Raw genomic sequence first — 54,229 nt, forward strand, 5'->3', positions numbered from 1 at the left:
CCAACGTCGGGTTTTACGCGATCGACGCAGACGCCCCGTTCTTCAGCCCGACCGGCTTTCGGTCCGACTTCTTCGGGCACGGGCTTCAAGAGTTGAAGACGTCGGATGGTGCGTCGGTGCTGGTGGCTACCGCCAGGATGATGCGGGCGAACATCGCTGAGTACCTGCGCCCCAAAAAGCCGGCAGCCATCGACCGCGAGAGCATTGCCCGCCACCTCGGATATTACCCTTGGATGGCCGAACTCGCCGGCCTCGCGCCGCACGATGGCGCCGCCGCCATCGAGGAGCACGAGGCCGCTGTCCAGGCCCGACAGGACGCCTCCGAGACGAACCCGGTTCGCGCTGAGCAGAGCCCCGTGTCCACGTTCAACGAGGAACAGGCCGAGGACATCATGTCCCAGGTCAACAAGGTCCTCGCGGATATCTGGGGAGAGATTGAGAACCGCCCGACCTACGTCCCGTCGCAAACGCACTTGTTCATCCTCGCCGACAAGGCGGTGCGCGCCGTTTTCAAAGGGGACATCCCAGCCTTCATCGCCCTTTACGGCCGGATGCTGACGGCCGCCCAGCCCGGCCAGGTGAAGGACGAGATCCAGAAGACGTTCAAGCGTCTCGGCGTCGACTGGCGGTCGATCGAGCGCGCCCTAGCCGGGGACAGCCCCGACTACGTCGAAACGCACCGCGACTGTCACGGCATGGTCAGCGCCGATGAGCACGGCCTGCCGATGATCGCCGACGACCCACGCGCGCCGGTCGATGAGGAGGACGAGTTTTGATCGCCCCCATCCCGACCGCCCGCGAAATCCTTTCCCGCCCTTGGAGCCTGCCTATGCCCCTGACCGCCAAGTTCGCCCTGATCCAGCGCCCGGCCTCCATCAATCCGCAGACCATGCGCTTTGCCTCGCTCGTCGGAATGGCGGGCTTCATCCACGCGCGCCGAGGCAAGCGCTCGCTCACGCTGCTGAACGCGGCCCTGCCGATCGCGGGCGAGGAAACTGCCCGCCAGGGCGTTGCCGTCTGGGCGGTCGACCAGTTCGGCGACAGCACCGAATACCTCGGCTGGGCATGGCTGGACGGCGGCCAACGCCGGCAACTCGCCGACGCCCTGGAGGCGCTCCAGCCGCAGGAAGCCCGCCACCGCGAGGCCGCCTGATCATGCCGGCACTCGACCGCACCCCGTGCGATCTGATGGCCCTCCCAGCGGCCCAGGCCCTGGAGGTCGTGGCCGTCTGGCTGGACGACTGCGACACGCACCTAGCCACCCGGACGCCGGGCGGCCTGCCGTGTCCGCCGTTCAACCTGTTCGCCGCGTCGGTCGTGGTGCTGAGCGCCAAGCTGACCCAGGAGGCCGTGGAGGAGCTGCTCACCGCAAGGCGAGCGCTCCGCCGCAAGCCTGCGTCGCCGCAGTCCATGGCCGTCCTGGCCGGCCAGGAATGGTTTGAGCGCCCCTGATGACCGCTGAGCTGCTCTCGTTCACAGCCCTGTCGCCCCTCTCGGGGCGTCGCGCGGCGATCGTCGCCAAGGTGCTCACGCGGGTCGAGATCTCGGCTGAGATCCCGAAGGGCCTGACCACGCCGTGCCTGCTCTGGACCGGCCCGGACAGCGGCTCGGGACGTGGCGGCGGCTATCCTCGGATGAAGCTCGATGGCGCAACGGTCGCCGTCCACATCGTCATGTGGGTCATCGAGCACGGCCCCGTCCCGCCGCGAAAGCAGATCGATCACCGATGCTCCGTTCGCCGCTGCGTCAATCCCGATCACCTCCAGATGGTCACCCACAAGAAGAACCAGAAGCTTCGCGACGAAAGGCGAGCAGCATGACCGAAGATATCAGAACCAGCCTGCTCCGCGACGCTGAGCGTGTGCTGAACCGCCTCCTGGCCCACCACGTGCCGCGCACAGAAGCCGACTGGGACAAGGGCGATCGACTGGTCGATCAGATTTCGGCGTTGCTCGCTGATGTCCCCGCACAGGCGATGCCGTTTCAGCAGTGCGTCACGCCGTGGATGCTGGAGTGCTTCGGGGCCGAGATCTCGGCCGACAAGCTGGAGCGGGCCGACCGCTTGGTCGAAGAACTCTATGAAGCGCTCCAGTGGGCCGGATACCCGCGCGAACGCCTATCGGAGCTGGAAAAGTATGTTTGGGGCCGCCCGGTCGGCGAGGGCTTCCAAGAGGCCGGCGGCGTCATGGTCACGTTCGCGGCCTGGTGCTCTGCGCACGGCATCGACATGCATGAGGCCGCGCGCGTCGAGCTGGCCCGCGTATGGACCAAGGTGGACCAGATCCGCGCAAAGCAGGCCGGCAAACCCAAGGGCTCGCCGCTGCCGCAGCACGTCGCGATCGACGCTCAGTCGCACCGCTTCACCCTCGCCGACGCGGAAAAGGATCGCGTTCTCGCCGAGGAGGAGGCGGCCGGCGTTCGTACCCTTCCGCTCCGCGCCCGCGAGTACGTAGCCGACGCCCTGGAGGCGCACGAGCACAGTGACGGTCGCGAGTTGCCCTCGCAGATCGATGCAGTCATCAGCAACGAGGCCGCCCGATGAGACACGCCGCGCTCATGAAGGCCGCCAAGCCCGGCAGCACGCCCGAGGAAGTCATCCTGATCATCCCGATCAAAGACGCTCAGATCCTCGTGGATATGGCCGAGGCCGCCTGCAAGTCGAACCCTCGCATGGGCACATGGAAGCGCATGCACAAGGAGCTGGAGCAAGTCGAATGCTGGTGAGGCATCCACTCGCAGCCCACGTTCCGATGCCGGTCGATGCCGCAGGGCAAGGCCCGGTTCGCGTCGTGGAGGCCGCCAAGATCCTGCATCAGGTCTGGGATCTTGCCGACAACTCCACGCTCTGCACGGCTAAGGACCGGGCAACAGCGGAAGCCATCGCTTGCGCACTTCGGGGCGAGCTGGTGGCCGAGCCCGTCGCTACAGCCTATTACGACGGCTTCTGCGACGGCATCATGCGCCGCCCGTGGGAGGCTGCTGCTGACTATGCCGCCGTCATGGGCCAGGCGTACGCCAAGACCGGCGAGCGGCCACAACCGTTCATACCAGTGACAGGCCCCGGTCCCGACCAGTGGCATGAGCTGCGCCGCCTAGTTCTAGTCGCCCGCCGTCTGATGAGGATCGAATGGCGCACGGCGCTGCTGTCACTGGCCGTGTGGATGGACTGGTTGCCGCCGCTCCAGTGGTTCGGCCGCCGCGCCGCCCTCAAGCGCCGCTCTGACGCCCTGATCAACGCGGAGCTGGCGCTCAACGAGGCCTTGTCGATCGCCAATGACATCGATCGGGCTACGCGCGGCGTGATCACCGCGCCCGCGACCGGCCAGGAGCCGCGCTGATGGTCAGCGCCCTGGAGGATGCATGGCTAGAAGCGGCCTACGCCGACGACGACTGCGGCTGCCCCGTCGAGGAGTGGGTTTGTTGTGGGGTTAATCTCACCCTGCACTACGAGGCCAACGGCGCCATGGAGGTCTTCGCGACTACGGGGGACTGGGAGCACGAGTTCGCCCTCGCCGCGACGACGATGGAAGGTGCTCGGGCCGAAGCCTTCGGGTGGGCACGAAGCCTGCCGTGCTCGGACTGACGACCATGGGAGCTATGCGCGCATTTCGCCAGGAGGACCTTACCCGCGCCATCAAGGGCGCGAAGGCCGCCGGCATGCGCCCGCACGTCATCATCCAGCGCGACGGCACGATCCATATCGTGGAGGCCGGCGAGGAGCCGGTCTTGACGCCGACGCCGGTTGAGGAGTCTGCTGACGCCTCGGCCGAGAAGGCCTGCGACGAAGCGTTCTGATGACCAAGATCGAGCTGAAGTACGTCCAGCGGTTTGAGGACCGCCACGGCAAGGTGCGGTTCTACTTCCGCCGGCCGGGCTTCAAGCGCGTCCCGCTGCCGGGTCTCCCTGGCTCTTCCGAGTTCATGGACGCCTACACCGCCGCGCTCGGCTCAGAGCCGGCAGCTATCGGCCTGGACAAGACCCTGCCCGGCTCGATCCGCGCCCTGATCGTGGCGTACTACCAGTCGGCCAACTGGAAGGCCCTCGGCGCGGCCACCCACAAGAACTACCGCAGCGTCCTAGATCCGTTCTGCGAGCGGATCGGCGCGAGCGGGACGAAGTACGGCGACCTGCCGGCGCGCGGAGTCCAGATCCGGCACGTCTACAAGATCATGGATCTGATGGGCGATACGCCGGGCGCGGCCCGCAACACGATCAAGCGCTTGCGCATGGTGTGGGCCTTCGGACTTGAGCGCAGCTTGGTCGCCGCAAATCCGTTCAAGGAGGTGAAGCTCCCCAAGGAGGGCGCCGGCTTCCGCGCCTGGACGGAGGCGGACATCGCCCAATACGAGGCCTTCTGGCCTGAAGGCTCTCGCGAGCGCCTGGCGCTTTACCTGATGCTCTACACCCTGGTTCGCCGTAGCGATGTCGTCGCCCTCGGCCGCCAGCACCGCCGCACCATGACGCTGAAGAACAGCGAGACGGGCGAGGTGCGCCAGGTCGACGCCCTGTACTTCACGCAGACCAAGGGAAGCCTCAGGCGGGGTGCTGAGCCGACCGAACTGGTCATTCCCCTGCACCCCCAGCTCAGGGCGGTCCTAGACGCGCTGCCGGCGACGAACCTGACCTACCTCATGACCGAGTTCGGCAAGCCTTTCGTGGAGACCGGTTTCGGCAACTACTTCAGTGACAGCGCTAAGAAAGCGGGCCTGCCGCCGCGCTCCTCGGCGCACGGGCTGCGCAAGGCCGGGGCGAGGCGCCTGGCCGAGGCCGGCTGCACCGCCTTGGAACTACAGTCCGTGGGCGGCTGGAAGTCGCTGAAGGACGTGGAGCACTACACTCGGTCGGCCAACCGGGCGAAAATGGCCGGGTCCGCAATCGACAAGTTGAACGCGTCGTGAACAGCGAGTGTCAAACCTCGCTGTCAAACCTACCTCAGACGCGTGTATTACTTGGCGTTTTTCGAGGTGGTGGTAGGCCGGGTGGGGTTCGAACCCACGACCATTCGATTAAAAGTCGAATGCTCTACCACTGAGCTACCGGCCCGCTAACGTCCGGCGGGCGCCGGTTGGAAGCGGCGCGGACCATAGGCGGGGGTCTTCCGCGCCGCAAGCATGGTTTCGCCGTTTTTCCGATGGATGACGGTAAAGCTGTGGGCGGGTTAGGGTGAGTCATGCGTGGAACCTTGCTTTTGGCGGTCTTTTGCGGCGCCAGCCTGGCCGGAACGGCCTTCGCCCGGCAGCAGCAGCCCCCGCCCCTGCTGGGCGCGCCGCCTCCTCAGCATGAGGATTCGCCCGTCCAACCGACCGATGACGGACGAATCAGATCGACCTCCGAGGCCAACCGCGATGGCATCACCGGCGCCATGCAGGCGCCGCTGCGCGACGTGAACCTGGTCCGCACCAAGATCCCGCGCGTGCTGCTCGAAGCGATGGACGATCCCTACCAGCGACCCGCCAGCGGCGACTGCAAGACCCTAATCAGCCTGGTCCAGCCTCTGGACGTCGCCCTGGGCGAGGACATCGACCGCGTACCGCCGGCCGAGAACGAGGACCTGATGGACCGCGGCCGCCGGGCCGCCGGCGGCGCGGCCCTGGGGGCTGTGGCCAGCGCGGCGCAGGACATGATCCCGATGCGCGGCTGGGTGCGGAAACTGACGGGGGCCGAGCGCCACGACCGCCTGGTGCAGAGCGCCGTCGCCTCGGGCGCGGTGCGGCGGGCCTATCTGAAGGGCCTGGGCGAGGCGCGCGGCTGCAATCCGCCGGCTACGCCGCAGCACAAGCCGCCGACCGAAGCGCCAGTCGTCGAACCCGGCATGCCGCCGCCGCGTGATCCCTACGGTCCGCGCAAGCCCCGCTTCCCGATCAACAAGGAAGAGGTCGCGCCGGTGCCCCAAGGCCCCCGGTACTAAGCGGCCGCGGTACTAGCCCTCGTTCAGGTGCCGCGCTCGGAAGTCGCGGCGGAACTGCTCGAAGCGACCTTCCTCGATCGCCGCGCGCATGGCCGCCGTCAGGGCCTGGAAGAAGGCGATGTTGTGCCAGGACAGCAGCACCTGGCCCAGGATCTCCTCGGCCTTGAACAGGTGGCGCAGATAGGCCTTGGAATAGTCGCGACTGGCCGGGCAGTCGCTGTCCGGATCCAGCGGGCTCTCATCCTCGGCGTACTTGGCGTTCTTGATGTTGATCGCCCCGTCCCAGGTCCAGGCCTGACCGTGGCGGCCCGAGCGCGTGGGAAGCACGCAGTCGAACATGTCGACGCCGCGCGCCACGGCTTCCACAAGATCGATCGGCTTGCCGACGCCCATCAGGTAGCACGGGCGGTCCTCGGGCAGCATGCCGGGGGCGTAGTCCAGCACCTCGCACATGGCCTCGTGCCCCTCGCCCACCGCCAGGCCGCCAATGGCGTAGCCGTCGAAGCCGATCTCGCGCAGGCGGTCGGAGGACTCGCGGCGCAGGTTCTCGAAGGTCGAGCCCTGCTGGATGCCGAACAACACCTGGCTGTCGCGCGTCCCGAAGGCGTCCTTCGAGCGCTGGGCCCAGCGGGCGGACAGCTCCATGCCCTTGCGCGCCCTCGCCTCTTCGGCCGGCCAGGCGACGCACTCGTCCAGCTGCATGACGATGTCGCTGCCCAGCAGGTCGGCCTGGATCTCGATGGAGCGCTCAGGCGTCAACACGTGCTTGGAGCCGTCGACGTGGCTGGAGAAGGTCACCGCCTCCTCGGTCAGCTTGCTGATCCCCGACAGGCTCATGACCTGGAAGCCGCCGCTGTCCGTCAGGATCGGCTTGTCCCAGCGCATGAACTTGTGCAGCCCGCCCAGACGCGCCACCCGCTCGGCCGAGGGGCGCAGCATCAGGTGGTAGGTGTTGCCCAGGATGATGTCGGCGCCGGTGTCCTTGACCTGGTCGACGGTCATGGCCTTGACCGTCGCGGCCGTGCCGACCGGCATGAAGGCCGGCGTGCGGATGTCGCCGCGCGGGGTCTTCAGCACGCCGGTGCGGGCCTTGCCTTCGGTGGCTTTGATCTCGAAGGGGAACGCCATCAGCGGGCCTCATCTTTGAACAGCAGGCTGCCGTCGCCGTAGGAATAGAAGCGATAGCCCGTCGCGATCGCGTGTTCATAGGCCGCGCGCATGGTCGCCTGGCCGGCGAAGGCGCTGACCAGCATGAACAGGGTCGACTTGGGCAGGTGGAAGTTGGTCATCAAGACGTCGACGGCGCGGAAGCGATAGCCGGGGGTGATGAAGATGGCCGTCTCGTCGGCGAACGGGCGGACGATCCCGTCCTCGCCCGTGGCGCTCTCCAGCAGGCGCAGGGACGTGGTGCCGACGCAGACGATGCAGCCGCCGGCGGCGTGGACCGCGTTCAGGGCGTCGGCGACGTCGGCCGTCACCTCGCCAAACTCGGCGTGCATCTTGTGGTCGGAAACGTCGTCGGTCTTGACCGGCAGGAACGTCCCTGCCCCCACGTGCAGGGTCACGAAGTGCAGCGAGACGCCCTTTGCCTTCAGGCGCTCCAGCAGATCGGGCGTGAAGTGCAGGCCGGCGGTCGGGGCGGCCACTGAGCCGTCCTCGCGGGCGTAGACGGTCTGGTAGTCGGCGCGGTCGCGCTCGTCCTCGCCCCGCTTGGCGGCGATATAGGGCGGCAGCGGCATGTCGCCGTGCCTGGCGATGCCGATGTCCAGGTCAGGACCCGAGACGTCGAAGGCCAGCAGAACTTCACCGCCCTCGTGCTTCTCGACGATGGTGGCGTCCAAGCGGTCGGCGTCACAGGCGCGGTCTTCGCTGGCGCCGAACGCGACACGGTCGCCGACCTTCAGGCGTTTGCCCGGACGCATGAAGGCGCTCCAGCGGCTGGGCGAGACACGGCGGTGCAGGGTCGCCTCGACGGCCACCGGCGTGCCATCGGACCCGCCGGTCGTGCGGCCTTCGCGAAGGCCCGACAGGCGGGCCGGGATCACGCGGGTGTCGTTGAACACCAGGGCGTCGCCGGGACGCAGGAAGTCGGGTAGCTCGCGGACCACATGATCGGCGAGCGGCTGGCCGGGTCGGACCACCAGGAAGCGCGCGGCGTCGCGCGGCTCGGCCGGACGCAGGGCGATGCGGTCCTCGGGCAGGTCGAAATCGAAGTCGGAAAGGCGCATGGGCGGGCTTCAAGCGCACGATGGACCGAAGACGTCAAGACATACGCCCTCACGCGAGCGCGATGGACAACCCTGGCGATACACGGGCATGGTTTCGGATAACGATACTCTTCGGGGGAAGAACGCCATGAAACGCCTGCTGATCCCAGCGCTCGCGCCGCTGCTGCTGCTTGCCGCCTGCGAACAGAAGACCGCCGCGCCGCCTGCGCCCGCCCCGGCCGAAGAGCGCACCGTCGCCACACCGGCCAACTCGACCGCGACCGAGACGGCCTTCAAGCATGACCCCGCCGTCGAGCTGACCGGCTTCTATTTCACAGAGACGCCTGTCCAGGCCGGGAACTGGAAACTGACCTCGCTGGACATCGGCCAGCCGTCCGATTTCGCCGACTGGGAAGCGGGCAAGCGCACCGAAACCTACGCCCCGATCTTCCTGGCCTTCGACGACGTCACCAGCCCGACCGCCGAGAACGAACTGGGCCAGACCTATCACAAGGTCAGCCTGCGCCTGCTGCCCGACGGCTACAGCGTCGACGGCAAGACGGTGCGCTACCACGCCAACGACAAGCGCCTGGGCGAGGTGGTGCTGGAGCTCTACCCCGACCTGGCCGCCTACAAGAAAGCCCGCTCCAGCGGCCCGAACGACGGCGTGCAGAAGCCCGTCTTCACCGGCTCCTTGCAGATCGGCGCCGAGCGGATCCGCAATCTCAGCTTCTCGTACCACCCCGGAGAGTAAGCGACTCTTCCTTCATGGAAGGCGTGCTATGGGCGGATCATGCGCCTGATCGTCCAGCTCTTGAGTCTTCTCGTCCGTGGCACGGCCCTGATGCTGGGCCTGGTCGGGGTCGGCATGGCCATCGCCTGCCTCGGCGGGGCCTGGAGCGACCGGCTGGACGCCTTTACCCACGCCGCCCCGCTGTGGCTGATGATGGGTGTCGGCGCGGTCGTGCTGGGCGGGATCTTCGCCCGCGGCGGCGAGCGCTGGGTGATGGTGGGCTTAGGGACGGCGACGCTGCTGGCCTGCTCGGTGCTGATGCTGCCCGAGCTGTGGGCGTCATGGCGCTTCAAGCCCGCGACGCCGGCCGCCAGCGACCTCAAGATCGTCCAGTTCAACGTCTGGCACGACAACCAGACGCCCGAGAAAAGCTTGGCCTGGATCCTGGACCAGGACGCCGACGTCGTGATCATCGAGGAAGGCGCAGGAGAGTCCTGGCCGACCATCCAGGCGCTGAGAAAAGCCTATCCGTTCGCCTCGTGCGACAAGGTCAGCCGCTGCGAGACCTGGATCTTCTCGCGCAAGAAGATGCTGGCCCGCGGCGGCATGCCGGCCGACCGGCCCTATCTGTCCGGCGCCTGGGCGACCCTGGCCGACGCCAAGGGGCCGTTCACGGTCACCGGCGTCCACTACACCTGGCCCGTGCCGCCCGGCCTGCAGCAGGCGCAGAGCCGTAAGCTGGTGAAGCTCGTCTCGGGCTTCGACCGCAAGAGCGCGATCGTCACCGGTGATTTCAACTCGACCCCGTGGTCGTTCACGCTGAAGCGTCAGGACAAGGCGCTGGGCCTGCGCCGCTGGACCCGCGCCATCCCCTCGTGGCCTGCCAGCAAGTTCTCGCGCGTCATGGTCGCCCCGGCCCCGTTCCTGCCGATCGACCACGTCTATGCAGGCAGCGAATGGCACGCGGTGAATGTCGAGCGCGGCCCCGCCCTGGGCTCGGATCACCGCCCGATCGTGGTCACCCTGCGCCGCAAATAGAAACGGCCCCGGACGAGGTCCGAGGCCGTTCCAAAGCGATGTCGCTGGACGCTTAGGCGTCGGCGGCGATCTTGGCGCTGACGATCTTGCCCGGCGCGCGCGGCGGCTCGCCCTTGGGCAGCGCGTCGACGTGGTCCATGCCTTCGGTCACCTGGCCCCAGACGGTGTATTGCTTGTCCAGGAAGGTGGCGTCGTCGAACACGATGAAGAACTGGCTGTTGGCCGAGTCCGGGTTCGGGGTGCGGGCCATCGAGACCACGCCGCGCACGTGCGGCTCGTCGTTGAACTCGGCCTTCAGGTCCGGCTTGTCCGAACCGCCGCGGCCGGTGCCCGACGGGTCGCCGCCCTGGGCCATGAAGCCCGGGATCACGCGGTGGAAGACGACGCCGTCATAGAAGCCCTCGCGCACCAGTTCCTTGATGCGGGCGACGTGGCCCGGGGCCAGGTCGGGACGCAGCTTGATGGTGACCGGGCCGGTCTCGAGCGTCAGGATCAGGGTGTTTTCGAGGTCGGCCGACATGGTCTTCCCTTGGATGGAAAATGTGTGATCGCGCTTCTAGCGCGGTTCACGCCCATCTGTGAACCAAGTTTGGCCCGGAAAACGGTAGTCGCTAACGAACCTGCGCCGGCGGATCGATGTCGCAGACCGAGAAATCCGCGCCCTTCAGGGCCCGCAGGCGCTGGGTCTCGGCGGCGAACCACGGCCCCTTGGGGTCGATCACCCGGATCTTGGGGCGTTCGTTCTCGGGGATGTCGCTCAGCAGGCGGACCTTCTGCATCAGGTCCTGCGGCGCGGGCACGGGCTCGCCGGTCTTGATGGCGCGCACCGCCTCCAGGCCGCTGATCACCCGACCGAAGGCCGTGTAGCGCTTGTCCAGCGACGGATAGGGTTGGCGCATCAGGAAGAACTGGCTGTTGGCCGAGTTGTTGTCCTCGTCGCGGGCCATGCCCAGCACGCCGGGGCAATAGGTCCCCCAGGCCGAGACCTTCTTGTCGCTGGTCGCCTCGGCCCAGCTCCAGGCCTGGCTGACGACCGGCAGCGACTTGATGAAGCCGACTTCCAGCCCGGCCGGCGCGGCCATGGCCACGAACGGCGTCGCGGCGGTGCGACGGAAGGTGAACTCGGCCTTGAGGTTCGGGCGGTCCGTGCCGCCCTCCCCCGTATTGGTCGGATCGCCCGTCTGGGCCATGAAGCGATCGATGACCCGGAAGAAGGTCCGGCCGTCATAGATGCCCGCCCGGGTCAGGTCCTGCAGCCGCGCCACGTGGTTGGGCGCGACCTCGGGGACCAGCTCGACCAGCACGCGGCCCTTGTTGGTGTCGATCACCATCACCGTCTCAGGCGCCGGCGTGCGCCAGTCAGCCTCGGTGGGCTTGGCCGGCGCGGCGGTCGCCAAACCGGCGGCCATGAGGGCGATCGCGAGGCTCATGGTCACTTCACCTGCACGGGAACGTCGACGTCGCAGTTGGTGAAGCTGCCGCCCATCTCGGCGCGGCGCTTGTCGACCAGGGCCTTGAAGGCGGCCGAGCCGGTGTTCATCACCTGGATCGACGGACGCTTGTCGGCCGGCAGGTCGGCCAGCAGCTTGACGCTGATCATCTTGTCCTGCGGATCGGGCACCGGCTCGCCGGTCTTGATGGCGCGGACGGCCTCAAGACCTTGAAGGACACGGCCAAAGGCCGTGTAGGTCTTGTCCAGCGAGTCGTTGGCCTGGCGCATGAAGAAGAACTGGCTGTTGGCGCTGTCGGGGTCGCCGGCGCGGGCCGCGCCCAGGACGCCCGGACAGAAGTTGCCCCAGGTCGCCACCTTGCGGTCGGCGGTCATCACGGCCAGGGCCGAGTTCTGGCTGGTCACCGGCATCACGCCGACCCAGCCGGCCTCGTTGGTCCCGACCTTGTAGCCCTGGGCCAGCGGTGTGTCGGCGCCGCGACGGAAGGTGAACTCGGCTGTCAGGTTGGGCTGGTCCGAGCCGCCGATGCCGGTGTTCTGCGGATCGCCCGTTTGGGCCATGAAGTCGTTGATCACGCGGAAGAAGGTCAGGCCGTCATAGAAGCCGCTCTTCACCAGGCTCCGCATGCGCTCGACATGGTTCGGCGCGGCCTGCGGATAGAGCTCGGCGATGATCCGGCCCTTGTTGGTCTCGACGACGATGACGTTATTGGGATCCGGCACGCGCCAGTCCGCGCCAGCTGGAGCGGTCTGGGCCGAAGCCGCCCCAAAGGACGTCGCGGTGGCGGTAAGCGCCAGCACGGCGGCGGTCATGGCGAGCTTCATCGAATTCCCCGAACTGGATAGGCCGGGTGGGCGTAGAACGACACGGCCTCCCCGACAAGTGCGACAGCCCTTGAACCGCACGATTCCGGCCGCTTCGGGGCGAGGTCGGACGATCACCGCCGATCGCGAGGATCGGCCTCCCCTCGCCGCGATCATGAACAAAAAGAAACTGGACCTTACGCCTAGGCGCGTGCCACCTGCGCCAACCTCAAGGTGAGACGAGTAGAGTCTCGCCACTAATATTGGGTGCGTATATGCGAATTCTCGTCGGGACTCCGACGTATAACGGACAGCTCACTACTCCGTATACGTCATCATTGCTGGGACTCTCCAAACTCCTTGGCAACAAGATGGAGTGGGCCACGACGAATGGCACCTTGATCGCTTTCGCACGCAACGCCCTGGCCAGCCGTGTGCTTGAGGAAGACTTCAGCCACCTGCTATTTATTGACTCTGATGTCAGTTTTCAGCCCGAAATCGTTCAACGTCTGATCGAGTTCGACCAGCAGATCGTCGGCGCGGTCTATCCGCAGCGGACGATCGACCAGCAGCGCTTCTTCCACCAGGCCCGAAACCGTGCGGACGCCAACTCTGCCTGGGCCACGGCGCTCAGCTTTCCGATGACCCTGGAGACGCCACACGTCTCGCGCGGCGACTTCTATCGCGCCGAGACCATCCCGGCGGGCCTGATGCTGATCAAGCGCGAGGCGCTGGAGAAGATCCGCCAGGACTATCCCGACCTCTACCGGTCGGCGGCCGACAGCTACTACCAGTCACAGGGCCTGAAGAACGTCCTGCAATGCTTCGACCCGGTCTATGAGCCGAACGGCGTCGCCATCGGCGAAGACCTGTCGTTCTGCCGTCGCTGGCGGGACAAGGGCGGTGAACTGTGGACGATCTTCGACGACACGGTCGGCCACTTCGGCCCGTTCCTGTTCCGCGCCCGCCTGTAACCCTTAGTCCTTGAGCTTGATCTTCTTTTCGATCACCGCGCTGGCCTTCTCGGCCTTCTTGCGGCGCTCGAAGACCTGACGCATGTGGCGCACGTCGCTGGCGCTGAGGTGCTCCTGGGCGGCGACGAACTGCTCCTGCTCTTCCTCGCGGATGTGATGGAGGTACTCCTCCTTCAGTCCCGCGAACCGCCGCAGCCAGCCCGGCGAGCCCATGTCGCGGGCCGCCAGGTCGGCCAGCATGTCGTCGATTTCCTTGTGTTCGGAAATGGCGTGGCGGGCGAAGTCGGTCGTGGCCGGATCGCGCAGCACCGACGACCACAGCGCCTGTTCCTCGGCCGCAGCGTGGGCTTTCAGCTCACGCGTCAGCTCTTCGAACAGAGTCCGGCGGTCGTCGGAGTCGCCGTGGGTTTCCTCGATCATGGCCAGCAACGCGCGGTGGCGGTCATGATCCTCGACCAGGCGGCCGAAGACGTCGGGATCGCCCCGGAACGTCGTCTTCGGCGTGCTGCCGATGCGCGCGGCGATGTTCGGCGCGATCGCCTTGGCCTTGGCGATAGCCTCGGCCTTGGCGTCGTGTTCGCGGCGAGCGGTGGTGATTTCCTGCGTGTGGCCCGGCATGGCTTGGCTCCCTCTGGGACGAGCCGCAGGTCACGGCCCGTCGTTCAGGACGCCTACGCGGGGGTCCGCCAAAAGGTTCCGCTTTAGCCCTTGCCGACCTTGGCCAGCAGTTGCTCGGCCACGCCGGCCGGCACGAACTTGCCGATGTCGCCGCCCAGGGTCGCGATCTCTTTCACCAGCCGCGAAGCGATGGCCTGGTGGCGCGGGTCGGCCATCAGGAAGACGGTCTCGATCTCGCGGTCCAGCTGCTGGTTCATCGCCGTCATCTGGAATTCGTATTCGAAGTCGGCCACGGCCCGCAGGCCGCGCACGATCATCTGGGCGTTCACCTCGCGGGCGAAGTGCATCAGCAGGCTCTCGAACGGCCGGACCTCGATCTGGGCGATCTTGGTCAGGTGCGCCGTCTCGCGCTCCAGGATGGCGACCCGCTCGTCCAGCGTGAACAACGGACCCTTGCCGCTGTTCACCGCCACGCCGATCACCAGCTTGTCCACCAGCTTGACGGCCCGCCCGATGATGTCGAGGTGACCGTTGGTGACCGGATCGAAGGTCCCCGGATAAAGCCCAACCCGCATGCAGCCCCCTTCCTCTAAGGGTCCGAGGGTTTACGGGGTCTCGTCCGCCCCGCTGTCCTCGCCCTGGTTGTCGTCACCGCCGGAATCGGCGAGGCGCTCGACGCTGACGACGTGCTCGTCTTGCGCGGTGCGGAAGATGGTTACGCCTTGAGTATTCCGCGCTGCAACACGAATTTGCGAGACCGGCACCCGAATAAGTTGACCTTGATCAGTTACCAGCAGGATCTGGTCGCTTTCGTCGATCGGGAACGAGCCCACCAGACGGCCGCCACGCTTTGAAAGGTCTTGCGCGGCAAGGCCTTGGCCGCCACGGCCGGTGCGGCGGAAGTCGTAGGCGCTGGTGCGCTTGCCGAAGCCTTCCGACGACACGGTCAGCAGGATTTCCTCGGCCGCGCCCAACTCGGCGATGCGTTCCGGCGTCAGTGAAGCCTCACCGACCTCCTCGTCGCCTTCATCCGCGGACGTCGAGACATCCTCGCCCTCTTCGCCATCGGCGGCGCGCAGCATGGCGCGCTGGTGCTTCAGGTAGGCGGCGCGTTCGGCCGGGGTGGCGTCGACACTGCGCAGCACGGCCATCGAGATGACGGTGTCCTCGCCCGCCAGCTTCACGCCGCGCACGCCCGTGGAGTCACGGCTGGCGAACACACGCACCTCGTCGACCGAGAAGCGGATGCAGCGGCCGGCCGCCGTGGTCAGCAGCACGTCCTGGTCGGCGTTGCAGACCGAGACGCCGACGATGCCGTCGCCTTCATCCAGCTTCATGGCGATCTTGCCGTTGCGGCGGACGTCCACGAAGTCCGACAGCTTGTTGCGACGCACGCTGCCCGAGCGGGTGGCGAACATCACGTCCAGGCCGCCCCAGGTCGCTTCGTCCTCCGGCAGGGCCAGGATCGAGGTGATGGTCTCGCCCGGCTCGATCGGCAGCAGGTTGACGAACGCCTTGCCGCGCGAATTGGCGACGCCCTGCGGCAGGCGCCAGACCTTCAGCTTGTAGACCTTGCCGCCCGAGGTGAAGAACAGCAGCGGCGCGTGGGTCGAGGCCGAGAACACGCGGGTGACGGCGTCCTCGGTCTTGGTCGCCATGCCCGACTTGCCTTTGCCGCCCCTGTGCTGGGTGCGGTAGTTGGCCAGCGGCGTGCGCTTGACGTAGCCGCTCATGGTGACGGTGATGACCATGTCCTCGCGGACGATCAGGTCTTCGTCTTCCATGTCGGCGTCGCCGTCGACGATCTGGCAGCGGCGCGGGATGGCGAACTTCTCGCGCACCTCGACCAGCTCCTCGCGGACCACGGCCATGATGTTGGCGCGGTCCGACAGCAGTTCCAGATAGCCGCGGATGGCGTCGGCCAGGGCCGTCGCCTCATTGCCGATCTCGTCACGGCCCAGGCCGGTCAGACGCGACAGGGTCAGGGCCAGGATGGCGCGAGCCTGTTCGTCGGTCAGGCGGATCAGGCCGCCGCCTTCCTGGATCGTGCGCGGGTCGGCGATCAGTTCGACCAGCGGCAGCATGTCGCCGGCCGGCCAGGACTTGGCCACCAGGCGCTCGCGGGCCTCGGTCGGGTCCTTGGACGAGCGGATGATGTGGATGAACTCGTCGATATTGGCGACGGCGATGGTCAGGCCGACCAGCACGTGGCCGCGGTCGCGAGCCTTGCCCAGTTCGAACTTGGTCCGGCGGACGACGACTTCCTCGCGGAACTCGACGAACAGCTGCAGCAGCTTGTGCAGGCCCATCTGCTCGGGACGGCCGCGGTTCAGGGCCAGCATGTTGACGCCGAACGAGCTTTGCAGCGCCGTGAAGCGGAACAGCTGGTTCAGGATCACCTCGCCCGAGGCGTCGCGCTTCAGCTCGACCACGATGCGCATGCCGTCGCGGTTGGACTCGTCGCGGATGTCGGCGATGCCTTCGAGTTTCTTGTCGCGGACCAGCTCGGCGATGTGCTCGACCAGGTTGGCCTTGTTCACCTGATACGGGATCTCAGTGATGATGATGGCTTCGCGGCCGGCGCGGATCTCATCGACGGTGGCGACGCCACGCATGATGACCGAGCCACGGCCGGTCAGCAGCGCCTGGCGCGGGCCCGCGCGGCCGATGATCTCGCCACCGGTCGGGAAGTCGGGACCAGGCACCAGGTCCAGCAGCTGGTCGGTCGTCACGTCCGGCTGGTCGATCAGCAGCAGACAGGCGTCGATGATCTCTCCCAGGTTATGGGGCGGAATGTTGGTGGCCATGCCGACGGCGATGCCGCCCGCGCCGTTGACCAGCAGGTTGGGGATCCGCGACGGCAGGACGGTCGGTTCCTGCTCCTTGCCGTCATAGTTGTCGGCGAAGTCGACCGTGTCCTTGTCCAGGTCGGCCAGCAGCGACATGGCCGGCGGGGCCATGCGGCATTCCGTGTAACGCATGGCGGCCGGCATATCGCCGTCGACCGAACCGAAGTTCCCTTGGCCGTCGATCAGCACCAGACCCATCGAGAACGACTGGGTCATGCGGACCAGGGTGAAGTAGATCGAGGCGTCGCCGTGCGGGTGATACTTACCCATGACGTCACCGACCACGCGGGCCGACTTGACGTACGGACGCTCGGGCGTCTGCCCTTGCTCGTGCATCGAGAACAGCACCCGGCGGTGCACGGGTTTGAGACCGTCGCGCGCGTCCGGCAGGGCGCGGCTGACGATGACGCTCATCGCATAGTCGAGGTACGAACGACGCAGTTCGTCTTCGATATTAATCGGGGCGACATCCCCGCGAGAACCGTCAGCGGGGATAGTGTTTTGATCGTCGCTCAAGGGGATTTTTCGCCGTCAGAATCGGACACGGAACCGTCGAAAAGGGTTAGCATTTCAAGGACGGCGGCGCCACCTTCACCGGCGCAGGAACCCCAGCCTCCGGTTGATTCAGAAGGAATAACGCATGCGTAGCCTCCCCATCGCGACTGCCCTGAGCCTTGCCGCCTTGATCGCCGCCTCTCCTGCCCTGGCCCAGACCACCGCGACCGCCGTGGTCAAGACCGGTGACGGCAAGGACGCCGGCGTGGTGACCGCTACCGAAGCGCCGCACGGCGTGCTGCTGAAGCTGGAGCTGAAAAGCCTGACGCCGGGCTGGCACGCCATCCACTTCCACGAGAAGGGCGACTGCGGCGCGCCGGACTTCAAGTCGGCCGGCGCCCACGTCCACACCGCCGCCACGACCGTGCACGGCCTGCTGAACACGGACTCCAATGACAGCGGCGACCTGCCCAACGTCTTCGCCGGCGCCGACGGCGCGGCCACGGCCGAGGTCTATTCGACCCTGGTGTCGCTGAAGGGCGCCGGCGGCCGCCCCGCCCTGCTGGACGCCGACGGCAGCGCCATCGTCGTTCACGCCAGCCCCGACGACCACAAGACCCAGCCGATCGGCGGCGCCGGCGCCCGCGCCGCCTGCGGGGTGATCAAGTAGTCATGCGCACCTGGCGGCTGTCGCTTCTCGCTGTTCTGCTGGCCGCGACGGCCGCCTGTCATGACTCCAAGGGGACCAAGGAGGCCAAGCCGCCTCCGAAGCCTCCAGCTCCGCCGTCGACGGAGCTCGTTTCGCTGGCCTGGAAGCCGGCGGACGCCAACCAGAACCTCCAGTCCTTCGAGCTGACACTGACCGGGGCCGAGATCGTCTCGGTCTGCAAGAAGCCGCCCGGCTGGATCATCGACGCCTCGGGCGCCGCGATCAAAGGCTATGCGACCGTCGGCGCGGGGTTTGTCGGCGTCGAACATCTGGACGACCTCGAAGGGCTCTTCCTGATCCGCACCCACGGCCAGCCGCCGGGCCTCAGCGGCAAGTTGCTGACGGGCGTCTATGCCGACGACGGCGAACAGAGCGAAGTCGCGGCGACACCGAACCTGCTGAGCCGTGAGCCGGCGGCGCAGTGCCCGCCGACTAAGGGTTAGCCGTCTCCACCACCGCCTCGGCCGCCTTGGCCCGCTTCTCGGTCAGGGCCACCAGCGCCACGCCGACCATGGTCGCGCCGCCGCCGATCAGCAGCTGGGCGGTCAGCTTGTCGCCCAGGAACAGGATGCCGATCGTGCACGACACCAGCGGCGTCAGCAGGAAGTAAGGCGTCACCCGCCCGGGCTCGCGATTCTGGACCAGCCAGAACAGCAAGGCGCTGGCGCCGATGGTCGAGACCACGCCGGCGAACAGCACGCACAGCCAGGCGATCGGCGGCGCGGCCTGCATCTTGGCGGCCTGGTCGTGCTCGAACAGGAACGACATCGCCAGCAGGGTCGGCGCGGCGACCAGGGCGGTCATGCCCTGCATCTTCAGCGGCTTGATGCCCGGCGTCTTGCGCACCAGCACCGTGGCCACGGCCCAGCAGGCGCCGGCGAAGACGATCAGCAGGATGGCCGGCAGGTCGCCGGCCGCATGCGGGTCCAGGCTCATCCAGGCCACGCCCAGGAAGGCGATCCCCAGGCCGACCACCGCCGGCAAGCGCATGGTCTCGCCCAGCATCCGCCAGGCGAAGATGGCCGTGAACGGGATCCACAGCTGGCTGGCCACGACCAGCGGGCTCAGGGCGTCGGCCATGCTGAAGGCGACATAGATCACGCCGAAATGGATCGGCCCGGTCAGCAGCACGATGGTCAGCAGCTTCTTGGGCTCGGGGAACGGCGGCCGCACGAACGGGAACAGGAAGGCCAGGGCCGAGGCGAACCGCAGGCCGCCCATCAGCATCGGCGGCAGATAGGCCGTCGCCACCTTGGCGGCGGCGTTGTTGATCCCCCAGGTCAGGATGATCGCCAGGATGGCGAGATATTCCACGACCGTAAGCGGAGACGACTTGGAGGACATGGCCGTGCTTGGACCACCCCTCGCCTGGAAAATCAATTCACGCCGACGACCTTGCGGACGGCGGAGGTCAACAGATCGAGATCCGCATCCGGCGTCGTGAAAGCCGGGGTCAGATAGACCACCTTGCCCATCGGCCGGATCCAGGCGCCTAGCTCGGCGAAGCGGGCGCAGAGATCGCCCACGGCCACGGGCGCTTCGAACTCGACGACGCCGATCGCGCCCAGGGTCCGGACATCGACCACGCCCTGCCCCGCCCGGCACGGCTCCAGCCCCTGCGCCAACGCCGCCGACACCCGCGCCACGTCCTTGGCCCAGCCCCCACCCTCGAACAGGTCCAGCGAGGCGTTGGCCGCCGCGCAGGCCAGCGGATTGGCCATGTAGGTAGGGCCGTGCATCAGGGCCGCGCCCGCATCGTCGGACCAGAAGGCCTCGAACACCTCGCGCGAGGCCACCGCCGCCGACAGTGGCAGGGTCCCGCCGGTCAGGGCCTTGGACAGGGTGACGATGTCGGGCTCGATCCCCGCCGCCTGCATGGCGAACAGGGTCCCAGTGCGGCCAAAGCCGGTGAAGATCTCGTCGAACACCAGCAGCACGCCGTGCTTGTCGGCCAGGCGGCGCAGGGTGCGCAGCACCTCCGGCGGATGCAGCAGCATGCCGCCCGCGCCCTGGACCAGCGGCTCGACCAGGATCGCCGCGATCTCGTGACCGCGCTCGCCCAGCAGCTTGTCGAGCGCCGCCTCGCTGTCGGCGTCACGCGGCAGGTCGGCGATCACCTGGTCGGGCATGACGCCGGCGAACAGGCTGTGCATGCCCTCCTCCGGGTCGCAGATCGTCATCGTCGCCAGGGTGTCGCCGTGATAGCCGCCCCGGAAGGCCAGGAACTTGGTCCGTCCCTTGATCCCTCGATTGATCTGGAACTGCAGCGCCATCTTCATGGCGATCTCGACCGAGACCGAACCGCTCTCGGCGAAGAACACGTGATCCAGCTCGCCCGGCAGCAGCCCCGCCAGCCGCGCCGCCAACCGATAGGCCGGCTCGTGCGCCAGGCCGCCGAACATCACGTGCGGCATGGTCTCGATCTGCGCCCGCAGCGCCTCGGCGATGTGCGGGTGATTGTAGCCGTGGCAGGCCGTCCACCACGAGGCCAGGCCGTCGACCAGCTCGCGCCCGTCGGCCAGCACCAGCCGCGAGCCCTTGGTCGCCACCACCGGCAGCGGCGGCCGCGCGGTCTTCATCTGGCAGTACGGACGCCAGACATGCGGCGCGCCAGCGGTGAGCCAGTCGGGTTGGGTCATGACGCTTTCCGTTTGCGGACTCGGGGCGCCTTGCCTATTCCCGCCCACCAGCCACGGCAAAGGGAAACGACATGCAGAGCCTCGACGCCTTCGCTGGCGAGAAGCTGGCCGCCCTGGACGCCAAGAGCCTGCGCCGGCGCCTCAAACCCACCCGCCGTCACGACGGCGCCGTGGTCGAGCGCGACGGCAAGCGGCTGATCTCGTTCTCGTGCAACGACTATCTGGGCCTGTCGCAGCATCACCTGGTCCGCGCGGCGGCGGCGGAAGCGGCGTTGAACTACGGCGCGGGCGCGGCGGCCTCACGCCTGGTCACCGGCGACCACCCGCTGCTCAGCGACCTGGAAAAGCGCTTGGCGCGCCTGAAAGGAACCGAGGCCGCCTGCGTGTTCGGCTCGGGCTATCTGGCCAATACCGGTGTCATCCCCACCTTGGTCGGGCCCGGCGACGCGGTCTTCGTGGACGCCCTGGCCCACGCCTGCATCTGGGCCGGCGCGCAGCTGTCGGGCGCCAAGATCATCCGCTTCGCCCACAACGACGTCGCCGATCTGGAGCGCCTGCTGAAGGCGGAGCGTCCCCAGGCCCGCCGCGCCCTGGTCGCCACCGATGGCGTGTTCTCGATGGACGGCGATATCGCTCCGCTGGACCGGCTGTCGGCGCTCTGCGAGGCGCACGACGCCTGGCTGCTCAGCGACGACGCCCACGGGGTCGGGGTTTTGGCAGAGGGCCGAGGCTCGGCCGCCCTGTTCCCGGACGCCAGGATCCCGCTGCAGATGGGCACCCTGTCCAAGGCGCTGGGCTCGTACGGCGGCTATCTGTGCGGCTCGCAGGCGGTGATCGACCTCTTGAAGACCCGCGCCCGCACCCTGGTCTACGCTACCGGCCTGCCGCCCGCCTCGGCCGCCGCCGCCCTGGCGTCGCTGGACCTGATCGAGGCTGATCCGGCCTTTACCGAGCAGCCGCTGGCCAAGGCCCGCCTGTTCACCCATCGCCTAGGCCTGCCGGATGCGCAGAGCCCGATCGTGCCGGTGATCATGGGCGACGCCGACACCGCGCTGGCCGCCTCGGCCGCGCTGGAGGCGCAGGGCTTCCTGGTCGTCGCCATCCGCCCGCCGACCGTGCCCGAAGGCACCGCCCGCCTGCGTGTGGCCTTCAGCGCCGAGCACGCCGACGCCGACGTGATCTGCCTGGCCGACGCCGTGGCGGCGCTGCGATGAAAAGCCTCTTTGTCGCCGGGACCGGCACCGACCTGGGCAAGACCCACATCGCCTGCGCCCTGCTCCGCGCCGCGCGGGCCAAGGGCCTGACCGTCGACGCCTTCAAGCCCGTGGTCAGCGGCTTCGATCCCGCCGAACCGGAAACCAGCGACCCCGCCCGCCTCGCCTCCGCCATGGGTCGTCCCGACGCTTGGCCCGAAATCTCCCCCCGCCGCTACCGCGCGCCGTTGGCCCCGAACCTCGCTGCTCGGCTGGAGGGCGAGACCCTGGCCATGGCCGACCTTGTCGCCGACTGCCGCACCTGGCTGGAAAGCCGCGACGTCGACCTCGCCCTGGTCGAAGGCGCTGGCGGGGTGATGTCGCCGATGACCGACGACGCGACGAACCTGGACCTGATGGTCGCCCTCAGCCTCCCCGTCCTGCTGGTCGCCGGCAGCTATCTGGGCACCGCCAGTCACCTGCTGACCGCGCTGGAAGTCGTCCGCGCGCGCGGCCTCACCGTCGCGGCGATCGTCGTCAGCGAGAGCCTCGACGCGCCAGACCTAGCTCAGACCGTGGACATGCTGTGCGTCTTCGAACGCCAGACGCCGATCGTCGTCGCGCCTAGAGACGCGGACTGGGACGCAGCGGAACTCGCAGCCCTACTTCTCTAGCCGCGCCACCAGGCTGGACGTGTCCCAACGGTTGCCGCCCATCGCCTGGACCTCGGCATAAAACTGGTCGATCAGCGCCGTGCTCTCGAGATTGGCGCCATTGCGGCCCGCCTCCTCCAGCGCGATGCCCAGGTCCTTGCGCATCCAGTCGACCGCGAAGCCGAAGTCGAACTTGCCCTGGGCCATGGTCGGCCAGCGGTTTTCCATCTGCCACGACTGGGCCGCGCCTTTGGAGATGGCGGCCAGGACGTCGTCGGTCGGCAGGCCGGCGCGCTTGGCGAAGTGCAGCGCCTCGGCCACGCCCTGGACGACGCCGGCGATGGCGATCTGGTTGCACATCTTGGTCAGCTGGCCCGCGCCGACCTCGCCCATGCGGCGCACGGCCTTGGCGTAGACGTCGATGACCGGCAGCACGCGGTCGTAAGAAGCCTGCTCGGCCCCGACCATGATGGTCAGCTGGCCGTTCTCGGCGCCTGCCTGGCCGCCCGAGACCGGGGCGTCGACGAAGGCGTGCCCCTTCTCGCCCAGCAGCGCGGCCATGTCCCGCGCCACGGTGGCCGAGGTGGTGGTGTGGTCGACGACGGTCGCGCCCTCCGCCAGCGCCGGAAGCGCCTGCGCCACGACGTCGCGGACGTCGGCGTCGTTGCCGACGCACAACAGCACGACTTCCGCGCCCGCCACGGCCTGCGCAATCGTCTCGAAAGCCTGCCCACCGTGCTTTTCGGCCCATTTCCGGGCCTTTTCGGCAGTGCGGTTGTAGACGGCGACCTCGTGGCCGGCGGCCTTCAGGTGGCCCGCCATCGGAAAGCCCATCACGCCCAGGCCGATAAACGCCGTCTTCATGCCACTGCTCCCTCTTGGAAAGCCCGGATTACGCGCCCGGCGACGGCTTCGGCAACCCCATCTTAACGACCTTCGGGCAGGTTCCGACCCTATGGTTAAGCGGGCTTAAGCACGATGGCGGTCAACAGCGAACAGCCGATCATCATCAAGAAGGTGAAGAAAGGCGGCGGACACGGTCACCACGGTGGCGCGTGGAAGGTCGCCTATGCCGACTTCGTGACGGCCATGATGGCCTTCTTCCTGCTGATGTGGCTGCTGAACACGACCAGCCCGGAACAAAAGCAAGGCATCGCCGACTACTTCGCGCCCGCCTCGATCTCGTCGACCACCAGCGGCTCGGGCGGCATCCTGGGCGGCACTTCGCTGGGCGACGACGGCGCCAAGGCCGACGGCAAGATGTCGGTCATCCAGCAGATGGCCCCGGAAGCGCCCGACAACGTCAATAAGGACGGCCAGAGCACCACCACCGCCAACCTGGACTCCGCCAGCGAGCAGGCCCTGCGCGACGCCCTGGCCAAGAAGGAACAGGACGCCTTCGCCTCGGCCGCCCAGTCGCTGCGCCAATCGCTGCAGGACATGCCCGAACTGGCCGAACTGTCGAAGCAGATCATGATCGACCAGACTCCGGAAGGCCTGCGCATCCAGCTGGTCGACCAGGAAGGCCGCTCGATGTTCAAGGAAAACTCCAAGGAACCGAACGACCGCGCCAAGATCCTGCTGCGCGCCGTGGCCAAGGTGATCAACCAGCTGCCCAACCGCGTGACCATCTCGGGCCACACCAGCGCCAACGCCTATGGCAAGAAGCAGGACGGCGACTGGGCCCTGTCGGCCCAGCGCGCCGACGCCTCGCGCATCGTGCTGCGCAGCGCCGGGGTCGACGACGACCGCATCTATCAGGTGTCGGGCAAGGCCAATTCCGAGCCGCTGTATGCCGACGATCCGACCCTGGCTGGCAACCGCCGGATCTCGATCGTCCTGTTGCGCGAAAAGCCCGTTCTGCCGGATAATCTCTAGTAGAGCCGTCAACCTGTGACCGTTCGCCGCGTGCGTGCGCAGCGAAGCTTGCGCAACTGAACGCAATGCCCCCTAATCTCGTTCAGGGCTGAGCATCAGTTGAAGGGGACAGGGCGACAGTGACGCAGCATTTTCCGACGCGGCAGCTTCGGTTCTTTCTGACGGCGCCCACGCCTTGCCCGTACCTCCCTGGTCGCGAGGAACGCAAGGTGTTCGCCCACCTGCCGCTGTCCGATGGCCCGACCGTCAATGACAGCCTGACCCAGGTCGGCTTCCGTCGCTCCCAGAACATCGCCTACCGCCCCGCCTGCGAGACCTGCCGCGCCTGCCAGTCAGCCCGCGCGCCGGCCGCCGAGTACGTGCTGTCGCGCTCGGAGCGCAAGGTCCTGAACCGCAACGACGACCTGGAACGCCACCTGGTCGAGGCCGAGGCCACGCTGGAGCAGTTCGAGCTGCTGCGCCGCTACCTGCTGGCCCGCCACGCCGACGGCGGCATGGCCGAGATGACCTGGCCCGACTACGTGGCCATGGTCGAGGACACCGCGGTCCGCACCCACCTTTTGGAATACCGCAAGAAGTCGCTGGACGGCGGCCCGGGCGACCTGATCGCCTGCGTGCTGGTCGACGTGCTCGCCGACGGCCTGTCGCTGGTCTACAGCTTCTACAATCCCGACCTGCCGCGCCGCAGCCTGGGCTCGTTCATCATCCTGGACCACATCGTCCAGGCCCAGCAGGGCGCCCTGCCCTACGTCTATCTGGGCTATTGGGTCCCGGGCAGCGAGAAGATGGCCTACAAGGCACGCTTCTCGCCGCTGGAGATCCTCAAGCCCGGCGGCTGGTCGCTGATGTCCGCCCGCGAACGGGGGGCGAGGCCTCCCAGCAGCATGCGCGGCGGCGCCAAGGATCCGTGTGATCTGCCGCTGAGCGATGCGGAGCCGGCGGATATCGAGGATCTGGGGTAGAGGGCTATTCCCTATAGCTTCATCGAAGCGGCCTGATAGTCCCTCAAGACACTTTCTAGAGGGCTTGGCACTCGTTCCGTTCCGAAATGGCGTTGCACAAAGCCGCCCTGCGAGTAGTCACGAGCCAGAACAAACCGTCTCGCTCGTTTGACAGTCATCTCGTTGGCAATTTTCACGGCGCGATTGGCAGAGATTTTCAGAAAGTTGTCGAGAGAAGCTCCTGGCCAAGACGCGAGGAAAATCTTGGATGGAGAAATTGGGATGGCGTAATTTCCCTCAGGGGGAGCCAGCCCATTGCTTCTCAATACCGGCACATCAGATGTTAGAAGCGTCCTGCTCGCCCCTTTTACATCCATGACGATCCAGATCATGTTGATCAAGACCTCCCCCAGCCGTGGACTATCAATCCGCTGAGGAAGGTTCTTCAAGAGCATTTGCTCTTGTTCATTTTCAGCCCAAGACAAATGATCGAATTCGTTCTCAGCGAGAATTCGAAAAGACTCCTTATAGGCAAAGAGATCCTCTGGAGCCCGGTACCAGAAGGACATCAAAAATCTCGCCCATGCACTACGTCGCCGGGTATCTGCTGGTATTTGCCCAGACAGCAACGTCGCCATCACTTCGGCTGCGGAATTATCGACCCCAGATAGGCATCTACTCTCAATATCCTGGGCGACCTCATAAGGCACCCCAGGGATACGGTACAGGTCGCGCTCGAAACCAATAGCGCCAGGCGTTACCCTTCGGGCTTCAAAACGGTCAGCATAGACCTTCGAATAGCGCACCATCTCGCCAGAGCCATCTGTCCACTGGCGAGTGTAAAACTCTGGGAGATAGTGGTGTTTGCTCGGCGGGTTAGCTTTGCCCATGCCGCCGGTATATCTCTTCCTGCCTACCGCGCGAAGCTCACCCCGCCGTCGACCGTCACCGCGCCGCCCATCACGTAGTCCCCTGCCCGCGAGGCCAGGTAGATGGCCGCGCCGGCCATGTCCTCTTCCGAGCCGATGCGGCCGGCCGGGATGGCCTTGGACACCGCGTCGGCGTGGTCGCGGGCGACCTTGTTCATGTCCGAGGCGAAGGCGCCGGGGGCGATGCAGCTGACGGCGATGTTGTCGGGGGCCAGGCGCAGGGCCATGCGCTTGGTCATGTGCAGCAGGCCGGCCTTGGACGCGCCGTAGGGATAGGTCTCTTCCCGCGCCACCGACTGGCCGTCGATCGAGGCGATGTTGATGACCTTGGCCACCCGATCCTGGCCGGCCGCGCGCAGCTGACCGATCAGGGCCTGGGTGAGGAAGAACGGCGTCTTCATGTTGAGGTCGACGGTCTTGTCCCAGCCGCTTTCGGGGAACTCGTCGAAGGCCGCACCCCAGGCGGCGCCGGCGTTGTTCACGAGGATGTCGAGCTTGTCCTCGCGTTCGGCGATCCGCTTGGCCAGGCCCTCGATGCCTTCCATGGTCGAGATGTCGCCCGGCAGCGAGACGCACTCGCCGTATTGGCTGAGTTCCTCGGCGGCGGCGTCGCAGGCGGCGGCCTTGCGGGCGGTGATGTAGACGCGCTTGGCGCCGTAGACGAGGAAGCCCTTGGTGATCATCGCGCCAATGCCGCGCGAGCCGCCGGTGACCAGGGCCACGCGGCCTTCGAGGGAAAACAGGTCTTGCATGGTGGGAACTCCTAGAAGCCGCGCGTGGCGGCCAGGGCGCCGAGGCGTCCGGTGATGGCGTGGAACTGGGCGACGGTCTCGTCGATGATCTGCTGGGCGGTCTTGACCTCGTCGATCAGGCCAACGGTCTGGCCGGCCAGCGCGGGCGCGGCCTCCATGTCGCCGCCGAAATAGACGTCGAGAATGTTCTTCAGCACGTCGGGCGGCATGACGCCGGCGTCGTGGATGTCCTTGGTCAGTTCGGACTTGATGGCCCGGATGCAGGGGCTGGCCTTCTTGTTCAGCACCCAGGTGCCGGTCTCTTTCGCGCCCGTGATCGCGGCCTTGTAGTTGGCGTGCACCGGGCTCTCGGCCGAGCTGACGAAGCGGGTGCCCATCTGGATCGCTTCCGCGCCCAGGGCGAAGGCCGCCGCCATGCCGCGTCCGTCGCAGATGCCGCCGGCGGCGACGATCGGCACGTCGACCTTGGCCCGGATCGCCTGCAGCAGGACGAGGGTCGAGACCTCCTCGGGGTTCTTGAAGCCGCCGCCTTCGGCGCCCTCGACCACCAGGCCATCGACGCCGGCGTCGACACATTTGACCGCCGCATCGACGGTGGGCACCGCGTGGTAGACGACGATGCCGGCCTCCTTCAGCGGACCGACGAACTTGGCGGGGCTGCCGGCCGAGGTGGTCACGAACTTGACCCCGCTCTCGCAGACGAAGCGCAGCATGGCGTCGTCGCGCAGGAACAGGATCGGCAGGTTCACCCCGAACGGCAGGCCGCTGGCCGCCATCTTGGTGATCTCGGCCTTGCAGTTTTCGGTCTCGCCGGACGAGGTCTCGATGATGCCGAGGCCGCCGGCGCGCGACACCGCCGAGGCCAGCGGATAACGGGCGATCCAGCCCATGGGCGCCTGGATGATCGGGTACTTGGCGCCGGTGTGCGCTAGGACGCGGTTGCTCATGGGATCAGCAGCACCCGGCCCACGGCCTGGCGGCTCTCGATATAGGCGTGGGCGCCCGCCGCGTCGGACAGCGGGAAGGTCTTGTCGATCACCACTTCCAGCTCGCCCTTGGCGGCGCGGTCGATCATCTCCTGGATCATGTCGTGCACGCGGTCGGTCATGATCTCGGCGCCCAAGAAGACCCCGGTCAGCGAGCGGTTGCCGCCCATCAGCGACGAGACGTCGACCTTCATCGGCTCGCGCCCGGCATTGCCGACCAGCGAGATACGGCCGCGATAGCCCAGGGCGCCGAGGCTGCCCTGCAGGGTCGCGCCGCCGACCGGATCGACCACCAGGTCGACGCCCTTGCCGCCGGTCAGCTTCATGACCTGCTCGACCAGATCGTCGCGGCCGTAGTTGATCCCGTGATCCATGCCGAACGCCTTCAGACGCTCCAGCCGCTCGTCGCTGGAGGCCGAGGCGATCACCGTCGCGCCGGCCTGCTTGGCCAGCTGGATGGCGGCCAGGCCCACGGCCCCTGCCCCGGCCTGGACCAGCACGGTTTCGCCAGCCTTCAGGCGGCCCGCGCCGAACAGGCACTCGTGCGCCGTGCCGAACGGCACCGGGATGGCCGAGGCCTTGTGGATGTCGAAGCCGTCCGGAATCGGCCAGGCGTTGCGGGCCGGCACCGCGCGCAGTTCGGCGTGCGAGCCGAAGGCGTTCACGGTGACGACCTTCTGCCCAACCTTGAGGTGGGAGACCTCGGCTCCGACCTCGACGATCTCGCCGGCGGCCTGGTAGCCGACGATGTGCGGGCTGCCCGCCATCTGGCCGCCACCGCGATTGAGGGTGTCGCCGCCCTCGATGCTGACCGCCTCGACGCGGATGATCACGCCCTGTGGATGGAGGACGGGATCGGCGACGTCCTCGTAACGAAAGACGTCCGGCGCCCCGGTCTCGTAATAGACGGCGGCCTTCATGGCGTTCCTCCCAGACTTGTTCTTGTTATTTCGAAGGGTCGATCAGCGCGTCGTAGACCAGCTTGGCGCTGTCATCGTCGATGTCCTTGATCGCCGGGTCGCCCTGCTTGTTGAGGATGTGGATCATGCCCAGGAAGAAGAGGTCGTTCTTGGGGTCGATCCAGAACCAGGTGCCGGCCGCGCCGCCCCAGCTGTAGGTCCCCTCGCCGTATGGCCCGGCCTTAGCGCTATCGAGCACCACCGCGAAGTCGAGGCCGAAACCCTTGCCCTTGGCCGTGTTGAACGACGGATCAGAGCTCATGATCGTGTCGCTGAGGGCATTGGTGCGCATCAGCTTGACGGTCTCGGGCTTGAGGATGCGCTTGCCGTCCAGCTCGCCGCCGTTCAGCAGCATCTGGGCGAAGCGGGCGTAGTCGGCATTGGTCGAGACCAGGCCGCCGCCGCCCGAGGCCATGGCCGGCGGCTTGGTGATGTCCAGGACCATGAAGCCCTCGGCCGGGATCAACTTGTTCTGCTTGGGCCCCCATAGATACAGCGAGGCCAGGCGGTCCATCTTGCTGGCCGGCAGCCAGAAGCCGGTGTCGGTCATCTTCAGCGGCTCGAAGATGCGCTTGGCCATGAAGTCGCCCAGCGACATGCCGGTCAGCTTCTCGATGATCAGGCCCTGGATATCGACCGAGATGCTGTACTTCCACCGCGTGCCCGGCTGGGCGATCAGCGGCAGGGCGGCGATGTTCTGCACGAACTCCGGACGCGACTTGGCGCCCAGCACCTTCTCCGCATAGGCCTTGTCGATCGGGTTGTCCTGAACGAGGCCATAGGCGAAGCCGCCCGAGTGGCTCATCAGCTCGCGCATGGTCGGCGGACGGTCGGCCGGCACGGTGTCGAACGAGCCGTCGGCATTGACGCCCTTGAAGACCCGCAAGGATGCGAACTCCGGCACGTACTTGCTGACCGGGTCGTCCAGCTTCCACTTGCCCTCTTCGAAGAGGATCATCATGGCCACGCCCGTGACCGGCTTGGTCTGGGAGTAGATGCGGAAGACGGTGTCCTTGGTCATCGGCGGGCCGTCGAAGCCCTTCTTGCCGTGGACCTCGTAGTTCACGACCTTGCCGTGGCGGACCAGCATGGTGGTGACGCCCGGCAGGTGACCGGTGTCGACCAGGCCCTGCATGTGGGCGTCCAGCTTCTTCAGGCCCTCGGCCGAGAAGCCGACGCTGTCGGGCGCGGCGGCCACGATCGACGCGGGAGCAGCGGCATAGGCGGCGGATGCGCCGCCCGTCATCAAAGTCGCGGCCAGCACGGCCGCGATCACTCTACGAAACGCCAACACGCCCTCCCGAACAGATGTTTGAGGGACCTTAGAGCGCGCCTTCCCGCGATGAAACCCGCTTTTTCTGCGACCAGCGCGTACGCGCGCCAGCTCGTCTCACGTTAAGGTCTTTTAATGTGAAGCCGGGTTGATCGAACGGCGTTCATGTATATTTTTTACTGCACGAGGGATTACGAAATAAATCGGGGATGACCCACCTATGGCCACGATCGACAACCTGGTCTCGATCTATCGCAACGTGCACCGCCTGCCGGGCAATTCGGACCTGCCCGCCAACGCGTGGACCCAGCTGACGCTGATGGCCCAGGGCATCGACGCGGCGCGCAACGGCATGGCCGGCGACACCTGGACCTATGCCAGCGCGGTCGACTGGATCCAGGGCAGCGCTAAGACCACCACCGAGGTGGCGGTGATGTCGTACGGCTTCCTGGCCGACGTGACCCTGGGCTCGAGCGGGCTGGACTATCTGGTCTCGGCGACGGGCGGCAATCCCAACAACCTGAACAGCGCCTACTACGCCCAATTCAGCCTGGAGAACCGCTTCATCAATTTCGCCCTCAACCTGGTGAAGTTCGGTGAGGCCAAGGACGAGTTCTCGGCCGCCTACGGCGAAAACGCCTCGCCCATCAACACCTTCCAGAAGGCCTATCTGAAGCTGTTCGGGGTCGAGAAGACGCTGGACGAGGTCCTGGCCATCTTCGCCGAGCCGGTGCCCGACGGCAAAGGCGGGACCTATGGCCGCTTCGCCTATTTCGAGGCGATCGGCGGCGACGGCTCGTTCGGCATCGGCACCCGCGCGGCCATGATCGGCTGGCTGATGGCCGAGGCGGTCAAGATCGGCCAAGGTCCTTATGCCGAGGCCATGAAGGCCTACCTTGCCGACATCGGCCTGGACGGCAAGGCCACGCCCGTGAACGCCTTCTACTCCCTGTACGGCAAGGGCGGCGACTACGCCGCCGGCGGCCCGTCCGACCCCGGCCTGCCCGGCGAAAAGGCCAGCTTCGCCCACGACTGGAACGTCGACGCCTTCAACCAGGAGCCGGACGACAACACCCACGTCCTGGCCAGCGACGGCAACGACGTGATCAAGCCGGTGATCTCCGACATCGGCGGCCTGGACGCGGGCAGGCACATCCGCACCGCGGGCGGCAACGACGTCGTGCGGGTCGACAACGGCGTCATGCGCGGCCTGATCGACACCGGAACCGGCAACGACTCGATCTTCCTGGAGAAGTTCGACGGCAAGATCATCACCGGCTCCGGCTACGACAATGTCGACATCGGCTCGTTCGCGGCCATGCACCTGGTCGGCGGCAAGGCGACCGACATCGCCGTGATCCAGGACTTCCAGAAGGGCTTCGACCTGCTCAGCTTCGCCGGCGTGGTCGGTCCGGGCGAGAAGAAGCAGCTCTACTTCATCGCCACCGCCACCTTCGACGACGCCCTGACCGCCTATGCCGGCCAGACCGCCGCCAACAGCAACACCGTCTTCGAGTGGAACGGCGACACCTACATCTTCCACAACAACGCCACGGCGGGGCTGGATGCGGGCGATGGCCTGATCAAGCTGGCCGGCGTCACCGGCCTCACCGTCGGCAAGGGCGTGGGCGTCGGTGACATCCTGTTCGCGGCCTAGAACTTCAGCCCTTCTAGGACCGTGACGGAGCTCCCCTCGCCCACCGCGGGGGGAGCTTTTTCGTTTAAAACTGTCATCCCGGACAAGCGCGCAGCGCGCCGATCCGGGACCGCCGGAAGCGCCGAGCTTTCCGCGGTCCCGGCTCTTCGCTTCGCTGCGGCCGGGATGACAGGTATTTGAGTTTACCGTGCCGCGGTCGTCTTCACCGTTGGCGGCTTGGCCGGTTGCTGCCCCGGCGGCGCCGGCACGACCAGCGGCCGCTCGATCGCCTGGTACACCAGGCTCCGCGACTGCGCGTCCAGGCCAGGTCCAACGCCCCCCAGGCGCTGGATCATACCGACGAAGAACAGGTCGTTGACGGGGTCGATCCAGAACCAGGTGCCGGCGCTGCCGCCCCAGCTCACGGTCCCCGGCCCCACCGGCGCGCCCGAGGCGGCCGGGTCGACGGCCACGGCCATGTCCAGGCCGTAGCCCATGCCGGCGGCGAACGGGAACGGCTTGGGGCCAGGCTTGAGGACCCCGGTCGTGCCGTTGGTGGTGACCACGAAGCCTGGCGGCAGGTGGTTCTGGGTCATCAGGGCCACGGACTCGGGCTTGAGGATCCGCACGCCGCCCAGCTGGCCCTTGTTCAGGATCATCTGGGCGAAACGTGCGAAGTCGTCGGTCGTCGAGACCAGCCCGCCCCCGCCCAGCGGCGCGGCCGGCGGCTTGCTGACGTCGCGCCAGGCGCCCTCGACGGCCGGGACCAGCTGGCCGGTGGCCGGGTCGCCGTCATACAGGGCCGCCAGGCGCCCCTGCTTCTGCTCGGGCACGTAGAAGGCCGTGTCCTTCATCTTCAGGGGGCTGAAGATGTGCTCTTCCATGAAGATCGGCAGGGCCTCGCCCGACAGCTTCTCGACGATATAGCCCTGGATGTCGGCCGCCACGCTGTAGCGCCACAGCTGGCCGGGCTCCGAGAACATCGGTAGGCCCGAGACCTTCTGCACCAGGTCGGTCAGCGACGAAGACTGCAGCACCCCGGCCCGGTAGTAAGCCTGATCGGCCGGGCTGTTAGGATCATCGGCCAGGCCATAGGCGAAGCCGGCCGTGTGGGTCATCAGCTCGCGCATGGTCGGCGGGCGGGTGATCGGGGCCAGGATCGGCTGGCCGGCCGCGTCGACGCCGGTGGCGATGCGCAGATTGGCGAACTCGGGCACGTACAGGCTGATCGGGTCGTCCAGCTTCCACAGGCCCTGCTCGTACAGGATCATCATCGCCACGCCGGTGACCGGCTTGGTCTCCGAGCGGATGCGGAAGATGGCGTCGAACGGCATCGGCTCGCCGTTCAGAGCCCGCTTGCCGAAGGCCTTGGCGTGGACGACGCGGCCGTGGCGGGCCAGCAGGGTCACGCCGCCGGCGACCTGGCCATTGGTGACCATCGCCTGCATGTGCTCGTCCAGCTTCTTCAGGCGCTCGGACGAGAACCCTAAGTCCTCCGGCTTGGCCTTGGGCAGGGCCAAGGCCGGAGTCGCGGCGACGGCCGCGCAGCCGAACACGCTGGCCAGGAGGCGCAGCGCGCGACGACGCAGCCGTCCACTCATCATTTCGGCTTGAACCGCTTGTTGGTCGCGAAGCCCTTGGGAACCAGCTTGCCAGCCCCGGCGCGACGGCCGACCCATTCCTTCCACTCCGCCCAATCGCGGCGGCGGCCGGCGGTGTCGATCCAGTAGGCCCCGGTCTCGGCGTTGAACGACAGGCCGTCGCGCAGGCCGCCCTCACGGTAGGCCTGCAGCTTGACGCCCTTGCCGCGCGGCATTTCGGGCAGCTCTTCCAGCGGGAAGATCAGGATCTTGCCGTTGTCGCCGATCACCGCGAACTGGTCGCCCACGGCTTCCAGGCAGAAGGCGGCGCCGGCGGCGTCGACGGTCAGGACCTGCTTGCCGGCCTTGCGGTTCGCGAGCGCTTCTTCCTCGGGCATCAGGAAGCCGTAGCCCAGCTTCGAGGCCAGAATGCGTTTGCGGCCGGCCTTGAACGGGAAGACGTCGATGATCTTCACCTTGTCGTCCAGCTCGATCATCATCCGCACCGGCTCGCCATGGCCGCGCGCGCTGGGCAGCTTGTCACAGCCCAGCGTGAAGAAGCGGCCGTCGCTGGAGAAGATCAGCAGCTTGTCGGTGGTCTCGGCCGGGACCAGGAAGCCCAGCTTGTCGCCTTCCTTGAACTTCAGCTCGGACGGATCGTCGATCTTGCCCTTGGCGGCGCGGATCCAGCCGCGTTCCGACAGGATGATGGTGATCGGTTCACGGACGATCATCGCCTCGATGGCGGCGTCGGCGTCGACGATCGGCGCATCGGCGAAGATCGAGCGGCCGTTGACGCCGGTCGGACGAGTCTTGTCCCAGGGGTGCTTGATCTTCAGCAGGGTCGCGCGGACCTCGGCCAGGCCCACGCCCACCAGCTTCCACTGCTTCTCGTCGCTGGCCAGCATCGCGAGGATCTTGTCGCGTTCTTCGACCAGCTCGGCGTGCTCGCGGCGGATCTCCATCTCTTCCAGCTTGGCCAGTTGGCGCAGGCGGGTGTTGAGGATGGCGTCGGCCTGGATGTCCGAGAGCCCGAAGGTCTCGATCAGCTTTTCCTTCGGCTTGTCCTCGTAGCGGACGATCCGAATGACCTCGTCGAGGTTCAGATAGGCAATCAGCAGGCCGTCCAGGATATGCAGACGGGCTTCGATCTTGGCCAGGCGGTGACGGGCCCGGCGGGTCAGCACTTCGCGGCGGTGAGCCAGGAAGGCCATCAGGGCCTGCTTGATGCCCATCACACCGGGAGTACCCCGCGCGTCCAGCACGTTGATATTGACCGGGAAGCGGCTCTCCAGCGCCGAGAGCTTGAACAGGCTCTCCATCAGCACTTCGGGCTCGACGTTCTTGGACTTGGGCTCGAGCACCAGGCGGATGTCCTCGGCGCTCTCGTCGCGGACGTCGCCCAGCAGGGCGGCCTTCTTGCTGTCGATCAGATCGGCCAGTTGCTCGACCAGATCGGACTTCTTCACCTGGTACGGGATCTCGGTGACGACGATCTGGTAGGTGCCGCGACCGGTGTCTTCCTTTTCCCACTTGGCGCGGATGCGCACGCCGCCGCGACCGGTCTCGTAGGTCTCGAGAATGCTGGCGCGCGGTTCGACGATGACGCCGCCGGTCGGGAAGTCCGGACCCGGCACCTTCTCCATCAGCTGTTCGGTCGTGGCGTCGGGATTGGTCAGCAGCAGCTGGCAGGCGTCGATCAGCTCGGCGGCGTTGTGCGGCGGGATCGAGGTGGCCATGCCGACCGCGATGCCCGACGAGCCGTTGGCCAACAGGTTCGGGAAGCCCGACGGCAGGACCACCGGCTCCTCGTCCTGGCCGTCATAGGTCGGGCGGAAGTCGACCGCGTCCTCGTCGATGCCGTCCAACAGAAGCGTCGCCGCTTCTGTCATCTTGCACTCGGTGTAACGCATGGCCGCAGCGTTATCGCCGTCGATATTGCCGAAGTTGCCCTGCCCCTCGACCAGCGGCACGCGCTGGGAGAAGTCCTGGGCCAGACGCACCAGGGCGTCATAGATCGACTGGTCACCGTGCGGGTGGAAGTTACCCATGACCTCGCCGACCACCTTGGCGCACTTGCGCGCGGCGGCCTCGGGGTTCAGGCGCATGTTGCTCATCGCGTACAGGACGCGACGGTGCACGGGCTTGAGACCATCGCGCACGTCGGGCAGCGCCCGCGAGCCGATGGTCGACAGCGCATAGGCCAGATAGCGCCGCGACAGGGCTTCCGTCAGCGGCTCGTCGAGGATGCGATCACCGTCGTCGGGACCGCCGGGGGGCAGGACAGATTTGTTCATCGAGGGGATTCGTACTCCGGGTCAGGAGTCTAGCAGGAATCCCCCCGCTGATTCGAGCGCTTAGGCCTGAACGATCCCCGGTTTTCCGGCTTCCAGCGCCCATTTGGCGCGGGTCGACAGCTTGCCGTCGCGACGGGAGACGGCGTCCAGCACCTTGAACTCGGTGACGAAGGCCTTGGGCGTCACGTCGCAGATCGCGTAGCCGCGCTGGCTGTTGTTGAACTTCAGCTGCGGGTTGCCGGCCTGGACCTTGGCCATGTCGGCGCGCTGATCGACGCCGTCGCCGCCCGACGTGATCGAGGTGATCACGAATTCCGAGGCGATCGGCGCCCCCTCGTGCTTGGCGCCGTCCACCCACAGGTCGCCGGCGAAGTTCTGGTGCTCGTCGCCGGTCAGGACAACGGCGTTGGCGACCTTGGCGTCCTTCATCTTCTGCAGCAGGCGACCGCGTGGAATGCGGTACCCAGCCCACGAGTCCGGATTGACCTGCACGCCCGGAGCGGCGTCGCGATCGAGATCCATCATCATGATCTGCTGGGCGATGACGTTCCAGGTCGACTTCGAGCCCGTCAGGCCCTCCATCAGCCACTTCTCCTGGGCCGCGCCGACGACCTCGGCCTTGAGATCGCCAATCTCGGCGCAGGACGCCGCGTACTTGTCGCCGCAGGGCTGGTCGGTGCGGAACTGGCGGGTGTCCAGCAGGTTGAGGTTCAGCAGCTGGCCATAGGCGGCGCGGCGGTAGATCTGCATGGATGCGCCAGCCGGGAAGCTCGAGGCCCGCAGCGGCATGTTTTCGTAATAGGCCTGCACGGCGGCCTGGCGGCGCAGGTTGAACAGCTTGGGATCGGTGCCGTCCTGATCCCGGTCGCCGACCCAGTTGTTGTCGGTCTCGTGATCGTCCCAGACGGTGAACCACGGCGCGGCGGCGTGGGCGGCCTGCAGGTCGGTGTCCATCTTGTACTGGGCGTAACGGCGGCGGTAGTCGTCCAGCGCGTAGATCTCGCTGCCGAAGTGCTGGCGGACATTCTCGGTCGGGCCATTGGCGCCGCCGTTGTAGGTGCGGTTGCCGCGCCCTTCGTAGATGTAGTCGCCGTAGCAGAAGACGAAGTCGGGATTGTCCTCGGCCAGGCGGCGATAGGCCGTGTAGTAGCCAGCCTCATAGGCCTGGCAGCCGGCGACGGCGAAGCGGACGCGGTCCAGGGCCGCGCCCAGGGCCGGCGTGGTGCGGGCGCGACCGGTCAGGCTGCGCTCCTTTCCGACGGTGAAGCGGTACCAGTAGTCGCGGCCCGGCTGCAGGCCGCCGACCTCGACGTGGACGGCGTGGCCCAGTTCCGGCGGAGCGATCGTCACCCCCTTGGCGACGATGGTGCGCATATTGGCGCTGTCGCCGACTTCCCACTCGACCGCGACGGGGGCCATCGGCATGCCGTAGCCGATCTCGAACGGCTCGGGCGCCAGGCGGGTCCAGATCACGAAGCCGTCCGGCGATGGGTCGCCCGAGGCCACGCCCAGCTGGAACGGATAGGTCCGGAACGCGACTTGAGCGAGCGCCTTGCCGCTCTCCAGCGGGATCGCCAGGGCGGTGATCGCCGAGGCGCCGAAGACGTTCAGCAGGCGGCGACGGCTGAGGGCGTAGCGGTCGAGGACGGACATGGCGGAACTCCGAAACTGAAGCTCCGCCGATAGCGCGGCAGTGTGACGGTTCTATCGTCTAGACCACGGCGTCGCCGAGACCCTGGCGCAGCCGCCGCCACAAACCCAGCGGCGCGATCTTCTCGCCCAGCCAATGGCCAAGGATCAGCCCCAGCAGTCCTCCCAGCCCAAAGCCCGCGGCGAACCCGACCAGGAAGAGCAAGCCGCCGAACTCCGTGCTCTTGAACGGCGCCGCGAAGGCAATGCCCAAGGCCAGCGACAGGACAAAGGACAGGACCACGGCGAAGGTGCCCATGAGGGCGAAGTGGATCGCCAGACGACGCAGCGGCTTGAACAGCGCCATCACGCCGCAAACGACCAACCCCACCAGCCACAGAAACACGATGATGAAGTGAGGCATGGCCGGCGCGTCCGATCGGTTGCGCCGGCAAGATGCTACAACCTGCCGGCCTCCGCCAGGCGATCCAGCAGCCACATGCGTGGCGCGGGCAGCGGTCGGTTCAGCGGGCCGAACACGAACTGCTCCAGGAAGTGACCGGTGATGTCGAGGCCGGCCTTCACGTCACCGTCGCTCAAACCGCCTTGGGCCGACAGCAGGAACGGCGGCAGCGGCAAGAGCTTGTCGTGATACGGCTTGCCCGCCGCGCGGCTCACCGCCCGTCCGGTGCGCGGGCTGACATAGACCAGGTCGTCGAAACTGCCGGTGGCGGCGCACTTGGAGAGGTCCAGGCCGAAACCCAGCTCCTGCAGCAGGCCCGCTTCGTAGCGGACGTACACAGCCGGCCAGATCTCGGGGATCTCCAGCACACGGATCAGGGCTTCCAGCGCGTGGAAGGCTCCGGGATGGGCCTCGCGCTCCGGCAGGGCCAAGGCGGCGACGGAAGCAGCGGAGGACAGGCCCGCCAGCGCCAGGCTGTCGTCGAACAGGCTGGAAGGCCCCTCGCCCATCGGCTCCAGGGTGGCCGAGCCCAGCTGGTCCGCGACGCGGGCGCGATAGCGGGCGATGACCCGCGCGCCCGGCTGCAGGAAGGGCTTCATCCGGCGCGAGGCCGCGCCGGCCACGTGGGCGACGAACTTGCCGTGGCTTTCCGTCAACAGCTCGACGATGGCCCCCGTCTCGCCATGCGAGCGGGCCGAGAGGACGTAGGCTTCGTCCTCCCATTCGGTGGTCAAGCGGGCGTACCCCAGGCCACGACCTTCTCCAGCACCGGCTTCCAGTCAGCCTCGACCGGCAGGCCGATCACGTCGCGCAGGGCCGCTTCCAGCTCGTCGACGGTCAGGTCGCGCTGCTCGACCACCGCGCCGGTCAGGTCGCGATGGGTGAAGCGGTTGTTCTTCAGGGCGTAGCGGGCGTTGGCCGTCGTGCGGCCCACCGTCATGCTCCAGGTGAAGTGCGAGCTGGGGTGGGTGTAGGTGAAAAAGTTGGCCTGCTCGTAGTCGATCGTCGCCCAGCCGCCCTTCGACACCTGGTACAGCGGCGCCCAGCGGCCCGACAGGTCGGCCTGGACCTGGCGCTCGGCGACGCCGTCGGTCTCGGCGTCGACGATCCGGAACTTGCCGTGCGGGCTGTCCTGCACCTCGTCCGAGAAGAGGCGCAGCGGCGCGGTCAGCACGCAGCCGCCAAAGCCGGCGTCGGCCAGCCAGGTCTCGCCCCCAAACTCCTCTGGGATGGTCACGCCCAGCACCTGGTGCGAGCGCGGACGCGGCGGCGCGCCTTCCGGCGCCATCCACTGCACGCGGGCCATCAGGCCCTCGACCTGGAAGCCCAAGGCCTCCAGCACGCGCTTCAGAAGGCCGTTCTGCTCGTAGCAATAGCCGCCCCGCCCGGCGCCGATCAGCTTGGCGTCGATGTCGGCCGGGACGATGCTGATCCCGCGCCCCAGCAGGACGTCGAGGTTCTCGAACGGGATCAGGTCCGGGTGCTTCAGCGTGATGGCGCGCAGCGTCGCCATCGTCGGCTCGCGGGGGCCGTCATAGCCGATGCGGCCGAAGTAGGCGTCCAGATCGACCGAAGGGGCTACCGCAGGCGCATCAAACATCGAAATCCAGTCCGATATCGCTGAACAGACCGCGCTCCTCGGCCCAGTTCTCCTTGACCTTCACGTGAAGGAACAGGTGAACCTTGCGATCGAGGATGTCGCACAGCTCCTCACGTGAGGCCTGGCCGATCCATTTCAAGGTCTGGCCGCCCTTGCCGATGACGATGACCCGCTGGCCCTCGCGCTCGACGAAGATGGTCTGCTCGATGCGAACGCTGCCGTCCTTGCGTTCCTCGAAGGCCGTCGTCTCCACGCTGGCCGCATAGGGCAGCTCTTCGTGGACGCGCAGATAGACCTTCTCGCGGGTGATCTCGGCGGCCAGCAGGCGGGCCGGCAGGTCGGCGGTCTGGTCTTCCGGATACAGCCACGGGCCTTCCGGCATCAGGGTCACCAGCTTGGCGGTCAGGTCCTCGACGCCCGCGCCGGTGGTGGCGCTGATCATGAAGACGTCCGAATAGACGCCCTGGTCGAAGAAGTCCTTGGCCACGGCCAGCAGGGTGTCGCGCTTGATGCCGTCGATCTTGTTCAGGGCCAGGATGACCTTGCGATCGGCGGCCTTCAGGCCCTCGATGATGGTCTGGACGTCCTGGGCCGAGCGGAACTCGCCCGGCGTTGCCTTGTCGGCGCGGCTGGACAGTTCGGCCTGCACGTCGACCAGGTGGACGGTGGCCTCGGCGTCTTCCGAGCCGGCCCAGGCCGAACGGACCATGGCGCGGTCCAGGCGACGGCGCGGGCTGAAGATCCCGGGGGTGTCGACGAGCACGATCTGGGTGTCGCCCTCGATGGCGACGCCGCGCACCGGGAAGCGGGTGGTCTGGACCTTCTGGGTCACGATCGAGACCTTGGCCCCGACCATGCGGTTGACCAGGGTGGACTTGCCGGCGTTCGGCGCGCCGATGATGGCCGCGAACCCGGCCTTAGTTTGGGAGGTGGTGTCAGTCATTGCGCGTGCGTGTAGCACCGATGACGGTTCGGCGGTAGCGAGGCCGCGTCAGGCCCCGCTTTCGGCGCTGGGGATCAGGGCCAGGAAGTTGCGGGCGCTGGCCGGGATGTCACCGGCGCGGGCGGCCAGGGCCAGGCTGACGCGGGGCGGCTCGCCATCGATCGGTCGGTAGACCACGCCCTTCACCGCCAGCTGGGCGATCGAGGCCGGAACCAGCGCCACGCCCAGTCCCGCGGCGACCAGATTGACCATCACGGCGATCTGCGGGGCCTCCTGGGCGATCGTCGGCTCGAAGCCTTCCCGCCGGCAGGCCTCGGCGATCAGGTTCAGGAAGGTCTGGCCGATGCCCCGCGAGAAGATCACGAACGGTTCGGCGCGCAGGGCCGACAGCGGCACGCTGGCCCGCGCGGTCAGGGCGTGGCCCACCGGCAGGGCCACGATCAGCGGCTCTTCGCCCAGCGGGATCAGGCGCAGGTCGGCGCCGTCATCGACATTGGCCGGGCGCACGAAGGCCGCATCCAGCTCGCCGCTGCGCAGCCGCTCGACCAGGCGCGCGGTATTGCCCTCCTCCACCACCAGGCTGGCGTCGGGGTGCTTCCAGTGGAAGACGGTGAAGGCCTCGGTGACGATCGGATGGAAGTTGGCCGACGAGGTGAAGCCCACCCGCAGGGCGCCGTCCTCGCCGCCGCCCGCCCGCCGGGCCGCGCGCACCGCCCGCTCGGCCTGGGCCAGGATCTTGCGCGCCTCGGGCAGGAAGGCCTCGCCGGCTTCGGTCAGGGTCGCGCCGTGCGGCCGGCGGCGAAACAGGGCGAAACCGATCTCGGTCTCCAGGTCGCGAATCTGCTGGCTCAGCGGCGGCTGGCCGATGCCGATCCGCGCCGCGGCCCTCGTGAAGTTCTGCTCCTCGGCGACGGCCAGGAAATAACGGATATGGCGAAGTTCCATGCGGGCGCTCAGATCCGGGTCGCGCGGGGCTTGAAGTCGGGCATCGGTGTCCGTCTGGAAATTGAAGCGCGCACCTTCTAGGCGCAGCTTATGACGTCGGTGGGTGCTTGCGAGAGTCCCGGAGAGCTCCGGCGACCGTCTTTCCCACGATCGCCGCCAGCGCTAGCAAAGCCGCGGGGACGATCGCCAGAAGCCAGACCAGAATGATGGCCGACAACTGCAGGATGGTCGTGACAACCACCAGCGTCTTGTTTTCCGGCTTCAGATCACTCGAACGCACAATACTTGGCACGGGGCATGTCTCTTCGCAGGACGATCAAAAAGCTCCTGGCTCACGCCGTCGTCGCCCCCCGTAGGCCACCGGACCGCGAACAAGAAAGTCGTCAATGGATGGGAGACACCTTGCGGTGTCGGAATAAATCCTATGTAGAGTTCAGGTCTCTTCGCAAACTCAATTCCGAGAAACCCATTTTGGTTTCTGTGGAAATCTGGGATTTCCAGGTAAAGAATGTATTAAATTGTAAAATACCAAGTAGTTATACGTTATAAGTATAGAGCGATTGCTTTTACATACACTCCCGGACGCATTCCGGTCCGGAGCAACTCGAAGGCGGAGTCGACGGGGATTGGCGCGGCTCAACGCTCGGCGTTCGCGAGATCGAAGCCAAAGAATTCAATGTGTTGTCGATTTTACGCGGCCTTGAATGATCCGCGCGTGGAACCGCCCCCATACTCATCCTCACCTGACGGCGCGAAAGGGACGTCCGGCCGGCGACTTGGGCGGCCGTCAGGGGTGATCGAGCGGGAAGCGTTCGCCGGGCTTCTTTCGGGAAGTCCCTTCGCGGCGGATCCAGCAGCAGGCTCCCTGAAACATCGGGACGAAGCTCTGGCGGCGAGGGTTCGGAAAACGCGGCAGGCACGGGCTGAAATCGCCCATGCGGTCCGGATGGGATGGCCAATCCCTCCGCCCGTCGGGGGCCAAAGGTCGGGAGCGGGTTAAGACCCCGCGTCTCGCAGGCTCACCGGATAACGGATCACGCGGAGCGTTCGGACTTCGTCGAAACGGTATTCAACTCATCCCCCTTCCGGGCGACGCCCGGCGCTCCGCGGTCCCTTTCACGAACTTCAGCGGTCGCCGCGTGAAGCGGCGACCGCGCGGCCCTGTCAGGGCTGGTAGCCGTTAGCGGCCATGCACCGCTCGGTCGCGGCCTCGGTGGCGGCGTTGCGGGCGTGGCGCTGCTTGCCCTTGTGGCGGTCGTACGGCGGCTTGAGGCGCAGGCCGGTGTCGCCGCTGGGCGTGGCCTGCGCCGCCGGCGAGGCGGACGAGATCTTGAAGTTGTCGGTCTTGCCGGCCCGGACCTGCTCGCGGCAGGACGCGAAGGTGGTGGCCCACATCCGTTCGTCGCTGCTGGGGCCGCCGGCGCTCATCCGGCCGCCCATGGAACAGCCGCCCAACGTGGCGATCAACATCAGACCCGTGGTCGTTCGTATCAAAAGGCTCATGAACAGCTCCTGGAAAACCCCGAAGAGCAGCGCATGGATAAGGCCTTGGTTCCGCTTGGAAACCTAGCCCGCCCCTTCCCGCTCCAGCAGCGCCTTGGCGGCGGCCTTCTCGGCTTCCTGGCGAGACTTGCCCTTGGCGATGGCCGGGTCGACGCCGGCGACCGTCGCTTCCACGGTGAAGACCGGGGCGTGGTCGGGCCCGGTGCGGTCCAGGACGCGGTAGGTCGGCAGCGGCCGGCCCTTGCCCTGGGCCCACTCCTGCAGGGCGGTCTTGGGATCGCGCGGACGCCCCTCGCCGGCCCGGTCGAACTCCTCGCTCCACAGGTCCAGGAAGACCTTGCGGGCGGCGTCCAGGCCGCCATCCTGATAGAGGGCGGCCATCAGGGCCTCGGTGGCGCCGGCCAGGATCGAGTCGGTCTCGCGACCGCCGATCTTGCTGGACGAGGCCGACAGACGCAGGGACGCGCCCAGCTCGGCCTTGCGGGCCACGCGGGCGCAGGTCTCGCGGCTGACGATGGCGTTCAGGCGCGGGGCCAGCTCGCCTTCCTTGGCCTTGGGGAACCGCTGGGCCAGGGCCTCGGCGGCCAGCAGGCCCAGGACGCGGTCGCCGATGAACTCCAGCACCTCGTTGTCGCGGACCTTCTTGGCCCCGTCCCCGACGCTGGCGTGCGTCAGGGCGCGTTCGAGCAGTTCGCGATCTTGGAATTGATGGCCGATCCGGCGCTCCAGGTCGCCGACGGCGGCGACCCGTCTATCCATTTTGCGAGATCACTTCAGCACGTGGAAGAAGCGGCTGGGACGGGCGTTCAGGAACCACGTCCACGGCTTGAACAGGCTGGCCTCGGCGCTCCACGACAGCAGGATGATCTGGGCGCGGCCGACCAGGTTCTCTTCCGGAACGAAGCCGACGCCGACCTCGTCGCCGATATACTGGTCCAGCTCATAGTCCCACTTGCAGGCGGCTTCCTTGTACGGCGAGACGCCCGGATCGAAGCGGCTGTCGGCCGAGTTGTCGCGGTTGTCGCCCATGAAGAAGTAGCAGCCGGTCGGGACCGTATAGATGCCGGTGTTGTCGCCGCGGCTGTCGGGACCGAAGTCCTGGGTGTTGTAGACGCGGCCTTCCGGATTGGTCTCGGCGAAGCGCTGGACCTGCTGGGTGAAGCCGTAGCCGGTGTCGACCAGGGCCGGAGCCTGCTCCTTGCGCGGCAGGGCCTTGCCGTTGATGTAGACCTGACCGCCGCGGATCTGGACCTTGTCGCCCGGCATGCCGATCAGGCGCTTGATGTAGTCGGTGCGGTTATCGCGCGGCAGCTTGAAGACGATGATGTCGCCGCGCTTGGGCGCATGACCCAGGATCCGGCCCTTGATGATCGGCGGGCTGAACGGGATCGAGTGCTTGCTCCAGCCGTAGCTGAACTTGGACACGATGATGTAGTCGCCCTGATAGAGGTTGGGCTCCATCGAGGCCGACGGGATCGTGAAGGGCTGGAACAGCAGGACCCGCAGCACCAGGGCGATACCCAGGGCGTAAGCGACGGTCTTGATGATCTCGATGAGCTCAGCGACGACGCCCTTTTCTTCGGGCGGCGTGAGGTCGTCGGCGGCGTCGGTCATGCGGGCGCTGAGCTCTTCGAAGATGATTTCCGGGCGAACCCGTTTGGCTTTGCTAGACGGGCTGAGCCCGCCGGGCAAGTGCGGCGCGTTAGCTTGGCTTTGAGGCGGTGTTGGGGCGACCTACGCCTTAGGCAGCGCTTCGATGATCACGAAGGCCTGGGCGTAGGGGTGATCGTCGGTCAGGGACAGGTGGATCACCGCCTCCATGCCCGGCGGGGTCATCGACTTCAACTGCTCCAGCGCGCCGCCCGTCAGGGCCATGGTCGGCTTGCCGGACGGCAGGTTCACGACGCCCATGCCGGCCAGATGCACGCCGCGCTTCAGGCCCGTGCCCAGGGCCTTGGAGCAGGCTTCCTTGGCCGCGAACCGCTTGGCGTAGCTGGAGGCGCGGTCGGGCTTGCGCTCGGACCGCTTGCGCTCGATCTCGGTGAAGACCTTGTTGGTGAACCGGTCGCCGAAGCGCTCGAGGGACTTCTCGATCCGGCGGATGTCGCACAGGTCCGAGCCGATCCCGATGATCACGCCGCCAGCTCCGCTCGGGCGGCGTCCATCAGGACCCGCATCCGTTGAATCGCCTGCGGCAGACCCACAAAGATCGCCTCGCCGATCAGGAAGTGGCCGATGTTCAGCTCGGCGACTTCGGGGATGGCCGCGATGGGCTTCACCGTCGCGTAGTCGATGCCGTGGCCGGCGTGGACCTCCAGGCCAAGGCTGGCGGCCAGGGCAGCGCCCTTCTTGAGGCGCTCGAGGATGGCCTCGGCGCGCTCGAGGTGACCTTCACGGGCCGCGTCGCAATAGGCGCCGGTGTGCAGCTCGACGACCTGGGCGCCGGCGGCGGCCGAGGCGCGGATCTGGTCGGGGTCGGCCTCGATGAACAGCGAGACCCGCGCCCCGACGGTGCGCAGGCGGCTCGTGGCGTCGGTGATGCGGTTCTGGCCCTTGACCACGTCGAGGCCGCCCTCGGTGGTCACTTCTTCCCGGCGTTCAGGGACCAGGCAGGCGGCGTGCGGCTTGGCGCCCAGCGCGATGCCGATCATCTCGTCGGTGACCGCCATCTCGAAGTTCAGCGGCTTGCCGCGTTTGTGGCACAGGTCGGTCAGGACGGCGATGTCGGCGTCGCTGATGTGCCGGCGGTCTTCTCGAAGGTGCGCCGTGATGCCGTCGGCCCCGGCGGCCAGGGCCAACTCGGCGGCCCGGACCGGCTCGGGATAGGAAGAGCCGCGCGCGTTCCGGATCGTCGCCACGTGGTCGATGTTGACGCCCAGACGCAGCATGGCTCAGCCCTTCAGACGGCGGCTGCCGGGATCCTCGATCGGGATCGCGGCCAGTTCAGGCGGCAGGGCGTCGGCGGGATAGGCCGGCACTTCCAGGCTGCACAGCGAGATCAGCGGCACGCCGACATCGACCTTGCCGCCCGAGCGATCGACGATGCAGGCGGCCGCGACGACGTCGCCGCCGGCGTCCACGATCGCCTGGATGCATTCGCGCGACGACAGGCCGGTGGTGACGATGTCCTCGACCATCACGACCTTCTGGCCGGGCTCCAGGTGGAAGCCGCGACGGAACTTGAAGCCGCCGCCCTCGCGCTCGACATAGATCGAGGCGACATTCAGGTGACGGGCGGTCTCGTAGCCGGGGATGATGCCGCCGACGGCCGGCGAGACGGCGACGTCGGGCTGGCCCACCGTGGCGATGATCTTCTCGGCCAGGGCCTTGCACAGGCGCTCGCAGCGCTCGGGGCGCATGAACACCAGGTTCTTTTGCAGGAACACCGGGCTGTGCAGGCCGGAAGACAGCACGAAGTGGCCTTCACGGAGAGCGCCGGCGGCGCGGAATTCGTCGAGGACGTCGTCGTTGGTCATGAGCCACGGATATAGAAGCAGGAGGCTGAGTCTTCAAACACCGCCTTGCCTTACGGGACGCTTTCGGGCTCAACCGCGCCCATGACCGAAGAACCTCAACGCCCTCGCGTCGGCTGCGGCGCGGCCATCCTCGACGATCAGGGCCGGCTGCTGCTGGTCAAGCGGGTCAAGAACCCCGAGGCCGACCACTGGGGCGTGCCCGGCGGCAAGCTGGACTGGGGCGAGGCTGCTCGCTCGTGCGCCGAACGCGAGATCAACGAAGAGCTGGGCGTCACCATCAAGGCCGGCCGCGTCCTGGCCGTCACCGATATGGTCGCGCCGGACTACCACTGGGTGGCGATCACCTATGCGGTCGAAAGCTTCGAGGGCGAGCCGGTCATCCAGGAAGCCCACGCCATCCACGAATGGGGCTGGTTCGCCCTGGACGCCCTGCCCTCGCCGATGACCGCCGGCAGCCTGGACGCCGTGGCGGCCCTCAAGGCGGCGCGCTAGGCGATCGCCACCTCGATCCGCCAGACCCGGCGCTCAAGCACCCATTTGCGGCGCGGGAAGTCGTCAATATCCGCGCCGGCCAAGGTCCGATCGATGTCGCTGACCACCGCCGGATTGTCGGTGTAGTAGCTGTGCTGGACTTGCCGGTCAGAGATATCGGCCACCCGGCGGCAATCGACCAGCGCCACCTTCTTGGGCAGCAGATCAATCAAGCGCGGTCCATCCGTACCGAGCCGGTCGGGGTTGGTCTTGGTCTTGTCGGAGACCCACAGGGCCTTGTCCTTCGGATTGAAGTAGACCGTGACCCGCTTGGCCAGACCGGGAAGCGGCTTGAGCTTGTCGTCGTGCTCGAAGGTGTCGTCATCCTCGTCGGGCGAGGCCAGCAGGATCTGACCGAAGATCCGCTTGATCCCTTCGCGTTCCTTGGACAGCAGGGCCTGGACGCCGTGGCGCAGCACATAGGCGCCCATGCTGTGAGTCATCAGGTGGATGTCACGGTCACAGAGGATCGACGGTGTTCCTTCCGGACGCCGGGCGTCTTTCTTCTGCAGCCAGGTCAGGAAATCGCGCAGCTTGAAATAGGCCCGCGCCAGCGACGCTCCCGACGCAAGGGCGTCATCGCGGTCGCTGTAGTACGACATCCACGGCACCTTCTGGCCATCCGACGGCCAGGTGAACACGACCACGTTCAGGAGGCGAGGCCCGCCCTCGGGCTGGCCATGGTCGTCCAACGGCGTGACCGTCAGCTGTCGGGCCAGACGCGCGCCGGCCTCCATGGCGTCGTTGAAACTGACATTGAAGCCGTGGATGAAGACCAGGGTGTCGCGCCCCTCGCACATCGCCTTGCGGACCCCTTCCAGGAGCCGTCCGCCGCCACGCTCCAGATCCGGCTCGGCGGGAGGCGGCTTATTCGGGTCGACCACGACGTCCTCGTAGACCTCGACCTTGGCGCCGCCCAGCAGCTTTTCGACGCCCTTGCCAAAGTCGACATGGCCGAACCGCAAGGCGGCTACGCCGTCCAGATTGATGCCGCCCCCGAACACCAGGTGGCTGTTCTCGGGCTGATAGTTGCGATTGGTCGCAAAGTAGACGCGCACTTCTTCCATGGCCGCCCCCTGACTTGCAGGAGAAGGACGATGCGCCTTTAACGAGAATTCATCAACCGCGCAGCTTGGGGCTTAACCCCGCGTCCGGTCCACGGTCTCGACCGACGGACAGGCCCGCAGGGCGGCCTGGATGTTGGTCAGGTGCTTGGCGTCGCGGACCTCGACGTCGATGTCGGTGTCGAAGAAGTCGCTCTGCCGGTGGTGCATGCGCAGATTGACGATGTTGCCGCCGGCCTCGCCGATGATCGTGCAGACCAGGCCCAGCACGCCGGGCGCGTTCTGGATCGTGGCGTGCAGGCGGGTCAGCGAGATGGTCGAGCGCTCGGCCTCGGGCGTCCAGTTCAGGTCGCGCCACAGCTCTTCGTGGTCCTCGAACTCGGCCAGACGCGGGCAGTCGATCGTGTGGACGTCCAGGCCCTCGCCGTCCTCGCGCAGGATGCCGACGATGCGGTCGCCCGGCACCGGGCTGCAGCAATGGGCGAAGTGCAGCGAGACGCCCGGCGTCAGGCCGCCGCCACGCACGTACAGCGTCGCGTCCTGGCCGCCCTCGATCTTGCGGCGCGCCGTGGCGGCCTCGCGATCGGAGTCCTTCATGCCCGGATAGGCCGTCTCAAGCACCTGGCTGGGCGAGACCCGGCCGCGCCCGACGGCGTCGAACAGCGCCTCGTCGCTCTCCAGGGCGAAGCGTTCCAGGATCGGCCGCAGCGACACGTCCTTCAGCTTCTTGCTGGCGCGCTCGAAGACCTGTTCCAGGGAAGCCCGGCCCAGGCGCAGGAACTCTTCCTTCTCGGTCTGGCGGATGTGGCGGCGGATGGCCGAGCGGGCCCGGCCCGTGACCGTCAGCGAGCGCCAGTCCGGCGGCACCACGGGCTTGGAGCCGCGCACCACCTCGACCACGTCGCCATTGACCAGCGGGGTGCGTAGCGGCTTGAGCTCGCCATTGATCTTCACGCCGATGCAGGTGTCGCCGACGCTGGTGTGGACGGCATAGGCGAAGTCCAGCGGCATCGCGCCCCGGGGCAGGCTGACCAGCTTGCCCTTGGGGGTGAAGACGAAGACCTGGTCCAGGAACATCTCGAGCTTGGCGTGCTCGACCAGTTCTTCAGAGTCCCCGCCGTGCTCCAGCACCTGGACCAGCTGGCGCAGGTTGGCCAGCGGATCGCGGCCGCCGGCGGCTTCCATGCCTTCCAGGTCGAGGCCGTATGAGGCGTCCTTGTAGCGGAAGTGGGCGGCGACGCCCTCTTCGTTGACACGGTCCATGCTCTCGGTGCGGATCTGCATCTCGATGCGCATGCCGCGCGGTCCGACGACCGTGGTGTGCAGCGAGCGGTAGTTGTTCCGCTTCGGCGTCGAGATGTAGTCCTTGAAGCGGTCGGGCACGCTGGACCAGGCCCGGTGCACGACGCCCAGGGCGCGGTAGCAGTCTTCCTCGCTGTCGACGATCACGCGGAACGCATAGATGTCGGCCATCTGCGAGAAGCCGATCGATTTGCGCTGCAGCTTGCGCCAGATCGAATAAGGCGACTTCTCGCGGCCGAAGACGCGAGCCGGCAGACCGGCCGATTCCAGGCGTGCGCCGATCTCCTGGCTGACCAGGGTCACCGCCCCGCCCTGCTCTTCACGCAGAGTATCCAGGCGGCGGATGATGGCGTCGCGGGCCACCGGGTTGGTATGCTGGAAGGACAGCTCCTCCAGCTCCACGCAGATCTTGTGGCAGCCGATGTTGCGGGCCAGCGGCGCGTAGATGTCGCGGGTTTCGCGGGCGATCCGTTCGCGCTTCGCCTGGTTCTTGATGAAGTGCAGCGTCCGCATGTTGTGCAGACGGTCGGCCAGCTTCACCAGCAGGACGCGGACGTCCTTGGAGATGGCCAGGATGAATTTGCGCAGGTTCTCGGCCTGGCGCATGTGCTCGGCCTGCAGCTCGAGCTTGGAGAGCTTGGTGACGCCCTCGACCAGCTCGCCGATCTCGTCGCCGAACAGCTTGGCGATCTCGTCCTTGGTGACCGGGGTGTCCTCGATCACGTCGTGCAGCAGCGCCGTGACGATGGTCGCGGTGTCGAGACGGTACTCGGTGAGGATGCCCGCCACCTCGATCGGATGGGCGTAGTACGGGTCGCCGCTGGCTCGGGTCTGCGAGCCGTGCATGCGCATGGCGTAGACATAGGCGCGGTTCAGCAGCGCCTCGTCGGCCGTCGGGTCGTAGGCATGGACCCGCTCGATCAGTTCGTATTGGCGAAGGAATTTCGGCCGAGGCTTCGGCGCTTCAGTCGGCGTGGCAGGAGCCACAGACGACGACGCGCCCGATTCTGCATCGGGCGCGCGTTGGGGTGAAGCGGTCGGTTCGACCGCTTCCAGGGTCAGAGGGTCTGCGCCTTCGGGGCTCAGTACCGCTCCTCCTGACCGCCGTCGCGGTCGCTCTGCAGAGCGCGGACCAGTTCCAGTTCGCTCATCTGCATGTGGCTCGGATCAGCCAGCAGGGCCAGGGTTTCGGCTTCTTCCTCGGCCTCGGTGTGCTCATCGACGCGTTGCAGCGTGCTGATGAGGTGTTCCTTCAGGGCCTCGTGATCGATCACGTCGTCGGCGATCTCGCGCAGGGCGACGACCGGGTTCTTGTCGTTGTCGCGGTCGACCATCAGGGCCGCGCCGGCCGAAATGCCGCGAGCGCGATGCGCCGACAGCAGGACGAGCGAGAAGCGGTTCGGAACTTTTTCGACGCAATCTTCGACGGTGACGCGGGCCATGAGTTCCTCGGGCTGCGGTTAGCTATCGCAAAATAGGCTTCCGTGCGGCGACACGCAACGCCGCGCACGATGTTCTAGCTTTCGCGAGGGGGCGCTTATGCCCCCTTCGCGAGTCAATGTCTACCCCGTTGGGTCTACCAGACCTTCACACGCTTCTCGGGCGGCAGATACATGGAATCCCCCGGCTTCACGCCGAAGGCCGCGTACCAGTCGTCCAGATTGCGCACGGTGAAGGCGCGATACTGGTCCGGCGCGTGACCGTCGGTGATGATCTGCTGGCGCAGGGCCGCCGGGCGCGAATAGCCCAGCCAGCTCTGGGCATAGGCCAGGAAGAAGCGCTGGTCGCCGGTCAGGCCGTCGATCACCGGCGCGGGCTTGCCGCCCAGCGAGGCGTGGTAGGCGTCCAGCGCCGCGCCAAGGCCGGCAACGTCGGCGATGTTCTCGCTGAGGGTCAGCTTGCCGTTCACCGCCAGGTCCGGGAACGGCTTGTAGGTGTCGAACTGGTCGGCCAGGGCCGCGCCGGCTTTCTGGAAATGATCCAGGTCGGTCGGCGTCCACCAGTTGCGCAGGCGGCCTTGGCTGTCGAACTGCGCGCCCTGGTCGTCGAAGCTATGGCTGATCTCGTGGCCGATCGTGGCGCCGGTCGCGCCATAGTTGGCGGCCGGGTCGTTGTTCAGGTCGAAGTTCGGCGGGGCCAGGATAGCGGCCGGGAAGTTCAGGCCGTTCAGCATCGGCAGGTTCACGGCGTTGACCGTCTGCGGGGTCATCACCCACTCGCCGCGATCGACGGGCTTGCCCAGCTTGGCCAGGGCCGTGGCGTAGTCGAAGGCTTCCGAGCGCTTCTGGTTGCCGAACGCGTCGCCGCGCACGACCGAATAGCCGGAATAGTCACGCCAGGTGTCGGGATAACCGACGCCGACCTTCAGCACGGCGACCTTCTTGCGGGCCTCGGCCTTGGTGGTCGGGTCCATCCAGTCCAGGCCGTCGATGCGCTTTTCGAAGGCGACCTTCATGTTGTCGACCATGGCGGTCACGGCCGCCTTGGACTCCGCCGAGAAATACTTGTCGGCATAGAGCTTGCCGACCGCGTCGCCGAGCGCACCGTTGGTCGCGTTCACCGCCCGCTTCCAGCGCGGCGATATGGCCGGCGTGCCTTGCAGCGCCGCGCCGTAGAAGGCGAAGCGCTCGTCCACGAACGCCTTGGGCAGGTAGTAGCTGTTGTGGTTCAGCAGGTGGAAGGTCAGATAGGCCTTCCAGGTCTCCAGCGGCACATCGGCCACGGCCTGCCCGAGACCGACGACCATCGTCGGATGCCAGACGATGAAGCGCGGCTGGCCCGACAGCTTGGCGGCGGCGAAGAACGCGCTCCAGTCCAGGCCCGGCGCATTCTTGGCGAAGTCGGCCGGGGTCCAGCTGTTATTAGCCTTCTGGACGTCGGCGCTGTCGGCGCGGGTCGCCGAGGCCCGGGCCAGCTGGGTCTCCAGGCCCATGATCGCCTTGGCCTTGCCGGCCGCGTCGACGACGCCGCCCAGGGTCAGGATCTTCTCGAGATGGGCCAGATAGTTGGCCCGCGCCTCGACCATCGAAGCCTTGTCCGAGAGGTAGTACTCACGATCGGGCATGCCCAAGCCGCCCTGCAACAGGAACGGCGCGTACTTGCTGGTGTCGTCGAACGACGGCGAGACCCACAGGCCCAGGACGTTGTCGGTGTAGAAGTCGGTGGCGTTCAGGGCGTCGACATCGGCGCGGACATTGCCGCCCAGCACCGTCGCCAGCTGCTTCTTGTCCTTGATGGCGGCGATGCGGTCGAGATCGGCCTTCGCCGGCGCCAGGCCTTTCGCCTCGATGCCGGCCTCGTCCATGAAGCTGGCATAGTAGTCGCCGACCTTCTGGCCGTCGCCCTTGCCGCCCTTGGCCGCTTCCTGGATCAGGTCGACCGTGCGCTTGCTGGCCTCCTCGGTCATCACCGCGCCGATGCCGTAGCGGCTGCGGTCGGCCGGGATCGGGTGGGCCTTGATCCATTCGTTGTTGGCGTAGGTCCAGAAGTCGTCGCCCGGCTTGATCGTCTTGTCGATCGAGGTCAGGTCGACGCCGCTTTTGGCTTGAGCGAAGGCGGCGGGAGCGGCGGTCAGCAGCGCGCAGGCGGCGGCGCAGGCGAGCAGCGAGCGGGTCAGGTTCATCGGTGAGCCAGTCCTATGAGCGTCCGCGACGCTTGGCGCGGAAATCTGGCCGGACTATGGGCGCCGCTCGATCCGATCGGGGATTAAACTTTGGCAATGGAGCGCGCGTCGCGCCCCACCGTGGCATTCGCGGCCAAGCGGAAGGCCGGCTCGCCGTTGACCGGATGGATCCAGGCCGAGGCCAGCTCCGCCAGCGGCCCCATCACAAACAGGCGCTCGTGGGCCCTGGGATGCGGCACCCAGACGTCGTCTTCCAGCACCGTGCGGCCATGGGCAATCAGGTCGAGATCCAGGGTGCGGGGAGCGTTAGCCTCTCCCCTCGCCCGGCCGAAGCTCTCTTCGATCCGATGCAGGGCCGCCAGGGTCTCGAACGGATCGAGTTCGGTGCGGACCACCGCCACGCCGTTGCGGTATTCCGGCCCGGCGGGATCGGGCCAGGCCGCCGACGCCCACCAGGTCGAGCGCGCCACCAGCGCCAGCCCCTCGCCCGGCAAGGCCTCCAGGGCGGCTTCCAACAAGGCCTCGCGACTCGTATAGGCTCCCGGCAGATTGCACCCGAGCGCCACGATCACGGCCTCGTCCAAGTCATTTCTAGAGACCTGATTTTTCAAGGGATTACCGTGACCTTCTATCCTACCGACCGACTGGCCCTGTTCATCGACGGGGCCAATCTCTACTCCGCCGCCAAGGCCCTGGGCTTCGACATCGACTACCGCAAGCTGCTCGACGAGTTCAAAAAGCGCGGCGTCCTGATCCGAGCCTACTACTATACCGCGATCGCCGAGAACGACGACTATTCGCCGATCCGCCCGCTGGTCGACTGGCTGGACTACAACGGCTTCACCCTGGTGACCAAGCCGGCCCGCGAATTCACCGACAGCCAGGGCCGCAAGCGCTGGCGCGGCGACATGGACATCGAGATCGCCGTCGACATGCTGCAGATGGCTGAAACGGCCGACCACCTCGTCCTGTTCTCCGGCGACGGCGATTTCCGCGCCCTGGTCGAGGCCGTTCAGCGCAAGGGCCGCCGGGTCACCGTGGTCTCGACCATGAAGAGCCAGCCGCCGATGACCAGCGACGACCTGCGCCGCCAGGCCGACAACTTCGTGGACCTCAACGACCTGGGAAACATCATCGGCCGCCCGCAGCGGATCCAGCCGCGCCCGACGTCCGACACCCGCACCCCGGCCGAACGCGAAGCCGACGACGAGTACTGAGATGAGCCAGCATTCCAACATCGTCGGCGAAGTCGTTCCCAACCCCGCCGAGCCGCCGCGTGACTGCCCGCTGTGCCCGCGCCTGGTGGCCTATCGCCGCGAGAACCAGGAGCTCTATCCGGACTGGTTCAACGGCCCCGCCCCCTCGTTCGGCGACAAGGACGCCCGCCTGCTGGTCGCCGGCCTGGCCCCCGGTCGCAAGGGCGCCAACCGCACCGGCCGGCCGTTCACCGGCGACTATGCCGGGACCCTGCTCTACGAGACCCTGATCAAGTACGGCTTCGCCACCGGCAAGTTCGAGGCGCGGCCCGATGACAGCCTGAAGCTGGTCGGCGCGGCCGTGACCAACGCCGTCCGCTGCGCCCCGCCCGGCAACAAGCCCGAGACCTCGGAAGAGAATAACTGCCGGCCGTTCCTGAAGGCGCGGCTGGAC

Annotated in this window: 60 protein-coding genes and 1 tRNA gene (2 of these 61 only partly in view); 24 read left to right on the plus strand and 37 right to left on the minus strand. The window is 67.2% G+C overall.

The window, feature by feature from the left end; genetic code table 11:
- The 10 genes in view from AC1RRR_RS06440 to AC1RRR_RS06485 are tightly spaced (at most 53 nt apart) and all read left to right on the plus strand, a layout consistent with a single transcriptional unit that may run on beyond the window.
- Positions 1-776, plus strand: the 3' portion of a protein-coding gene (locus tag AC1RRR_RS06440; protein ID WP_492811467.1) for a ParB/RepB/Spo0J family partition protein. 1,645 nt of this gene lie to the left of the window's left edge; 776 of the gene's 2,421 nt are visible here — the last part of the coding sequence; the start codon falls outside the window, past its left edge; its stop codon occupies positions 774-776.
- A 53-nt stretch (positions 777-829) separates the two neighbouring features.
- A complete protein-coding gene (locus AC1RRR_RS06445) occupies positions 830-1,153 on the plus strand; it encodes a hypothetical protein (protein ID WP_492811468.1) in 324 nt (107 codons plus the stop codon).
- Between the two features lie 2 nt (positions 1,154-1,155).
- Entirely contained in the window at positions 1,156-1,452 is a 297-nt protein-coding gene (locus tag AC1RRR_RS06450; protein WP_492811469.1) for a hypothetical protein, read from the plus strand.
- Positions 1,452-1,820: an HNH endonuclease signature motif containing protein gene (locus tag AC1RRR_RS06455; protein WP_492811471.1), complete on the plus strand. Its 369-nt coding sequence runs from the start codon at positions 1,452-1,454 to the stop codon at positions 1,818-1,820. Before AC1RRR_RS06450 ends, AC1RRR_RS06455 begins: the two co-directional genes overlap by 1 nt.
- Entirely contained in the window at positions 1,817-2,542 is a 726-nt protein-coding gene (locus AC1RRR_RS06460; RefSeq protein WP_492811472.1) for a hypothetical protein, read from the plus strand. The genes AC1RRR_RS06455 and AC1RRR_RS06460 overlap by 4 nt, the downstream gene beginning before the upstream one ends.
- Positions 2,539-2,724 carry a hypothetical protein gene (locus tag AC1RRR_RS06465; protein WP_492811473.1) on the plus strand — a complete coding sequence of 62 codons (186 nt, stop codon included), beginning with the start codon at positions 2,539-2,541 and terminating at the stop codon, positions 2,722-2,724. Before AC1RRR_RS06460 ends, AC1RRR_RS06465 begins: the two co-directional genes overlap by 4 nt.
- On the plus strand, positions 2,721-3,338 hold the full coding sequence (locus tag AC1RRR_RS06470; protein WP_492811475.1) for a hypothetical protein: 618 nt from the start codon (positions 2,721-2,723) through the stop codon (positions 3,336-3,338). The genes AC1RRR_RS06465 and AC1RRR_RS06470 overlap by 4 nt, the downstream gene beginning before the upstream one ends.
- A complete protein-coding gene (locus AC1RRR_RS06475) occupies positions 3,338-3,583 on the plus strand; it encodes a hypothetical protein (RefSeq protein WP_492811477.1) in 246 nt (81 codons plus the stop codon). Before AC1RRR_RS06470 ends, AC1RRR_RS06475 begins: the two co-directional genes overlap by 1 nt.
- Positions 3,584-3,597: 14 nt before the next feature.
- On the plus strand, positions 3,598-3,795 hold the full coding sequence (locus AC1RRR_RS06480) for a hypothetical protein (RefSeq protein ID WP_492811478.1): 198 nt from the start codon (positions 3,598-3,600) through the stop codon (positions 3,793-3,795).
- Positions 3,795-4,898, plus strand: a complete 1,104-nt coding sequence (locus AC1RRR_RS06485; protein ID WP_492811480.1) for a tyrosine-type recombinase/integrase — start codon at positions 3,795-3,797, stop codon at positions 4,896-4,898. The genes AC1RRR_RS06480 and AC1RRR_RS06485 overlap by 1 nt, the downstream gene beginning before the upstream one ends.
- Before the next feature lie 70 nt (positions 4,899-4,968).
- On the opposite strand, the gene AC1RRR_RS06490 is transcribed toward AC1RRR_RS06485, so the two are convergent.
- A tRNA-Lys gene (locus tag AC1RRR_RS06490) sits at positions 4,969-5,043 on the minus strand.
- A 127-nt stretch (positions 5,044-5,170) separates the two neighbouring features.
- Here AC1RRR_RS06490 and AC1RRR_RS06495 point away from each other — a divergent pair.
- A complete protein-coding gene (locus AC1RRR_RS06495) occupies positions 5,171-5,908 on the plus strand; it encodes a hypothetical protein (protein ID WP_492811482.1) in 738 nt (245 codons plus the stop codon).
- Between the two features lie 12 nt (positions 5,909-5,920).
- Here the strand turns inward: AC1RRR_RS06495 and tgt are convergent, their stop codons facing one another.
- Positions 5,921-7,039 carry a tRNA guanosine(34) transglycosylase Tgt gene (tgt, locus tag AC1RRR_RS06500; protein ID WP_492811782.1) on the minus strand — a complete coding sequence of 373 codons (1,119 nt, stop codon included), beginning with the start codon at positions 7,037-7,039 and terminating at the stop codon, positions 5,921-5,923.
- Entirely contained in the window at positions 7,036-8,136 is a 1,101-nt protein-coding gene (gene queA, locus AC1RRR_RS06505; protein WP_492811484.1) for a tRNA preQ1(34) S-adenosylmethionine ribosyltransferase-isomerase QueA, read from the minus strand. The genes tgt and queA overlap by 4 nt, the downstream gene beginning before the upstream one ends.
- A 127-nt stretch (positions 8,137-8,263) precedes the next feature.
- Here queA and AC1RRR_RS06510 point away from each other — a divergent pair, with 127 nt between their 5' ends.
- On the plus strand, positions 8,264-8,869 hold the full coding sequence (locus AC1RRR_RS06510) for a hypothetical protein (RefSeq protein ID WP_492811486.1): 606 nt from the start codon (positions 8,264-8,266) through the stop codon (positions 8,867-8,869).
- A 39-nt stretch (positions 8,870-8,908) separates the two neighbouring features.
- A complete protein-coding gene (locus AC1RRR_RS06515; protein WP_492811488.1) occupies positions 8,909-9,886 on the plus strand; it encodes an endonuclease/exonuclease/phosphatase family protein in 978 nt (325 codons plus the stop codon).
- Between the two features lie 52 nt (positions 9,887-9,938).
- Here AC1RRR_RS06515 and AC1RRR_RS06520 read toward each other — a convergent pair whose 3' ends face one another.
- The 3 genes from AC1RRR_RS06520 to AC1RRR_RS06530 all read right to left on the minus strand — a co-directional run bounded on the left by AC1RRR_RS06520 (position 9,939) and on the right by AC1RRR_RS06530 (position 12,161).
- On the minus strand, positions 9,939-10,406 hold the full coding sequence (locus tag AC1RRR_RS06520; protein ID WP_492811490.1) for a peptidylprolyl isomerase: 468 nt from the start codon (positions 10,404-10,406) through the stop codon (positions 9,939-9,941).
- A gap of 91 nt (positions 10,407-10,497) precedes the next feature.
- Positions 10,498-11,316: a peptidylprolyl isomerase gene (locus tag AC1RRR_RS06525; protein ID WP_492811492.1), complete on the minus strand. Its 819-nt coding sequence runs from the start codon at positions 11,314-11,316 to the stop codon at positions 10,498-10,500.
- Positions 11,317-11,318: 2 nt separating this feature from the next.
- The gene (locus AC1RRR_RS06530) at positions 11,319-12,161 is read right to left on the minus strand and encodes a peptidylprolyl isomerase (RefSeq protein WP_492811493.1); all 843 of its coding nucleotides are present in this window, start codon (positions 12,159-12,161) and stop codon (positions 11,319-11,321) included.
- Positions 12,162-12,538: 377 nt separating this feature from the next.
- Here AC1RRR_RS06530 and AC1RRR_RS06535 point away from each other — a divergent pair, with 377 nt between their 5' ends.
- Positions 12,539-13,114 carry a glycosyltransferase family protein gene (locus AC1RRR_RS06535; RefSeq protein ID WP_492811495.1) on the plus strand — a complete coding sequence of 192 codons (576 nt, stop codon included), beginning with the start codon at positions 12,539-12,541 and terminating at the stop codon, positions 13,112-13,114.
- A gap of 3 nt (positions 13,115-13,117) precedes the next feature.
- Here the strand turns inward: AC1RRR_RS06535 and AC1RRR_RS06540 are convergent, their stop codons facing one another.
- The 3 genes from AC1RRR_RS06540 to gyrA form a co-directional block, all read right to left on the minus strand.
- Positions 13,118-13,732, minus strand: coding sequence for a hemerythrin domain-containing protein (locus AC1RRR_RS06540; RefSeq protein ID WP_492811496.1), 615 nt, complete (start codon positions 13,730-13,732; stop codon positions 13,118-13,120).
- A gap of 83 nt (positions 13,733-13,815) precedes the next feature.
- Positions 13,816-14,307, minus strand: coding sequence for a pantetheine-phosphate adenylyltransferase (coaD, locus tag AC1RRR_RS06545; RefSeq protein ID WP_492811498.1), 492 nt, complete (start codon positions 14,305-14,307; stop codon positions 13,816-13,818).
- A 30-nt stretch (positions 14,308-14,337) separates the two neighbouring features.
- Positions 14,338-17,097 (minus strand): DNA gyrase subunit A, encoded by a 2,760-nt coding sequence (gene gyrA, locus AC1RRR_RS06550; RefSeq protein WP_492811500.1) that lies wholly within the window; start codon positions 17,095-17,097, stop codon positions 14,338-14,340.
- A 124-nt stretch (positions 17,098-17,221) separates the two neighbouring features.
- Here gyrA and sodC point away from each other — a divergent pair, with 124 nt between their 5' ends.
- Entirely contained in the window at positions 17,222-17,746 is a 525-nt protein-coding gene (gene sodC / locus AC1RRR_RS06555) for a superoxide dismutase[Cu-Zn] (RefSeq protein WP_492811501.1), read from the plus strand.
- A 2-nt stretch (positions 17,747-17,748) separates the two neighbouring features.
- A complete protein-coding gene (locus tag AC1RRR_RS06560; protein WP_492811503.1) occupies positions 17,749-18,228 on the plus strand; it encodes a hypothetical protein in 480 nt (159 codons plus the stop codon).
- Here the strand turns inward: AC1RRR_RS06560 and AC1RRR_RS06565 are convergent.
- Together AC1RRR_RS06565 and AC1RRR_RS06570 are read right to left on the minus strand one after the other, a co-directional pair.
- Entirely contained in the window at positions 18,218-19,129 is a 912-nt protein-coding gene (locus tag AC1RRR_RS06565; RefSeq protein ID WP_492811505.1) for a DMT family transporter, read from the minus strand. The two genes, AC1RRR_RS06560 and AC1RRR_RS06565, sit on opposite strands and share 11 nt — an antisense overlap.
- 32 nt (positions 19,130-19,161) lie before the next feature.
- A complete protein-coding gene (locus tag AC1RRR_RS06570) occupies positions 19,162-20,424 on the minus strand; it encodes an adenosylmethionine--8-amino-7-oxononanoate transaminase (protein ID WP_492811507.1) in 1,263 nt (420 codons plus the stop codon).
- A gap of 71 nt (positions 20,425-20,495) precedes the next feature.
- Here AC1RRR_RS06570 and bioF point away from each other — a divergent pair, with 71 nt between their 5' ends.
- Positions 20,496-21,638 carry an 8-amino-7-oxononanoate synthase gene (gene bioF / locus AC1RRR_RS06575; protein WP_492811508.1) on the plus strand — a complete coding sequence of 381 codons (1,143 nt, stop codon included), beginning with the start codon at positions 20,496-20,498 and terminating at the stop codon, positions 21,636-21,638.
- A complete protein-coding gene (gene bioD / locus AC1RRR_RS06580; protein ID WP_492811510.1) occupies positions 21,635-22,291 on the plus strand; it encodes a dethiobiotin synthase in 657 nt (218 codons plus the stop codon). The genes bioF and bioD overlap by 4 nt, the downstream gene beginning before the upstream one ends.
- Here bioD and AC1RRR_RS06585 read toward each other — a convergent pair.
- On the minus strand, positions 22,280-23,227 hold the full coding sequence (locus tag AC1RRR_RS06585; RefSeq protein WP_492811784.1) for an NAD(P)-dependent oxidoreductase: 948 nt from the start codon (positions 23,225-23,227) through the stop codon (positions 22,280-22,282). The two genes, bioD and AC1RRR_RS06585, sit on opposite strands and share 12 nt — an antisense overlap.
- Positions 23,228-23,248: 21 nt before the next feature.
- Between AC1RRR_RS06585 and AC1RRR_RS06590 the strand changes: the two genes are divergently transcribed.
- Positions 23,249-24,148 (plus strand): flagellar motor protein MotB, encoded by a 900-nt coding sequence (locus AC1RRR_RS06590; protein ID WP_492811512.1) that lies wholly within the window; start codon positions 23,249-23,251, stop codon positions 24,146-24,148.
- 119 nt (positions 24,149-24,267) lie between these two features.
- Entirely contained in the window at positions 24,268-25,110 is an 843-nt protein-coding gene (locus tag AC1RRR_RS06595) for an arginyltransferase (protein ID WP_492811513.1), read from the plus strand.
- A gap of 11 nt (positions 25,111-25,121) precedes the next feature.
- On the opposite strand, the gene AC1RRR_RS06600 is transcribed toward AC1RRR_RS06595, so the two are convergent.
- The 5 genes from AC1RRR_RS06600 to AC1RRR_RS06620 are packed head-to-tail and all read right to left on the minus strand — an operon-like array spanning position 25,122 to position 30,006.
- On the minus strand, positions 25,122-25,979 hold the full coding sequence (locus AC1RRR_RS06600; RefSeq protein WP_492811515.1) for a DUF4238 domain-containing protein: 858 nt from the start codon (positions 25,977-25,979) through the stop codon (positions 25,122-25,124).
- Positions 25,980-26,002: 23 nt separating this feature from the next.
- Positions 26,003-26,770 carry an SDR family NAD(P)-dependent oxidoreductase gene (locus AC1RRR_RS06605; RefSeq protein ID WP_492811516.1) on the minus strand — a complete coding sequence of 256 codons (768 nt, stop codon included), beginning with the start codon at positions 26,768-26,770 and terminating at the stop codon, positions 26,003-26,005.
- Between the two features lie 11 nt (positions 26,771-26,781).
- Positions 26,782-27,717, minus strand: a complete 936-nt coding sequence (locus AC1RRR_RS06610) for an NAD(P)H-dependent flavin oxidoreductase (RefSeq protein WP_492811518.1) — start codon at positions 27,715-27,717, stop codon at positions 26,782-26,784.
- Positions 27,714-28,676 carry a quinone oxidoreductase family protein gene (locus tag AC1RRR_RS06615; protein WP_492811520.1) on the minus strand — a complete coding sequence of 321 codons (963 nt, stop codon included), beginning with the start codon at positions 28,674-28,676 and terminating at the stop codon, positions 27,714-27,716. The genes AC1RRR_RS06610 and AC1RRR_RS06615 overlap by 4 nt, the downstream gene beginning before the upstream one ends.
- A 25-nt stretch (positions 28,677-28,701) precedes the next feature.
- On the minus strand, positions 28,702-30,006 hold the full coding sequence (locus AC1RRR_RS06620) for a serine hydrolase domain-containing protein (RefSeq protein ID WP_492811522.1): 1,305 nt from the start codon (positions 30,004-30,006) through the stop codon (positions 28,702-28,704).
- Between the two features lie 202 nt (positions 30,007-30,208).
- Between AC1RRR_RS06620 and AC1RRR_RS06625 the strand changes: the two genes are divergently transcribed.
- Positions 30,209-31,645, plus strand: coding sequence for a hypothetical protein (locus AC1RRR_RS06625; protein ID WP_492811524.1), 1,437 nt, complete (start codon positions 30,209-30,211; stop codon positions 31,643-31,645).
- 182 nt (positions 31,646-31,827) lie between these two features.
- Here the strand turns inward: AC1RRR_RS06625 and AC1RRR_RS06630 are convergent, their stop codons facing one another.
- From AC1RRR_RS06630 to pyrE, 15 genes are all read right to left on the minus strand, one after another.
- Positions 31,828-33,228, minus strand: coding sequence for a serine hydrolase domain-containing protein (locus AC1RRR_RS06630; RefSeq protein ID WP_492811526.1), 1,401 nt, complete (start codon positions 33,226-33,228; stop codon positions 31,828-31,830).
- Positions 33,225-35,501, minus strand: a complete 2,277-nt coding sequence (parC, locus tag AC1RRR_RS06635) for a DNA topoisomerase IV subunit A (RefSeq protein ID WP_492811528.1) — start codon at positions 35,499-35,501, stop codon at positions 33,225-33,227. Before parC ends, AC1RRR_RS06630 begins: the two co-directional genes overlap by 4 nt.
- A gap of 60 nt (positions 35,502-35,561) precedes the next feature.
- Positions 35,562-37,154, minus strand: coding sequence for an alkaline phosphatase D family protein (locus AC1RRR_RS06640; RefSeq protein WP_492811530.1), 1,593 nt, complete (start codon positions 37,152-37,154; stop codon positions 35,562-35,564).
- A 58-nt stretch (positions 37,155-37,212) separates the two neighbouring features.
- On the minus strand, positions 37,213-37,554 hold the full coding sequence (locus AC1RRR_RS06645; RefSeq protein ID WP_492811532.1) for a hypothetical protein: 342 nt from the start codon (positions 37,552-37,554) through the stop codon (positions 37,213-37,215).
- Positions 37,555-37,589: 35 nt separating this feature from the next.
- Complete coding sequence (gene recO / locus AC1RRR_RS06650; protein WP_492811533.1) at positions 37,590-38,327, minus strand: DNA repair protein RecO; 738 nt, start codon at positions 38,325-38,327, stop codon at positions 37,590-37,592.
- On the minus strand, positions 38,324-39,193 hold the full coding sequence (locus AC1RRR_RS06655; protein ID WP_492811535.1) for an arylamine N-acetyltransferase family protein: 870 nt from the start codon (positions 39,191-39,193) through the stop codon (positions 38,324-38,326). Before AC1RRR_RS06655 ends, recO begins: the two co-directional genes overlap by 4 nt.
- Entirely contained in the window at positions 39,186-40,136 is a 951-nt protein-coding gene (gene era, locus AC1RRR_RS06660) for a GTPase Era (protein WP_492811537.1), read from the minus strand. The genes AC1RRR_RS06655 and era overlap by 8 nt, the downstream gene beginning before the upstream one ends.
- A 48-nt stretch (positions 40,137-40,184) precedes the next feature.
- The gene (locus AC1RRR_RS06665) at positions 40,185-41,081 is read right to left on the minus strand and encodes a LysR family transcriptional regulator (RefSeq protein ID WP_492811539.1); all 897 of its coding nucleotides are present in this window, start codon (positions 41,079-41,081) and stop codon (positions 40,185-40,187) included.
- 88 nt (positions 41,082-41,169) lie between these two features.
- Positions 41,170-41,373, minus strand: coding sequence for a hypothetical protein (locus tag AC1RRR_RS06670; RefSeq protein ID WP_492811540.1), 204 nt, complete (start codon positions 41,371-41,373; stop codon positions 41,170-41,172).
- Positions 41,374-42,245: 872 nt separating this feature from the next.
- The gene (locus tag AC1RRR_RS06675; RefSeq protein WP_492811542.1) at positions 42,246-42,584 is read right to left on the minus strand and encodes a hypothetical protein; all 339 of its coding nucleotides are present in this window, start codon (positions 42,582-42,584) and stop codon (positions 42,246-42,248) included.
- A gap of 63 nt (positions 42,585-42,647) precedes the next feature.
- Entirely contained in the window at positions 42,648-43,343 is a 696-nt protein-coding gene (gene rnc / locus AC1RRR_RS06680; RefSeq protein ID WP_492811544.1) for a ribonuclease III, read from the minus strand.
- A 9-nt stretch (positions 43,344-43,352) separates the two neighbouring features.
- Positions 43,353-44,198 carry a signal peptidase I gene (gene lepB / locus AC1RRR_RS06685; RefSeq protein ID WP_492811545.1) on the minus strand — a complete coding sequence of 282 codons (846 nt, stop codon included), beginning with the start codon at positions 44,196-44,198 and terminating at the stop codon, positions 43,353-43,355.
- Positions 44,199-44,318: 120 nt separating this feature from the next.
- A complete protein-coding gene (acpS, locus tag AC1RRR_RS06690; protein WP_492811546.1) occupies positions 44,319-44,720 on the minus strand; it encodes a holo-ACP synthase in 402 nt (133 codons plus the stop codon).
- Positions 44,717-45,472, minus strand: coding sequence for a pyridoxine 5'-phosphate synthase (locus AC1RRR_RS06695; protein ID WP_492811547.1), 756 nt, complete (start codon positions 45,470-45,472; stop codon positions 44,717-44,719). The genes acpS and AC1RRR_RS06695 overlap by 4 nt, the downstream gene beginning before the upstream one ends.
- A 3-nt stretch (positions 45,473-45,475) precedes the next feature.
- On the minus strand, positions 45,476-46,060 hold the full coding sequence (gene pyrE / locus AC1RRR_RS06700) for an orotate phosphoribosyltransferase (RefSeq protein WP_492811549.1): 585 nt from the start codon (positions 46,058-46,060) through the stop codon (positions 45,476-45,478).
- A gap of 81 nt (positions 46,061-46,141) precedes the next feature.
- Between pyrE and AC1RRR_RS06705 the strand changes: the two genes are divergently transcribed.
- Positions 46,142-46,552, plus strand: coding sequence for an NUDIX domain-containing protein (locus AC1RRR_RS06705; protein WP_492811550.1), 411 nt, complete (start codon positions 46,142-46,144; stop codon positions 46,550-46,552).
- On the opposite strand, the gene AC1RRR_RS06710 is transcribed toward AC1RRR_RS06705, so the two are convergent.
- From AC1RRR_RS06710 to folK, 5 genes are all read right to left on the minus strand, one after another.
- Positions 46,549-47,658: an alpha/beta hydrolase gene (locus tag AC1RRR_RS06710; RefSeq protein ID WP_492811551.1), complete on the minus strand. Its 1,110-nt coding sequence runs from the start codon at positions 47,656-47,658 to the stop codon at positions 46,549-46,551. The genes AC1RRR_RS06705 and AC1RRR_RS06710 overlap by 4 nt on opposite strands.
- A 72-nt stretch (positions 47,659-47,730) precedes the next feature.
- The gene (locus AC1RRR_RS06715) at positions 47,731-49,944 is read right to left on the minus strand and encodes a RelA/SpoT family protein (RefSeq protein WP_492811552.1); all 2,214 of its coding nucleotides are present in this window, start codon (positions 49,942-49,944) and stop codon (positions 47,731-47,733) included.
- A gap of 95 nt (positions 49,945-50,039) precedes the next feature.
- Positions 50,040-50,399 carry a DNA-directed RNA polymerase subunit omega gene (rpoZ, locus tag AC1RRR_RS06720; RefSeq protein ID WP_047413437.1) on the minus strand — a complete coding sequence of 120 codons (360 nt, stop codon included), beginning with the start codon at positions 50,397-50,399 and terminating at the stop codon, positions 50,040-50,042.
- A 134-nt stretch (positions 50,400-50,533) separates the two neighbouring features.
- Positions 50,534-52,579, minus strand: coding sequence for a M13 family metallopeptidase (locus AC1RRR_RS06725; RefSeq protein ID WP_492811554.1), 2,046 nt, complete (start codon positions 52,577-52,579; stop codon positions 50,534-50,536).
- A gap of 83 nt (positions 52,580-52,662) precedes the next feature.
- Positions 52,663-53,151: a 2-amino-4-hydroxy-6-hydroxymethyldihydropteridine diphosphokinase gene (folK, locus tag AC1RRR_RS06730; protein ID WP_492811786.1), complete on the minus strand. Its 489-nt coding sequence runs from the start codon at positions 53,149-53,151 to the stop codon at positions 52,663-52,665.
- Between the two features lie 48 nt (positions 53,152-53,199).
- On the opposite strand from folK, the gene AC1RRR_RS06735 reads away from it, so the two are divergent.
- Together AC1RRR_RS06735 and AC1RRR_RS06740 are read left to right on the plus strand one after the other, a co-directional pair.
- Positions 53,200-53,796 (plus strand): LabA-like NYN domain-containing protein, encoded by a 597-nt coding sequence (locus tag AC1RRR_RS06735; protein WP_492811556.1) that lies wholly within the window; start codon positions 53,200-53,202, stop codon positions 53,794-53,796.
- Position 53,797: 1 nt separating this feature from the next.
- Positions 53,798-54,229 carry the 5' portion of a uracil-DNA glycosylase gene (locus AC1RRR_RS06740; RefSeq protein ID WP_492811557.1) on the plus strand. The gene runs 246 nt beyond the window's last position, so the window shows 432 of its 678 coding nt (coding positions 1-432); the start codon lies at positions 53,798-53,800; its stop codon lies beyond the right edge, outside the window.

It is taken from the genome of Caulobacter sp. GW821-FHT12D05 (assembly GCF_058807295.1).

Bases quoted from the DNA above. Each gene is read 5' to 3' on its own strand.
- AC1RRR_RS06445 (WP_492811468.1), top strand. From the start codon at position 830: ATGCCCCTGACCGCCAAGTTCGCCCTGATCCAGCGCCCGGCCTCCATC.
- AC1RRR_RS06450 (WP_492811469.1), top strand. From the start codon at position 1,156: ATGCCGGCACTCGACCGCACCCCGTGCGATCTGATGGCCCTCCCAGCG.
- AC1RRR_RS06455 (WP_492811471.1), top strand. From the start codon at position 1,452: ATGACCGCTGAGCTGCTCTCGTTCACAGCCCTGTCGCCCCTCTCGGGG.
- AC1RRR_RS06460 (WP_492811472.1), top strand. From the start codon at position 1,817: ATGACCGAAGATATCAGAACCAGCCTGCTCCGCGACGCTGAGCGTGTG.
- AC1RRR_RS06465 (WP_492811473.1), top strand. From the start codon at position 2,539: ATGAGACACGCCGCGCTCATGAAGGCCGCCAAGCCCGGCAGCACGCCC.
- AC1RRR_RS06475 (WP_492811477.1), top strand. From the start codon at position 3,338: ATGGTCAGCGCCCTGGAGGATGCATGGCTAGAAGCGGCCTACGCCGAC.
- AC1RRR_RS06480 (WP_492811478.1), top strand. From the start codon at position 3,598: ATGCGCGCATTTCGCCAGGAGGACCTTACCCGCGCCATCAAGGGCGCG.
- AC1RRR_RS06485 (WP_492811480.1), top strand. From the start codon at position 3,795: ATGACCAAGATCGAGCTGAAGTACGTCCAGCGGTTTGAGGACCGCCAC.
- AC1RRR_RS06495 (WP_492811482.1), top strand. From the start codon at position 5,171: ATGCGTGGAACCTTGCTTTTGGCGGTCTTTTGCGGCGCCAGCCTGGCC.
- queA (WP_492811484.1), bottom strand. From the start codon at position 8,136: ATGCGCCTTTCCGACTTCGATTTCGACCTGCCCGAGGACCGCATCGCC.
- AC1RRR_RS06510 (WP_492811486.1), top strand. From the start codon at position 8,264: ATGAAACGCCTGCTGATCCCAGCGCTCGCGCCGCTGCTGCTGCTTGCC.
- AC1RRR_RS06515 (WP_492811488.1), top strand. From the start codon at position 8,909: ATGCGCCTGATCGTCCAGCTCTTGAGTCTTCTCGTCCGTGGCACGGCC.
- AC1RRR_RS06520 (WP_492811490.1), bottom strand. From the start codon at position 10,406: ATGTCGGCCGACCTCGAAAACACCCTGATCCTGACGCTCGAGACCGGC.
- AC1RRR_RS06525 (WP_492811492.1), bottom strand. From the start codon at position 11,316: ATGAGCCTCGCGATCGCCCTCATGGCCGCCGGTTTGGCGACCGCCGCG.
- AC1RRR_RS06530 (WP_492811493.1), bottom strand. From the start codon at position 12,161: ATGAAGCTCGCCATGACCGCCGCCGTGCTGGCGCTTACCGCCACCGCG.
- AC1RRR_RS06540 (WP_492811496.1), bottom strand. From the start codon at position 13,732: ATGCCGGGCCACACGCAGGAAATCACCACCGCTCGCCGCGAACACGAC.
- coaD (WP_492811498.1), bottom strand. From the start codon at position 14,307: ATGCGGGTTGGGCTTTATCCGGGGACCTTCGATCCGGTCACCAACGGT.
- sodC (WP_492811501.1), top strand. From the start codon at position 17,222: ATGCGTAGCCTCCCCATCGCGACTGCCCTGAGCCTTGCCGCCTTGATC.
- AC1RRR_RS06560 (WP_492811503.1), top strand. From the start codon at position 17,749: ATGCGCACCTGGCGGCTGTCGCTTCTCGCTGTTCTGCTGGCCGCGACG.
- AC1RRR_RS06565 (WP_492811505.1), bottom strand. From the start codon at position 19,129: ATGTCCTCCAAGTCGTCTCCGCTTACGGTCGTGGAATATCTCGCCATC.
- AC1RRR_RS06570 (WP_492811507.1), bottom strand. From the start codon at position 20,424: ATGACCCAACCCGACTGGCTCACCGCTGGCGCGCCGCATGTCTGGCGT.
- bioF (WP_492811508.1), top strand. From the start codon at position 20,496: ATGCAGAGCCTCGACGCCTTCGCTGGCGAGAAGCTGGCCGCCCTGGAC.
- bioD (WP_492811510.1), top strand. From the start codon at position 21,635: ATGAAAAGCCTCTTTGTCGCCGGGACCGGCACCGACCTGGGCAAGACC.
- AC1RRR_RS06590 (WP_492811512.1), top strand. From the start codon at position 23,249: ATGGCGGTCAACAGCGAACAGCCGATCATCATCAAGAAGGTGAAGAAA.
- AC1RRR_RS06600 (WP_492811515.1), bottom strand. From the start codon at position 25,979: ATGGGCAAAGCTAACCCGCCGAGCAAACACCACTATCTCCCAGAGTTT.
- AC1RRR_RS06605 (WP_492811516.1), bottom strand. From the start codon at position 26,770: ATGCAAGACCTGTTTTCCCTCGAAGGCCGCGTGGCCCTGGTCACCGGC.
- AC1RRR_RS06610 (WP_492811518.1), bottom strand. From the start codon at position 27,717: ATGAGCAACCGCGTCCTAGCGCACACCGGCGCCAAGTACCCGATCATC.
- AC1RRR_RS06615 (WP_492811520.1), bottom strand. From the start codon at position 28,676: ATGAAGGCCGCCGTCTATTACGAGACCGGGGCGCCGGACGTCTTTCGT.
- AC1RRR_RS06625 (WP_492811524.1), top strand. From the start codon at position 30,209: ATGGCCACGATCGACAACCTGGTCTCGATCTATCGCAACGTGCACCGC.
- AC1RRR_RS06630 (WP_492811526.1), bottom strand. From the start codon at position 33,228: ATGATGAGTGGACGGCTGCGTCGTCGCGCGCTGCGCCTCCTGGCCAGC.
- parC (WP_492811528.1), bottom strand. From the start codon at position 35,501: ATGAACAAATCTGTCCTGCCCCCCGGCGGTCCCGACGACGGTGATCGC.
- AC1RRR_RS06640 (WP_492811530.1), bottom strand. From the start codon at position 37,154: ATGTCCGTCCTCGACCGCTACGCCCTCAGCCGTCGCCGCCTGCTGAAC.
- AC1RRR_RS06645 (WP_492811532.1), bottom strand. From the start codon at position 37,554: ATGCCTCACTTCATCATCGTGTTTCTGTGGCTGGTGGGGTTGGTCGTT.
- AC1RRR_RS06655 (WP_492811535.1), bottom strand. From the start codon at position 39,193: ATGTTTGATGCGCCTGCGGTAGCCCCTTCGGTCGATCTGGACGCCTAC.
- era (WP_492811537.1), bottom strand. From the start codon at position 40,136: ATGACTGACACCACCTCCCAAACTAAGGCCGGGTTCGCGGCCATCATC.
- AC1RRR_RS06665 (WP_492811539.1), bottom strand. From the start codon at position 41,081: ATGGAACTTCGCCATATCCGTTATTTCCTGGCCGTCGCCGAGGAGCAG.
- AC1RRR_RS06675 (WP_492811542.1), bottom strand. From the start codon at position 42,584: ATGAGCCTTTTGATACGAACGACCACGGGTCTGATGTTGATCGCCACG.
- rnc (WP_492811544.1), bottom strand. From the start codon at position 43,343: ATGGATAGACGGGTCGCCGCCGTCGGCGACCTGGAGCGCCGGATCGGC.
- lepB (WP_492811545.1), bottom strand. From the start codon at position 44,198: ATGACCGACGCCGCCGACGACCTCACGCCGCCCGAAGAAAAGGGCGTC.
- AC1RRR_RS06695 (WP_492811547.1), bottom strand. From the start codon at position 45,472: ATGCTGCGTCTGGGCGTCAACATCGACCACGTGGCGACGATCCGGAAC.
- pyrE (WP_492811549.1), bottom strand. From the start codon at position 46,060: ATGACCAACGACGACGTCCTCGACGAATTCCGCGCCGCCGGCGCTCTC.
- AC1RRR_RS06705 (WP_492811550.1), top strand. From the start codon at position 46,142: ATGACCGAAGAACCTCAACGCCCTCGCGTCGGCTGCGGCGCGGCCATC.
- AC1RRR_RS06710 (WP_492811551.1), bottom strand. From the start codon at position 47,658: ATGGAAGAAGTGCGCGTCTACTTTGCGACCAATCGCAACTATCAGCCC.
- rpoZ (WP_047413437.1), bottom strand. From the start codon at position 50,399: ATGGCCCGCGTCACCGTCGAAGATTGCGTCGAAAAAGTTCCGAACCGC.
- AC1RRR_RS06725 (WP_492811554.1), bottom strand. From the start codon at position 52,579: ATGAACCTGACCCGCTCGCTGCTCGCCTGCGCCGCCGCCTGCGCGCTG.